The sequence below is a fragment of the Priestia sp. 10L35 genome, assembly GCF_056395685.1.
On sequence record NZ_JBFTKA010000011.1, the window covers coordinates 1 to 55,849 of the forward strand.

The 55,849-nt window shown below is 35.9% G+C and carries 64 protein-coding genes and 3 pseudogenes (1 of these 67 cut by a window edge); 22 read left to right on the plus strand and 45 right to left on the minus strand.

Annotated elements, in window-relative coordinates; genetic code table 11:
- The 23 genes and pseudogenes from AC1DEF_RS25235 to AC1DEF_RS25345 form a co-directional block, all read right to left on the minus strand.
- Nucleotides 1–854: pseudogene (locus AC1DEF_RS25235) on the minus strand (hypothetical protein); the annotation flags it as partial.
- Between the two features lie 438 nt (nucleotides 855–1,292).
- Nucleotides 1,293–2,267, minus strand: a pseudogene (locus tag AC1DEF_RS25240) (ArdC-like ssDNA-binding domain-containing protein); the annotation flags it as partial.
- Nucleotides 2,260–2,535, minus strand: a complete 276-nt coding sequence (locus tag AC1DEF_RS25245) for a hypothetical protein (RefSeq protein WP_477727573.1) — start codon at nucleotides 2,533–2,535, stop codon at nucleotides 2,260–2,262. The gene AC1DEF_RS25245 and the pseudogene AC1DEF_RS25240, both read right to left, overlap by 8 nt.
- A gap of 47 nt (nucleotides 2,536–2,582) precedes the next feature.
- Nucleotides 2,583–3,020: a hypothetical protein gene (locus AC1DEF_RS25250; protein ID WP_477727574.1), complete on the minus strand. Its 438-nt coding sequence runs from the start codon at nucleotides 3,018–3,020 to the stop codon at nucleotides 2,583–2,585.
- Nucleotides 3,021–4,217 carry a MobP2 family relaxase gene (mobP2, locus tag AC1DEF_RS25255; protein WP_477727575.1) on the minus strand — a complete coding sequence of 399 codons (1,197 nt, stop codon included), beginning with the start codon at nucleotides 4,215–4,217 and terminating at the stop codon, nucleotides 3,021–3,023.
- Entirely contained in the window at nucleotides 4,214–4,471 is a 258-nt protein-coding gene (locus AC1DEF_RS25260) for a hypothetical protein (RefSeq protein ID WP_477727576.1), read from the minus strand. The genes mobP2 and AC1DEF_RS25260 overlap by 4 nt, the downstream gene beginning before the upstream one ends.
- Before the next feature lie 258 nt (nucleotides 4,472–4,729).
- Nucleotides 4,730–5,617: a hypothetical protein gene (locus AC1DEF_RS25265; RefSeq protein WP_477727577.1), complete on the minus strand. Its 888-nt coding sequence runs from the start codon at nucleotides 5,615–5,617 to the stop codon at nucleotides 4,730–4,732.
- 10 nt (nucleotides 5,618–5,627) lie between these two features.
- Nucleotides 5,628–6,209 (minus strand): MerR family transcriptional regulator, encoded by a 582-nt coding sequence (locus AC1DEF_RS25270; protein ID WP_335707763.1) that lies wholly within the window; start codon nucleotides 6,207–6,209, stop codon nucleotides 5,628–5,630.
- A 14-nt stretch (nucleotides 6,210–6,223) separates the two neighbouring features.
- On the minus strand, nucleotides 6,224–7,336 hold the full coding sequence (locus AC1DEF_RS25275) for a bifunctional lytic transglycosylase/C40 family peptidase (protein ID WP_477727578.1): 1,113 nt from the start codon (nucleotides 7,334–7,336) through the stop codon (nucleotides 6,224–6,226).
- A gap of 3 nt (nucleotides 7,337–7,339) precedes the next feature.
- A complete protein-coding gene (locus AC1DEF_RS25280) occupies nucleotides 7,340–9,271 on the minus strand; it encodes a VirB4 family type IV secretion system protein (protein ID WP_477727618.1) in 1,932 nt (643 codons plus the stop codon).
- Between the two features lie 20 nt (nucleotides 9,272–9,291).
- Nucleotides 9,292–10,020 carry a hypothetical protein gene (locus AC1DEF_RS25285; RefSeq protein ID WP_477727579.1) on the minus strand — a complete coding sequence of 243 codons (729 nt, stop codon included), beginning with the start codon at nucleotides 10,018–10,020 and terminating at the stop codon, nucleotides 9,292–9,294.
- Nucleotides 10,021–10,206: 186 nt separating this feature from the next.
- Nucleotides 10,207–11,229 (minus strand): DUF3231 family protein, encoded by a 1,023-nt coding sequence (locus AC1DEF_RS25290; protein WP_477727580.1) that lies wholly within the window; start codon nucleotides 11,227–11,229, stop codon nucleotides 10,207–10,209.
- A 141-nt stretch (nucleotides 11,230–11,370) separates the two neighbouring features.
- Complete coding sequence (locus AC1DEF_RS25295) at nucleotides 11,371–11,661, minus strand: DUF5592 family protein (protein ID WP_477727581.1); 291 nt, start codon at nucleotides 11,659–11,661, stop codon at nucleotides 11,371–11,373.
- Between the two features lie 39 nt (nucleotides 11,662–11,700).
- A complete protein-coding gene (locus AC1DEF_RS25300) occupies nucleotides 11,701–14,274 on the minus strand; it encodes a pLS20_p028 family conjugation system transmembrane protein (RefSeq protein WP_477727582.1) in 2,574 nt (857 codons plus the stop codon).
- Between the two features lie 23 nt (nucleotides 14,275–14,297).
- Nucleotides 14,298–14,504, minus strand: coding sequence for a hypothetical protein (locus AC1DEF_RS25305; protein WP_029325363.1), 207 nt, complete (start codon nucleotides 14,502–14,504; stop codon nucleotides 14,298–14,300).
- A 20-nt stretch (nucleotides 14,505–14,524) separates the two neighbouring features.
- Nucleotides 14,525–17,107, minus strand: coding sequence for a VirD4-like conjugal transfer protein, CD1115 family (locus AC1DEF_RS25310; RefSeq protein WP_477727583.1), 2,583 nt, complete (start codon nucleotides 17,105–17,107; stop codon nucleotides 14,525–14,527).
- Complete coding sequence (locus AC1DEF_RS25315) at nucleotides 17,097–17,606, minus strand: hypothetical protein (protein ID WP_477727584.1); 510 nt, start codon at nucleotides 17,604–17,606, stop codon at nucleotides 17,097–17,099. Before AC1DEF_RS25315 ends, AC1DEF_RS25310 begins: the two co-directional genes overlap by 11 nt.
- Nucleotides 17,607–17,621: 15 nt before the next feature.
- Nucleotides 17,622–18,779, minus strand: a complete 1,158-nt coding sequence (locus AC1DEF_RS25320) for a hypothetical protein (RefSeq protein ID WP_477727585.1) — start codon at nucleotides 18,777–18,779, stop codon at nucleotides 17,622–17,624.
- A gap of 34 nt (nucleotides 18,780–18,813) precedes the next feature.
- Complete coding sequence (locus tag AC1DEF_RS25325) at nucleotides 18,814–19,119, minus strand: hypothetical protein (protein WP_371400020.1); 306 nt, start codon at nucleotides 19,117–19,119, stop codon at nucleotides 18,814–18,816.
- 21 nt (nucleotides 19,120–19,140) lie between these two features.
- Nucleotides 19,141–19,395 carry a hypothetical protein gene (locus AC1DEF_RS25330; RefSeq protein WP_477727586.1) on the minus strand — a complete coding sequence of 85 codons (255 nt, stop codon included), beginning with the start codon at nucleotides 19,393–19,395 and terminating at the stop codon, nucleotides 19,141–19,143.
- A 28-nt stretch (nucleotides 19,396–19,423) separates the two neighbouring features.
- Nucleotides 19,424–19,888 (minus strand): hypothetical protein, encoded by a 465-nt coding sequence (locus AC1DEF_RS25335; protein WP_477727587.1) that lies wholly within the window; start codon nucleotides 19,886–19,888, stop codon nucleotides 19,424–19,426.
- Nucleotides 19,889–20,370: 482 nt separating this feature from the next.
- Nucleotides 20,371–20,619, minus strand: coding sequence for a hypothetical protein (locus AC1DEF_RS25340; RefSeq protein WP_057242351.1), 249 nt, complete (start codon nucleotides 20,617–20,619; stop codon nucleotides 20,371–20,373).
- Nucleotides 20,620–20,653: 34 nt separating this feature from the next.
- Nucleotides 20,654–20,869: a helix-turn-helix transcriptional regulator gene (locus AC1DEF_RS25345; RefSeq protein ID WP_047933334.1), complete on the minus strand. Its 216-nt coding sequence runs from the start codon at nucleotides 20,867–20,869 to the stop codon at nucleotides 20,654–20,656.
- A 153-nt stretch (nucleotides 20,870–21,022) separates the two neighbouring features.
- Here AC1DEF_RS25345 and AC1DEF_RS25350 point away from each other — a divergent pair, with 153 nt between their 5' ends.
- Complete coding sequence (locus AC1DEF_RS25350; RefSeq protein ID WP_477727588.1) at nucleotides 21,023–21,436, plus strand: helix-turn-helix domain-containing protein; 414 nt, start codon at nucleotides 21,023–21,025, stop codon at nucleotides 21,434–21,436.
- Between the two features lie 159 nt (nucleotides 21,437–21,595).
- Here AC1DEF_RS25350 and AC1DEF_RS25355 read toward each other — a convergent pair whose 3' ends face one another.
- The 4 genes from AC1DEF_RS25355 to AC1DEF_RS25370 form a co-directional block, all read right to left on the minus strand.
- A complete protein-coding gene (locus AC1DEF_RS25355) occupies nucleotides 21,596–22,183 on the minus strand; it encodes a response regulator transcription factor (RefSeq protein ID WP_098278856.1) in 588 nt (195 codons plus the stop codon).
- Between the two features lie 21 nt (nucleotides 22,184–22,204).
- A complete protein-coding gene (locus AC1DEF_RS25360) occupies nucleotides 22,205–23,593 on the minus strand; it encodes a sensor histidine kinase (RefSeq protein WP_477727589.1) in 1,389 nt (462 codons plus the stop codon).
- A gap of 2 nt (nucleotides 23,594–23,595) precedes the next feature.
- Entirely contained in the window at nucleotides 23,596–24,225 is a 630-nt protein-coding gene (locus AC1DEF_RS25365) for an HAD-IA family hydrolase (RefSeq protein WP_098278858.1), read from the minus strand.
- Nucleotides 24,226–24,449: 224 nt separating this feature from the next.
- Nucleotides 24,450–24,707 carry a hypothetical protein gene (locus AC1DEF_RS25370; protein ID WP_477727590.1) on the minus strand — a complete coding sequence of 86 codons (258 nt, stop codon included), beginning with the start codon at nucleotides 24,705–24,707 and terminating at the stop codon, nucleotides 24,450–24,452.
- 507 nt (nucleotides 24,708–25,214) lie between these two features.
- Here AC1DEF_RS25370 and AC1DEF_RS25375 point away from each other — a divergent pair.
- From AC1DEF_RS25375 to AC1DEF_RS25390, 4 genes are all read left to right on the plus strand, one after another.
- A complete protein-coding gene (locus tag AC1DEF_RS25375) occupies nucleotides 25,215–25,778 on the plus strand; it encodes a helix-turn-helix domain-containing protein (protein ID WP_098278860.1) in 564 nt (187 codons plus the stop codon).
- Between the two features lie 582 nt (nucleotides 25,779–26,360).
- Complete coding sequence (locus AC1DEF_RS25380) at nucleotides 26,361–27,662, plus strand: replication protein (RefSeq protein WP_477727591.1); 1,302 nt, start codon at nucleotides 26,361–26,363, stop codon at nucleotides 27,660–27,662.
- A gap of 110 nt (nucleotides 27,663–27,772) precedes the next feature.
- Nucleotides 27,773–28,561 (plus strand): ParB N-terminal domain-containing protein, encoded by a 789-nt coding sequence (locus tag AC1DEF_RS25385; protein WP_477727592.1) that lies wholly within the window; start codon nucleotides 27,773–27,775, stop codon nucleotides 28,559–28,561.
- 19 nt (nucleotides 28,562–28,580) lie between these two features.
- Nucleotides 28,581–28,877, plus strand: coding sequence for a hypothetical protein (locus AC1DEF_RS25390; RefSeq protein WP_477727593.1), 297 nt, complete (start codon nucleotides 28,581–28,583; stop codon nucleotides 28,875–28,877).
- 674 nt (nucleotides 28,878–29,551) lie between these two features.
- Here AC1DEF_RS25390 and AC1DEF_RS25395 read toward each other — a convergent pair.
- Nucleotides 29,552–29,716, minus strand: a complete 165-nt coding sequence (locus AC1DEF_RS25395; RefSeq protein ID WP_477727594.1) for a hypothetical protein — start codon at nucleotides 29,714–29,716, stop codon at nucleotides 29,552–29,554.
- Nucleotides 29,703–30,224 carry a hypothetical protein gene (locus AC1DEF_RS25400; RefSeq protein ID WP_477727595.1) on the minus strand — a complete coding sequence of 174 codons (522 nt, stop codon included), beginning with the start codon at nucleotides 30,222–30,224 and terminating at the stop codon, nucleotides 29,703–29,705. Before AC1DEF_RS25400 ends, AC1DEF_RS25395 begins: the two co-directional genes overlap by 14 nt.
- Nucleotides 30,225–30,480: 256 nt before the next feature.
- Here AC1DEF_RS25400 and AC1DEF_RS25405 point away from each other — a divergent pair, with 256 nt between their 5' ends.
- Nucleotides 30,481–30,708 (plus strand): helix-turn-helix domain-containing protein, encoded by a 228-nt coding sequence (locus tag AC1DEF_RS25405; RefSeq protein WP_108674990.1) that lies wholly within the window; start codon nucleotides 30,481–30,483, stop codon nucleotides 30,706–30,708.
- A 183-nt stretch (nucleotides 30,709–30,891) separates the two neighbouring features.
- Here the strand turns inward: AC1DEF_RS25405 and AC1DEF_RS25410 are convergent, their stop codons facing one another.
- A complete protein-coding gene (locus tag AC1DEF_RS25410) occupies nucleotides 30,892–31,236 on the minus strand; it encodes a hypothetical protein (RefSeq protein ID WP_477727596.1) in 345 nt (114 codons plus the stop codon).
- A 471-nt stretch (nucleotides 31,237–31,707) separates the two neighbouring features.
- Between AC1DEF_RS25410 and AC1DEF_RS25415 the strand changes: the two genes are divergently transcribed.
- From AC1DEF_RS25415 to AC1DEF_RS25425, 3 genes are all read left to right on the plus strand, one after another.
- Entirely contained in the window at nucleotides 31,708–32,556 is an 849-nt protein-coding gene (locus tag AC1DEF_RS25415; RefSeq protein ID WP_477727597.1) for a ComEC/Rec2 family competence protein, read from the plus strand.
- A gap of 2 nt (nucleotides 32,557–32,558) precedes the next feature.
- The gene (locus AC1DEF_RS25420; protein ID WP_098366796.1) at nucleotides 32,559–32,780 is read left to right on the plus strand and encodes a DUF3006 domain-containing protein; all 222 of its coding nucleotides are present in this window, start codon (nucleotides 32,559–32,561) and stop codon (nucleotides 32,778–32,780) included.
- 114 nt (nucleotides 32,781–32,894) lie between these two features.
- A complete protein-coding gene (locus tag AC1DEF_RS25425; RefSeq protein WP_477727598.1) occupies nucleotides 32,895–33,974 on the plus strand; it encodes a lysozyme inhibitor LprI family protein in 1,080 nt (359 codons plus the stop codon).
- Nucleotides 33,975–34,333: 359 nt separating this feature from the next.
- On the opposite strand, the gene AC1DEF_RS25430 is transcribed toward AC1DEF_RS25425, so the two are convergent.
- A complete protein-coding gene (locus AC1DEF_RS25430; RefSeq protein ID WP_477727599.1) occupies nucleotides 34,334–35,563 on the minus strand; it encodes an NAD(P)/FAD-dependent oxidoreductase in 1,230 nt (409 codons plus the stop codon).
- A 506-nt stretch (nucleotides 35,564–36,069) separates the two neighbouring features.
- Here AC1DEF_RS25430 and AC1DEF_RS25435 point away from each other — a divergent pair.
- Entirely contained in the window at nucleotides 36,070–36,252 is a 183-nt protein-coding gene (locus AC1DEF_RS25435) for a YolD-like family protein (RefSeq protein WP_275800592.1), read from the plus strand.
- Between the two features lie 399 nt (nucleotides 36,253–36,651).
- Here AC1DEF_RS25435 and AC1DEF_RS25440 read toward each other — a convergent pair whose 3' ends face one another.
- Complete coding sequence (locus AC1DEF_RS25440) at nucleotides 36,652–37,092, minus strand: cell wall hydrolase (RefSeq protein WP_013084397.1); 441 nt, start codon at nucleotides 37,090–37,092, stop codon at nucleotides 36,652–36,654.
- 277 nt (nucleotides 37,093–37,369) lie between these two features.
- On the opposite strand from AC1DEF_RS25440, the gene AC1DEF_RS25445 reads away from it, so the two are divergent.
- The 3 genes from AC1DEF_RS25445 (at nucleotide 37,370) to AC1DEF_RS25455 (ending at nucleotide 38,657) form a co-directional block, all read left to right on the plus strand.
- Nucleotides 37,370–37,645, plus strand: a complete 276-nt coding sequence (locus AC1DEF_RS25445) for a GlsB/YeaQ/YmgE family stress response membrane protein (RefSeq protein ID WP_029324143.1) — start codon at nucleotides 37,370–37,372, stop codon at nucleotides 37,643–37,645.
- Between the two features lie 31 nt (nucleotides 37,646–37,676).
- Nucleotides 37,677–37,802 (plus strand): hypothetical protein, encoded by a 126-nt coding sequence (locus AC1DEF_RS25450; RefSeq protein ID WP_255257736.1) that lies wholly within the window; start codon nucleotides 37,677–37,679, stop codon nucleotides 37,800–37,802.
- Between the two features lie 375 nt (nucleotides 37,803–38,177).
- Nucleotides 38,178–38,657, plus strand: coding sequence for a site-2 protease family protein (locus tag AC1DEF_RS25455; RefSeq protein ID WP_098334916.1), 480 nt, complete (start codon nucleotides 38,178–38,180; stop codon nucleotides 38,655–38,657).
- Between the two features lie 674 nt (nucleotides 38,658–39,331).
- Here AC1DEF_RS25455 and AC1DEF_RS25460 read toward each other — a convergent pair.
- Nucleotides 39,332–39,790, minus strand: coding sequence for an SMI1/KNR4 family protein (locus AC1DEF_RS25460; protein ID WP_053488007.1), 459 nt, complete (start codon nucleotides 39,788–39,790; stop codon nucleotides 39,332–39,334).
- Nucleotides 39,791–39,817: 27 nt separating this feature from the next.
- Nucleotides 39,818–39,994, minus strand: a complete 177-nt coding sequence (locus AC1DEF_RS25465; protein WP_098590895.1) for a DUF8096 family protein — start codon at nucleotides 39,992–39,994, stop codon at nucleotides 39,818–39,820.
- A 617-nt stretch (nucleotides 39,995–40,611) separates the two neighbouring features.
- On the opposite strand from AC1DEF_RS25465, the gene spxA reads away from it, so the two are divergent.
- Nucleotides 40,612–41,013 carry a transcriptional regulator SpxA gene (gene spxA / locus AC1DEF_RS25470; RefSeq protein ID WP_057244072.1) on the plus strand — a complete coding sequence of 134 codons (402 nt, stop codon included), beginning with the start codon at nucleotides 40,612–40,614 and terminating at the stop codon, nucleotides 41,011–41,013.
- 178 nt (nucleotides 41,014–41,191) lie between these two features.
- On the opposite strand, the pseudogene AC1DEF_RS25475 reads toward spxA, so the two are convergent.
- The 3 genes and pseudogenes from AC1DEF_RS25475 to AC1DEF_RS25485 all read right to left on the minus strand — a co-directional run.
- Nucleotides 41,192–41,305: pseudogene (locus AC1DEF_RS25475) on the minus strand (DUF8096 family protein); the annotation flags it as partial.
- 154 nt (nucleotides 41,306–41,459) lie between these two features.
- Nucleotides 41,460–42,206: a type I methionyl aminopeptidase gene (gene map / locus AC1DEF_RS25480; RefSeq protein WP_477727600.1), complete on the minus strand. Its 747-nt coding sequence runs from the start codon at nucleotides 42,204–42,206 to the stop codon at nucleotides 41,460–41,462.
- A gap of 503 nt (nucleotides 42,207–42,709) precedes the next feature.
- Nucleotides 42,710–43,255 carry a TetR/AcrR family transcriptional regulator gene (locus tag AC1DEF_RS25485; RefSeq protein WP_230185286.1) on the minus strand — a complete coding sequence of 182 codons (546 nt, stop codon included), beginning with the start codon at nucleotides 43,253–43,255 and terminating at the stop codon, nucleotides 42,710–42,712.
- Between the two features lie 386 nt (nucleotides 43,256–43,641).
- Between AC1DEF_RS25485 and AC1DEF_RS25490 the strand changes: the two genes are divergently transcribed.
- The 4 genes from AC1DEF_RS25490 to AC1DEF_RS25505 all read left to right on the plus strand — a co-directional run bounded on the left by AC1DEF_RS25490 (nucleotide 43,642) and on the right by AC1DEF_RS25505 (nucleotide 47,898).
- Nucleotides 43,642–44,595 (plus strand): alpha/beta hydrolase, encoded by a 954-nt coding sequence (locus AC1DEF_RS25490; protein ID WP_471876709.1) that lies wholly within the window; start codon nucleotides 43,642–43,644, stop codon nucleotides 44,593–44,595.
- 217 nt (nucleotides 44,596–44,812) lie between these two features.
- Complete coding sequence (locus AC1DEF_RS25495) at nucleotides 44,813–45,559, plus strand: SDR family oxidoreductase (RefSeq protein ID WP_477727601.1); 747 nt, start codon at nucleotides 44,813–44,815, stop codon at nucleotides 45,557–45,559.
- A gap of 234 nt (nucleotides 45,560–45,793) precedes the next feature.
- Nucleotides 45,794–46,453 carry an SDR family oxidoreductase gene (locus tag AC1DEF_RS25500; protein WP_477727602.1) on the plus strand — a complete coding sequence of 220 codons (660 nt, stop codon included), beginning with the start codon at nucleotides 45,794–45,796 and terminating at the stop codon, nucleotides 46,451–46,453.
- A gap of 272 nt (nucleotides 46,454–46,725) precedes the next feature.
- On the plus strand, nucleotides 46,726–47,898 hold the full coding sequence (locus tag AC1DEF_RS25505) for an MFS transporter (RefSeq protein WP_230185290.1): 1,173 nt from the start codon (nucleotides 46,726–46,728) through the stop codon (nucleotides 47,896–47,898).
- Nucleotides 47,899–48,120: 222 nt separating this feature from the next.
- Here AC1DEF_RS25505 and AC1DEF_RS25510 read toward each other — a convergent pair whose 3' ends face one another.
- From AC1DEF_RS25510 to AC1DEF_RS25520, 3 genes are all read right to left on the minus strand, one after another.
- Nucleotides 48,121–48,270: a hypothetical protein gene (locus AC1DEF_RS25510; protein WP_230185291.1), complete on the minus strand. Its 150-nt coding sequence runs from the start codon at nucleotides 48,268–48,270 to the stop codon at nucleotides 48,121–48,123.
- A gap of 51 nt (nucleotides 48,271–48,321) precedes the next feature.
- Nucleotides 48,322–48,612: a YolD-like family protein gene (locus AC1DEF_RS25515; protein WP_230185311.1), complete on the minus strand. Its 291-nt coding sequence runs from the start codon at nucleotides 48,610–48,612 to the stop codon at nucleotides 48,322–48,324.
- A 230-nt stretch (nucleotides 48,613–48,842) separates the two neighbouring features.
- Entirely contained in the window at nucleotides 48,843–49,745 is a 903-nt protein-coding gene (locus tag AC1DEF_RS25520) for an AraC family transcriptional regulator (protein ID WP_477727619.1), read from the minus strand.
- 189 nt (nucleotides 49,746–49,934) lie between these two features.
- Between AC1DEF_RS25520 and AC1DEF_RS25525 the strand changes: the two genes are divergently transcribed.
- Nucleotides 49,935–50,915, plus strand: coding sequence for an aldo/keto reductase (locus AC1DEF_RS25525; protein WP_477727603.1), 981 nt, complete (start codon nucleotides 49,935–49,937; stop codon nucleotides 50,913–50,915).
- Nucleotides 50,916–51,174: 259 nt separating this feature from the next.
- Here the strand turns inward: AC1DEF_RS25525 and AC1DEF_RS25530 are convergent, their stop codons facing one another.
- The 4 genes from AC1DEF_RS25530 to AC1DEF_RS25545 form a co-directional block, all read right to left on the minus strand.
- Nucleotides 51,175–51,882, minus strand: coding sequence for a DNA alkylation repair protein (locus AC1DEF_RS25530; protein WP_477727604.1), 708 nt, complete (start codon nucleotides 51,880–51,882; stop codon nucleotides 51,175–51,177).
- Nucleotides 51,883–52,014: 132 nt separating this feature from the next.
- Nucleotides 52,015–52,386, minus strand: a complete 372-nt coding sequence (locus AC1DEF_RS25535) for an iron chaperone (RefSeq protein ID WP_230185295.1) — start codon at nucleotides 52,384–52,386, stop codon at nucleotides 52,015–52,017.
- 62 nt (nucleotides 52,387–52,448) lie between these two features.
- Nucleotides 52,449–52,766, minus strand: a complete 318-nt coding sequence (locus AC1DEF_RS25540) for a YolD-like family protein (protein ID WP_230185296.1) — start codon at nucleotides 52,764–52,766, stop codon at nucleotides 52,449–52,451.
- A gap of 13 nt (nucleotides 52,767–52,779) precedes the next feature.
- Nucleotides 52,780–54,045: a Y-family DNA polymerase gene (locus tag AC1DEF_RS25545; RefSeq protein WP_477727605.1), complete on the minus strand. Its 1,266-nt coding sequence runs from the start codon at nucleotides 54,043–54,045 to the stop codon at nucleotides 52,780–52,782.
- A 145-nt stretch (nucleotides 54,046–54,190) separates the two neighbouring features.
- Here AC1DEF_RS25545 and AC1DEF_RS25550 point away from each other — a divergent pair, with 145 nt between their 5' ends.
- The gene (locus tag AC1DEF_RS25550; protein ID WP_377257006.1) at nucleotides 54,191–54,442 is read left to right on the plus strand and encodes a hypothetical protein; all 252 of its coding nucleotides are present in this window, start codon (nucleotides 54,191–54,193) and stop codon (nucleotides 54,440–54,442) included.
- Between the two features lie 389 nt (nucleotides 54,443–54,831).
- Here the strand turns inward: AC1DEF_RS25550 and AC1DEF_RS25555 are convergent, their stop codons facing one another.
- The gene (locus AC1DEF_RS25555) at nucleotides 54,832–55,377 is read right to left on the minus strand and encodes a transcriptional regulator (protein WP_230185299.1); all 546 of its coding nucleotides are present in this window, start codon (nucleotides 55,375–55,377) and stop codon (nucleotides 54,832–54,834) included.
- Nucleotides 55,378–55,502: 125 nt separating this feature from the next.
- Here AC1DEF_RS25555 and AC1DEF_RS25560 point away from each other — a divergent pair, with 125 nt between their 5' ends.
- Together AC1DEF_RS25560 and AC1DEF_RS25565 are read left to right on the plus strand one after the other, a co-directional pair.
- Nucleotides 55,503–55,742, plus strand: a complete 240-nt coding sequence (locus AC1DEF_RS25560) for a PLD nuclease N-terminal domain-containing protein (protein ID WP_192101212.1) — start codon at nucleotides 55,503–55,505, stop codon at nucleotides 55,740–55,742.
- On the plus strand, nucleotides 55,739–55,849 hold the beginning of the coding sequence (locus tag AC1DEF_RS25565) for an ABC transporter ATP-binding protein (RefSeq protein WP_477727606.1). The gene runs 795 nt beyond the window's last position; 111 of the gene's 906 nt are visible here — the first part of the coding sequence; the start codon lies at nucleotides 55,739–55,741; its stop codon lies off the right edge, out of view. The genes AC1DEF_RS25560 and AC1DEF_RS25565 overlap by 4 nt, the downstream gene beginning before the upstream one ends.

Here is a 55,849-nt window from a genome sequence, read left to right on the forward strand (position 1 = left end):
GTCAAATTGAGCTCTTTTAATTCCTGCAGCACTTCTTTTTTTAATTTGTACACCTTATCAAAGGAATGCTTTTGTTCAAACTCCTTCATTTTGGCCAAACGCTGTTCTTTCTCTTGAGGTGTTTCTTGCTTCAGCTGCTTTTCGACAGGGGCTTTTTCTGCTTCGGCTTCTTTTTTCGCTTCTTTAGAAGAATCTTTTTCATCTGATATGCCTAATTGGGCTAACAAGTTTTGTTTAAATAGCTGCTTATACTGTGTTTCTTCACTAGGCTGCTGCATAACTTCTAGTACTTCTTGTTTGTAATCTTCTTGATATCGGTCCTTCTCTTGTGTCTGTTTACGTGCTTGAAACTGATGAGAAAGCTCATTCTCCATACCTTTCAATTGGTCAGAGGTGAACTGCTTTTCCTTTAAGGCACTTGATTTCAACATGACATAATCGTTTTCTGCATTCACACGGGCTAACATGCTATCAATATCTTGAGGTTTCTCTTTGTCATGAGCCTGTAAAAACGTAATATAGCTTGTTTTGAGCTGCGTTTCTCGATCTTTCTCTAAAACAGGATTCACATCATGACTCTTCAAAAAATCAAGTGTTGTTGCACTTTCATAGGCTTGTTTTTGTCCTTTTTCATCGGTGGAAACAAGTAAAACCTGCGGTTTTTCCTCTCCTATAGCTGATTGTGTTAAGTAAACAGCGCCAGAAGGTATGTCTTGTAGTTGTTCACTACTCATATTGACCAAACGAGCTTCGATTTTTTCATTTTGTGGGTGTTTCATAAACTTCTTTAATTCTCGTTTATCGGAAATAAGTGTTTTAAATTGGTCATTTGAAAGAGATGTTACTTTTTTCATTGTCGATTCCTCCATTTAATTCATATTTGGACATAAAAAAAGAGAGCTTTTTATGCTCCCTTACCTTTCGAGTTCCTGTTCTTCTTTTTTCTTTTTGACGGTGCCTGTACGTTTTTGGAAGTGCATTTGATTACCCACTTCAACACGTTCTTGAAAAGTAAGAGATTGTTCTTGAACTTGACCATTCATGACCCCTTTCTCATTTTTAGTGATGTTCGAGTCGATCTGATGCTCAAGTTTCACGACTTCTTCCTTTGTCATCCATCCATTTTTAATCGCTTGTGTTTTGGTTGAATAATATTTTTCTTCAGCCGTGACACGATCTAAAATACTATCTACATTTTGTGCCGATTCCTGTTGCTGTTTTTGTTTATAATCTTCATATCCATCTTTCATTTTCTCTTGTACATTTTCAGAAGAAAGAGGATCTGCTTGCTGGTGTTTTTCATCGTTTTTTTCTGGTGACTGATTTTTTTCTCGTTCTTTCACTAAGGTATCTTCGATTATTTCAATAAAGCCAACGGACGTTTCATGTACCTCTTTTAAAAGCTTTGTTTTATCTTCAAAGCTCTTTCCTTTCGTCCAGTGCGACAGGTAATCCAACGAGTAAGAACTGGTGTCGATTCCAAAATAAGAGGAAACCGTATAAGCTGTCATTTCTGCCTGAAATTCTTTTTCGTCAGCTGTATAGTTTAGATGAGTGTCTTTGGTGTGAAGTTTCGCATGAGCCAATTCGTGTATCAACGTTTTTACATTTTGACGTTCAGAGTTACGGGGATTTAACGCAACTTCTTTCGTTAAGGTGTAACTGATCCCCTTTGCAGCTCCAAGCTCCTCTTTTGGTTGAATAATAGAAATACCATTCTTTTCGGCAATGGCTTCCATTCCTTTATAAAGTGCCTTGTAGTCGTCCACGTTGCCTTCTAACCAACGATTGGGGAATATCTTAGGTAAATCACTTGCTTTTGCATTTGTTTGTGAAATCTCAAAAACATGGCCGACTGAAAAGTACAGTCGGCCTGGAGTAACTTCTTTTTTCCCCTCTTGAATGAGCTTTTTTTCTTGAGGAGTAGCTTTATTAATAGACTTTAACTTTCCATTTTCATCTTTAAATTTAGGAACCGTTTTGTTTGGTACAAGGATCTTAATACCCTTTTCACCTTTATTGACTGAGAACCCTTTATCCTTCCAAAACTTAAATGATCCAACAGCTTGAGCACCAAAGAACTGTTCTTGAATAAGAGCTGTGTTCGACATGGAGTATTGATAAAACTTACCCATAAAAGATAAGTAGTCTTTTAATTCTTCGGCAGAATGAAAATGTTGCTCCACCTTTTTCTCCATCCCTTTCGTTAACTCTTCAACCTCTTTACGCTTATCTTCGGCTGATTTCTTTGTATAGGCTTTACTCATCTTCTCCCTCCTCTTCTTGATAGGAGATCCCCTTGAGCTCTTCTAATTCTTGTTCATACCAAGGTTCCTCTAAATCCACAAAAAGCTTCTGTGTTTTGATATTCATTGGCACCAACATATTTTCTTGATGCACCACATATTGATGAAACTCCTTCGCTTCTTCTGGACTTAAATTCACCTCTACCTCTTTGTCTTGATACTGTACAATGGCATGATCCTCTCCTACAGCTTTAATCGAAGCTAACACTAAATTTTCGTTAAAAAACATATGTCATTCCTCCTCTACATTTATAAAACTAGTTTTATATATATCCATCAATGAGATGGTTGTTTCCCTTTGGACTCTTCCCAATCAATTCGTTTTTGACGTTGATTTGCAATACGCTTCTCAACAGCTTCCTTCGCCACCTTTGTGCTATCTAACTCTTGTAAATCGGTTGTCATTAATCCATCAAAACCGTGATGGAAGAAAAGACCGTTCATATATTCAATTAAAATTTGTGTGTTTTTATCAGCACTATTTGCCCCAAGACGAATCTTTGTTAATTCATCTTTTAAAGCCTGATGTAAGTTGTTGCTAACCACTTCCGAAATATATTGCAATGACCATTCATTACTCTTAGCTTCTTTATGTTCCTTACAAATTTGAGCAATAGCTTCACCCGTAAACCCAATATTGTTTTCTTCCATATACGCTTGAATATATTGTTTTGTTTCTTCATTTAATGATAATTTCATACGTTGTTTATTCATTTAATAACTCCTCTCTTCTTCATGACGACGTTCAATATCTTTTTGCAATTGCTCATAATGTTTTTGGTTTTTCCAACTGTCATATTCTGATTTAAATGCTCGCTCCATCTTTTTTAATGCAAAATGAATAGAAACATGTTGATTAAAACTTGCAGGGCGTTTTGATTGTTTCTTGCTTTCTACCATTCTTTTAATCTGTTGCTGCTGCTTATCATAATCTTTCATTTCTTTTAAGAAAGCATTGCCCATTCGCTTATAAAGATCATCAATTTTTGTTTGCTTATAGTCCTTGTATCGCTTTTCATCTCCTTTTCCTTCTCCATACGCTTTCTTTAATTCCTCTACTTCTTTATCTAATTTTTTGAGTAATTGTTGATACTCAGTACGATGATACTTTTCAATATATTTTTGACTCAGCACATCAATAAATGGCTTCATTGGTTTTAATGTTCGGTAGCTATATTGCCACTGCCTTTTATCTTCTGGAAGATGATTATAGATCTGTAGAAACAGTGGTTGGATGTCTCGATTCTTCCATCTTAATGAAGAATCCTGCTTCTTTTTTCCGACCATATCATTTCGAATTAACTCATTTATTTTCTGCTGCTGCTCACCTCGATTTAAAATTTGATTCACGACTGTTGACTTCATCGCATCCAATGTTTTAGGTTTTCTTTTACCTCGCTCACGAGTAGGTTGTGGTTCCACTGTGGCAATATGAATATGAATGTTCCCAGTATTGTAGTGTATGGCAGCTGACCAAACAGCCGATCCATTTAACCTTTCCCTTTTAAGCATTTCCTTCATGGACTGACGGGTAATCTCCATTAATTTTTTCTCATCCACTGTATGAGTATGAGCGTCATATAAACCATTTTCTTGGAGCCAAGGATTATGAAATGTGATGACATCTTGCCACATAATACTGTTATTTTTTTGTGCTTTTTCAAACAACTTTTTTAATTGCTTTTTCCCCTGCGCATTCAATTGATCCGATTGTTCAGTAAACAAAGAAGATGTCTTATCAGGGTTATCCATATAATCTTGATAAAGAGTAAACAGTTTCTCATGGGCATCCTGTTCTTTTTTAGCATCATCTCGATCTACATAATCAACATAATCTTGAAAAGCCTTTTTATCAGATGTAACAAATTTTGTTTTCAACACTACGCCTGGAATAACAGTAGGCGCACTCATTCCTCATCCTCTCCCATCATATCTTCAATAAATCCATTGATTGTTTCAATTGCAACCGCACACCTTTCCATCATCTTTATATTTCGATCAATGAGACGTTCTAACTCTGCTTCACGATCTTTTTGTTCTTGAAAAACAGCCAATGTTTCAATCTGACCTTTTAAAAATTCTTGCCGAGAAATCTTTTTTTCTTTTGCGATTTTATCAATTTTTTTTAGTGCAACTGGATCAACATATCGAATTTTAATTTCCATTTTATCCGACCTCTCTTTTGTAGTAGTGCTCTTCCCCCTAAAAAGAGAGAAGAGCATAAGGGGTTTTTGCCCCCACCATAGGTGTGGGGCTAGGCAGAGCCTAGCAAAACCGTGGGTACAAAGAAAATCGCTAAATGTCCCCTTTACGTCCCCTTTTTTTGGTGTACGTCCCTTTTACGTCCCCTCTTAAAATCCCAATGTCCCCTTTATGTCCCCCTATTTTGGAGCCATGTCCCCTTTGCGTCCCCCTGTGTTTTTTCACTTTATGGCTAAATCTTGTTGTTTTTCATTCAATTTTTGGAGCTTTTCTTGTAAACTTTTTTGTTCATCTTCATAGAGCTGAATGCTTTCATCACTCGACTGAATGGCATCCTTTTTCATCGCAATTTTCGATTCGGTATCGGCTTTTTCCTCATTCACTTGGTACTTCATATCCCGTTGTAACTCGTTCATTTCTTGCTGCGTTTGACGTTTATGTTTGGCTTCTACTGTGATTGCTTTTTCATAGTTTTTCATTTTCTTTTTAACAAATTGTTTTTCTAAATCATTCACCAAAAGCGCATATTCTTGTTTGTTTTTTGTTCCTTTCCCTTCTTCACTTTTCGTTTTTCGTTGGTCAGAATAGAGCGTTGTAATTAATGCATGAGCATCTATTTCTTCTGTTGAATCTGTTTCTGAATCATTCGTTACATCATCCACATTTACCGTTTCTTTTTCTTCATTTTCTTGATATAGATCAAAGGCAAGTGCTTCCCAGTTTGGAGATAAATCGCTGATCCTTACCACATAATAGCCATCATCTTCATACAATAAATGAACAGGTAATTTGATGTTTGGATTCGCTTTTTCTTGTGCAATAAAGCTTACCTTTTCTTCATCTGTTCGATCCATTTTGATGACCATATCGAGTGAACTTGAAGCCGGATAATACACGCGATTTTCAATGGTTACGGTTCCCGTAATGTTGGAAGAAACCGCCTCATAGGTTTTGGTATGATATAACGGATCTTCTGTTTTTAAATAGAATTTCGATGTCAGTAAGGATAAAAAACCGATAAAGAAAAAGATCAACATTGCTGTATACTTCCATGACCGATTGCGATTTAAATTAAATCGATAATCTTCAAATTGCTTCTTAAATGCCATCTACTCCACCTCATTTCATGATTTCTGTTTTCAATTCTTCGATACTATAAACCACCCATTTATTCTCTTCTTTCCGTAGAGAAACTTTAATAATGTCATGCGTTTGATCGTCGACATTCTCATCTTTTATGACAAGATGATTCGTAAATTCAGCAATCACTTCGACCTCTTCTTGCCCTCCATCATATTGTTGAACATAAAGCTGTACATCCTTTGGAGTCGAGGTATAACTATCTCCATATACGAACTTTTCAGAAGGATAAAATTGCTCGTAAAGCTCTTTGTCCATGATCGATTTTGCGACCTTTTTCCGTTCCTCAAATCCCTCTTTTTCACGATGATAAGACACATCGATGAATTGATTAACCGTGTTTAAGTAATCTCGTTTTTGTTGTTCTTGGGCAGAAGGGCGAACTTCACTTAGTTGTTTTTTTAACTCTTTATTTTCTTCTTGTAAGCTCTCATTCGTGACTTGAATTTGTTTCGAAGCTGTTGTGTTGGAGATATTGTGGTTCAGGTAAATGTTGAAAATGGTTACGCCTGCCACCACAACGGCAAGCGCTCCAAATAGTAGTGCTGCTTTATTTTTCATCGCCTTTTCTCCTTTTAGAATCGTTTTACTCTTCCATTGAATCGTTCACCAAAATACGTTCCTTTTGCCATACTTGCGATGGCTACACCTGTTTTTCCTTGGCAGCCTAAAAACTGATTATTTCCAACATATATTCCGACATGGCCGTCTATCTTATAGGTGTCAAAAAACACCACATCCCCAGGCTTCATGTCTTTTGGATTAATCGCCTGCCCTTGCATTTTGAGTGTATCGGTTGTTACGCCTGACATTGGACCAACATTCATTCCTACCTGTTCGAATGCCCATCTGACAAAACTTGAACAATCAAAACGTCCTGCATTAATATCAGATTGAGAGCGTCCACCACCAAATACATAGCGTGTTTTACCAATCAACGTTTTGCCTGCGTCAATCACTTTCACACCCGATTTCCCACCACTTCCTCCACTCGCAGGAGCAGCCGGTTTCCCATCAGCTGTGATTGTTCCTGTGTAATACTTTAAAACCGCGTTAACGTACAAGGCGTCGCCATAACAGGCGCTGTACGGTACCATTTCAGGACGTACACAGTGATAAATTCCTGTATGTTTTACCTTTTGATATTGCAATTGTGAAAAAGAAATCGCTAACTCTGGTGTATATTTGCCTCCATTTTTCATGACATAATTGATAAATCCACCGCCAAAATTGTACGACTGAAGGCAGAGCTTCAAGTCATAACGCGCCTTTTCTAGTACACTTTTAAAATGCAAAACTCCTTTATCAACCGATAATTCAGGACTAGAAATACATCCAACTGATCCACAAAAGGACTCGCTACTTTGCATCGGATCGTTTCCTCTTCCTCCACTTTCTTGCATCATGAGTGCCATCATAATGGGCACATAAGAAGCATCTAGCCCATGTTTTTGTGCGTATTTTTCGAGCAAGGGTTGATACTTCATCACCTCTGGTGACACATTAGCCGTTCCTACGCCAATGCCTCCACCTTCAATCTCTGTCACTTCACTTTGTTGACTGTCTTTTTCAAATTCACCTGTAATGGCTACAATCGTACTCATGATTAAGAGGCCCGATAACCCTAACAGGATCAACGTGCCTCCAATCAAATATTTTTTGGGGATGAGCTGTAAAACGATATGCAAGGCTTATGCACCTCCACCGTACAGCACTTTTTCTTCCTCATCGATTTCAATATGAAACAGAATGTTTTTTACGGACTTAATACAAAGCAGCACATCCCCAATTGGTAGCTTTGGAATTTCAGCCAATTCGCTGTCCGTAATCCCTGTTTTAAACACTCGTTGAATCGTATCTAAGTTGTTATCATCCTGCTGCATGATGAATTTATATTGCGTTAAATCAAAAAGCTTTTTAATTTTTTCAATCGCTGTTTGTTCCGAACCATCCGGCACAAAGTCACTGATTAAATGACTTGCGTAGATTAAGCCTGCAAAGTATTTTCTAGCTTCTCGACTAAACTCTGTCAAGAAATCTAAGGCATGTTCATTGCCCTTTTTCGTGTTCACAATGTGGTGCGCCTCGTCGATGACAATCAAATAACGAATGGCATCTTCAAAGGATAATGTACCCTTCGTATAAGCTGCCAATTGTGGTTCTCCATTCTGCAGCATACCATCCCATAATAAACTCATGACGTTGAAAAGCTGTGCTTGTGCAATTTCATCTTTTAATTTTGATAAATGACGGATGGAGAAAAATACGACTTGTTCATCGTTGAAATCTTCAATGGTTGAAATGCCATCAAACAAATGAGCATATGTTTCAACCAAGTTTTCAATGTTCAGCTCAATCAGCTCAAGTCTACGTTTTCGATACTCTCCTAAGTTCGGATGGTGTTCTCTTGTTTTCTCATCGGTATATAACTCTTTTCGAATGAGGTGTAGAAACTCACTAAACGTTGGATAGGCTTCTGGTGAAAGCCCCGTAATGTGATTGCTTGCGCCTTTTTCATCGTTCCATAACTGCTTTTGAATATAGAGTTTACGAAGTAGCTTTTCATACTCTTTTAATTCATCATCTTTTGCTTCTGGTGCAATAAAACGATAAAAAACAGTTAATTTGGATAAATGCTGCGTAAAGCTATTAATCTCATGTTCATGTGTTTTAAATACCTGTAAAGGATTAATTTGCCCTTCCGATCCATCTAGGGCAATCTGTTTCCCTCCTAATTCTCTGACGAGACTTTCAAACTCTCCTACAATATCGAATCCTCGAATCTTATAGCCTTTAATCGCATTATCTGTGGTGACTTTCTTTAAAAACGTGGATTTACCTGCGCCCATTAAGCCCATCAACACCGCATTATAACTTTTTCGTTGTTGATCTTTATGAAACAAATCAAAGATGACGCTGCCACCTGTACGAGTTGTTCCTTGATACGTGCCGTATGGATCATCTAAGTGAGTAAAATGAAAAGGAAACCCTCCAGCTAGTGCTAATGCGGGGATTTCCTTTCCTTTTCGCTTATTGGGGTATTTCTTTTGCATGTCAAAATGCGTCACTAACGATTCCCACTCATACTCTTGTTCATTTAAGAAAATGGATCCTCTGAAGTTATGCGTTTCAAGATGATGAATGACTTCTTTTAATCGCTTTTCTAAATCAGGAATCGTTTTTTCAGCAATATAAATGCGAAGGTGAACACGTTTGATCACTTCTCCATTTGTCACTTGGCGATATAACTCTTTCATATCTAAATACTGTTCTTGAGCATCCATTCGATCAATATTTTCTTTGGCATTCACATGCCGTGCATTTTGTTCAGACATGTTTTTATTAATGGCTTCTACGACTTGTTTTCGCTCATCGCTTACCACATCTAACGTGGTAATGGCATTTGGCATATTCATGATCGGTTCCAGCCAAAAATCATTCACGTTTGTTGGATACTCATAAATGTGAATACACGTCGAGTAACCATCTCCGTTTTGAACAAGATTTTCTTTAAAGCTCACGCCTCCTTGCGGCTGAATCTGTGCCACAAAATAGGGATTGTATCCTTTTTTCTGTTTGATTTCTTGAGGTGTTTTTTCTTTTTTACGGAAAGGTAAAGGCATCATCGGTTTATCATCCTTTCTTATTGTTTATTGCCAAGCTTGGCATTTTGATTGTAGAGTTTGTAAAGAAGATTGATTTGTTTTTCGTCCGAAACAGGCAACAGAGGGACAGCCAGTTGAACATCTCGCATAAATTGATCTTTTCGTTCTTTTACAGCAAGTTCAGTCGGTCCATATAGAAAAAGAAAGTATTCTCGATTGGTTCGCCCCCATTCTAAATATTGAAGCTCTTTTAATTTCTTTCGTAAGAAACGAAGAGATAACGCATTTGGGGCTTCTCGAATCTTCTTTTCAAGGTACTGTTGTTGCTTTTGGGTTGAAACGGGCAAGTTTAATGAGATGATTTTAAAAGGATCTTTGTCGCCCTGATATGTTTTAGCCAGTGTATAAATATTGCGTCCTGCCTCTTGGTCATGCATGGCATTGATATCTGTACTTTGAAGCTGCCAGATTCCAAAAAATCCTCCATCATCTTTTAGCTGAAATAACCCACTATCTGTTTGATCGATGATGGGAATAATATCAGCCACACTTTTCTTTACCTCCGGTAGTTTTTCTTTCTTTTTTTCCTTTTTAGCCCTTGGAGGTTGTAACAGAGAAAAAGGATTCTTTTTCTTTGTTTGAGCGATCCGTTTATCAATTTCCTTTTCATCAAAGAGAAGAGATTTACTTCTCTGTTCCTCTTTTTTTATGGGATTTACTGACTTTACTTGCTCATTTTTCAATACTTTTTCATTGAACAACACCATATTACTTATCCCCCTTGTAACTTTTGAATAGAGCTTGATTAAATTGTTAGTAGTCATCTGAAACCATAGACAAAAAGAAAGAACGTGTTTCAATGAAAACACGTTCTGACTATACGTTGTTATACTATTTGTTTAGTAAAAATATTTGGTTCCGAAAAATGAAATAACTAATAAACCATGGTTCCTCTAATTTTCTTTATTCTCACGTATTAATTTATCACGATCAATAAATTGAGGAGGTTTCTCCATCCAAGAACGCTCAATTAACATATTCGCTCCATCTTCAGCATAGGCTCCTGATTTCATAATAAATTTACTATAAAGAGCTGCTAAATCATGCCGTATACTTAAGGACATAGCACTTCCATATGTTGCAACTCCAAGAGCACACAATGCATTAACAAAACAAAGCATAACCTGCTCTGAATAAGGAGCGACAGTAGAGTCCGTGACACACGTATCCCACGTCATTGAGGCAGGAATATCACTTTCATGCAACATCTTATGAGTATTATAGAGAATATCTGAAGTAATTTTCGTGCCACGTATAAAATGTTTTTTTATTTCAATATCCTTTGCTACCTGAGAAAACCCTAAAAGGATATCCTTCCCTAATTCATTATTAAGTGATGTCATATATAAATGAGAGGTTTCCAGTGCAAGTAAAGATCGTTTGTGCCCAAACCATCCGGTCAGAAATTTCTGCTCTGTTACAAACTCTACTTCCTTTGGATAATCCATATAAGGTGGCCGAATAAAGACACCTTTTTCCTTCATGACTTCTCGTGTATCACCATTAAGACTAATAGCCTCTTCCACATAGTTATGGAATAAATGATGGATATCTTTCCGACAGGCCAATGTAATACCACCTGCATGTGCAGTCATCCCAAATTTACTCATGTGTAGAAGATATGCCATATAAAAAACATCTGTAAAAAGACGGGGCGCACTTAATTTAACGTGTTTTTCTACTGGAAACCCAACGGGTTTAGGAATTCCCTCTTTTTGAAAAATCGTTTCTATTTCTACTAGGTGCCTTTGAGCTACGTTAATTGTTTCCTCTAAAAGAGGTTTTACATCAGAGTCTTCCACCGTTTGTAAAAAATGTGTGACCATACAAATATTTAAACTATCATTCATATAAGTATTCCAAAGATTTGAGATTTCAGCGCTTGCAAGACGCGATGATTTATTCATTTCTACCATATATTATCCTCCATTCATGTTTATAATTTACATAATTTGCTAATAATAAACATGAAGTTTGAGACTTTTAACTTGGACTCTCCATTCAGAACCATCCTCTCTACCAAGGATGGTTTTTTCTTATTTATGATAAGCTCCTTTTTATTCTTGATCTCGATCAATGGCACAATACGTGTTCTTCTTCCGTACCAATGCAAGCAATAACGCCTCATACATCCGTTTTTTAGGGTTTGTACTTGGTCTAACGATCATCAATAGCCCAAATATGCCCATGAAGATATAAAAGGGAATTTGAAGTATAGGATGAATAAAAAAACGTAACATCATCGTGACCATAAGTAAGCCAATAATGAACAACAAATCGAAGAGATAAAGTGATTTATTAATCTTTAATTCCGTCGAGATTTCTTTCGGAATGTTATAGTTTGCCATGATTCTTCTCCTCCCTATAAAAAAGAGAAGTAACGCTTGTTACTTCTCTTCTGGTTTATTTCGTTTCTTTGATCCAAGATTTCGTAAATCTCGCCCTGTATTTCGTCCAATTTGATAAGAACGTTTTGTTTTGTGGATTGTTTGCGAATTATCAATACGTTCTTTTACCTTTCCTACCCCTCCCTTAAAGTTATCTTTTACCACTTGTGCAATATTGCGTGTTTCTATCCGGTTCTGATTTGGCATTGGAATATCGTCTGTTGAAGCAGGAACTGTGTCTTTTTCAATCTGTTGTTTTCCTTGGCGAGGTTCCTGTGTAGCTGCCACTTGTGCTTGGGCTTGATCCATCCCTGTCGGCATGGAAACAGACGGTTCTCTTGTTGGTGTAGGATAACTTACACTTTCTACAGAAGATCCAATACCTTCACTTGTACTTCCACCGTAACCGGAAGTTTGGATTTCCTCATAAACAGGCGTACTCACACTTCCTACAGAGGAGCTGCCTCCATTTGTACTTCCACTATGACCAGAAGCTTGCATTTCACCATGTAGAGCAGTACTTGCCTTTCCTACAGAAGAGCTGCCTCCATTTGTGCTTCCACTATGACCGGAAGCTTGCATTTCACCATGTAGAGGGGTACTTGCCTTTCCTACAGAAGAGCTGTCTCCATTTGTACTTCCACTATGACCGGAAGCCTGCATTTCACCATGTAGAGCAGTACTTGCCTTTCCTACAGAAGAGCTGCCTCCATTTGTGTTTCCACTATGACCAGAAGCCTGCATTTCATCATGTAGAGAAGCACTTCCACTTTCTACAGAAGATCCAGTACCTTCACTTGCCCTTTCACTTTGATCAGAAGCTTGCATTTCATCATGAAGTGAAGCACTTCCACCTTCTACAGAAGATCCAATACCTTCACTTGTGCTTTCACTTTGACCAGAAGCTTGCATTTCATCATGTAGAGAAGCATCCCCACCTTCTACAGAAGATCCAATACCTTCATTTGCACTTTCACCATAACCAGAGGCTTGCATTTCGTCATGTAGAGATGTATTTCCACCTTCTACAGAGGAAGTTGATCCCTGACTATCAGTAGAAACACCTGCTACTTGCATCTCATCTTGTAAAGAGCTGCCTTGCCCCGCCCCTTTTCCTTCCGAAGAATTTCCTTCAGTATTTTTACCTCCTTCTTGTTTTTCAGTAGAAGATAATCCCTGTTGTTGAGCCTTTTGCTCATTTCCTTCGTTTTGACCTTTAGAGGCAGCGTTTCCTTTCTCACCTGCCATTCCTGCCTTTTTCATTTCTTCATGCAGAGCTGGTTGTTTTTCTTTATTTCCTTGTGTAGCTAACCCTTTACCAAAACCTCCAACTCCTGCTGCTGTCTGAAGAGCGCCACTACCAAGACCTTTTCCTACATTACCAACACCTTTTGCAAGATTGGTTCCTCCTTTTACGGTTCTACCTATCATGCCAATACCACTTTCAATTCCTTTTGCCATCGCAAAACCTCCTGCAATAGCGCCCCAACCACTTTTCAAGCCAGCATCAATGCCAAAGAGACGTTCACACATTACAGGCCCATCTACAACGGCAATACTAAAGGCAATCAATGCGATCAGGTATGGAATACCTTCTAGCTTATCGCTAATAAAGACGGTTCCCATTAAATAGACCTTCATGGATATAAAAATCATGATCGTCACAAGGAATGTATTCACGATATTCTTTAGAACGGCTTTTAACTTCTGCCCATCTGCAACATCGGCAGGCGCGACTAGTTGGGCTAAAATCGCATTGAATCCTAGCTCATAACATAATTTTGCCAACTTAATAGACGTAAATAACAACGTCATCCCTATCACAAAAAGGGAAATAGCAATTGTCCAGAAGTTCCATGACCATCGATAATATAGTTCTGGAAAGAAATCGAACCAACCATTATCTAGCTCTGCAACTCCATCTTTTCCATCTGGTGTCAAAGCAGTCTTATGCGTGATTATGTCTTTTCCATCAGCACTTAATTCTTTGTCTTTAGAAACTTTAAATTTATCATCAATCTTCTCAGTAATATCAATCATCATAATATTTTTTTGTGGCACTTTATTCGATTTTTTTAATTTGGGACTCTTCCACTTCGTAAGATCAAATTGTGCTACATCTGTTAGATTACTTTTAATAATCTTTTCACTTACCGTGCCTTTTTCATTCAAATCAACGGCTTCAATGGCTTGATCGGTGAATTTATCAGCCTTTAACATGCTTGTGTTTAATAAAAGTAAGACGGCCATCGAAATAAAAATGTTAATCATAATCTGTTCTCGATTGACTTTCTTCTGAATAATCAACATGTAGCCGATATACAGAAAGGAAAAGGCCAGTAACACATATAAAAAGGGTTGAATTTTCGTAATAAAGTCTTGAATGTCAGGTGAATTAAAAAACGCTTTAACGCCTAATACACTGTCTGTAATCCCTTCTAGTCCATCCACTAGAAACGAAAGAACTTGAATACATCCCCACCCCAATTTCCGTAATAAATAAGTGAGGATATTTCCAACATCTAAGTACTCCGAAAACTCATGTAGCTTTTCAAGAATTTCTTCATCTTTCATCTACTCATCTCCTTATGCACGCATTACATGCCTTGAAACAACGTATCAACGGTTATTTCTAATCGTTCATCCAGAGGAGAAACACGAATTTGTACAGGTGCTTCTCCTTCCTGCCCTTTTTCCAAGTGTATAGTGCCATCTAGTAAGCCAATTAACACCTGATGCCCTTCCTTCACAATTGGTGCATAGTCCTCCAAAATACGCTCTAATTCCTTTGAAATACTTGTCATTCTTTCTCCCCCTTTTGGTATTAAGCTTCTTGTTCTTCCATCTCATGTTTCAAATTTCTAATAATGGTATTTATTTTCGTTTGAAGAAGTTGGTAGACATTTTTATTCAATTGGTCATTAACTCCTAGCATATTTAATTCCTCTTCAAAATCACTCATGGACTGTTGCTCAATCTCTTCCACCGTTTTATTCATTGCTTTTGGTAAGTGTACTTTTAAAGCAGTAGAAACGTTCTTATCTCCACCTAAGAACTCTTTGACTGTCTTAGTTTTATAGTTCTCATACGTTAGAGGAGTAAACGGATCGTCGGCTAGTTCCTCTTCTTTTTCAACCGATGGAGGTTGTGATTGAAAAGGAAAGAAATTATGAATCACCAAGGATCTTGGATTGACTTGTTCATGTAAAGACGAAATATCAATATCTAGAATCGAACGATCCGTGTCAAAGTCCTCTCCGAGGTATTCCCAACGGTATTTCAACGCTGTTTTTCCAGTGTTATAAATCGGATGTGCTTTAATTCTCTGACGTGCTTTATCTTGACGTTTTACCACACGCACAACCACACTTTCTCCTTCTTTAAGTTCCATTAACTCATTTGGTGTTAATAATGGTTTTCCATCCACTCCCTCTGTTTTGCTTTTATCCGTTGATAACCCTTTCCCACTTCGAGAGGTAGAATTGATGGTACCGTCCCCTAATTTTTGTGAAATGGTCTTCGCTGTTTCATAGTTATTGCTTAAGATGTAAATCGTATTCCCACAGTTTCCTTCAATCGTTTCAGCATCATCTCCATATTTATTTTTTAGTTGTGCATAGGCTTGAATCACTAAGTTAAAACGTATGTTTCGTCCTAAACAAACCGTGATAATGTTGGACATTCCCTCGATTGCCGGCATATTTCCGAACTCATCAAGTAAAAAAATGACTTCTCGATGACACTTGTTTCCTTTCGCTAATGAAGCATTTTTGGCGAGTATATAATACAACTGACGAACAAAAATGGAGGCAATAACGTGATTACTAGAATCATAATCCGGTGTGACCATGAAAATAGCGATTGGTTTTGTAAAACATGTCACTTCTTTTACATGAATACTTGGATGTTGCTTTTTCACTGTAAACGTCGTAACTCCTGTTTCCCTCGTGATCCTATTAATCGATATAACGGTTTCAAGCCTCGATGAAGTAACAATTTTATCACTGAACTTTTCCGTTAATATAATTTCATCATTCTGCTTTACTTCACTTGTAAAGTTGAATTCAAATAACCCTTTGGCATCGGTTTTAATGGTTTCTTTTTGACCATCTGGAAAGGTCATTTCTAAGCGAGTAAGAGGTGCTGCTTTTCCTTTGATTGTTTTTCCAAAGCCCACACGTTTTAAATCAACGCTATTTTTAGAAGTCATCTTGGCGATTTCATCAAACGTAAAAATGGATAACCCATTCATCGTTTGAGTAAAGATCCCGCCCCTTGTTGTACCTTTTGAAAAGTTCGATGTCGCATACTGCATTTTGGCCACACTTTCTGTTGGCAGCCCATCAAAGTACAAATCTAACGCATTTTGCGTATCTCCTTTTTTATTAATGACAACCTCTTTCGAGCCTAACTCCGACAACATATTTGCCACCGTGTACATCGTGATTTTATTCTCTTCCTTTTCCTTAATACACTTATCTGTAACAGCGAGAATCATAGCGTTACATAAACTCATGGCACATTGTTGCCAGAACGGATCTTTCGCATTTGGATTGTAGTAAAGCGTGTAGGATAATGTATTACATAACGCTTGAGCTGTTGAGTAATCGCCATCTTTATATGTTTCTTTAATCATTTCCAACAGGTTATAACTCATCGATTCTAATGGGTTAAGTAAGTTTAGAACCTCAACATGATAGCCTCTTTCCTCTAGTGTGTTTTTAGAAGCTGCGAGCAACTCGCCTTTGGGATCATTGCACACTAGGGAAGGCTGGTTTTCAGCTCGTGAGTAGATATCAATCGTTGGAAAAACAAAGGTTTCCCCTTTCCCTGATCGTGTAATCCCGATGATTAAATTATTAACGGGTGTGTCATCAATCAGCATGTAATTTTTCTTTGTAAAGAACCGATGTGTGTGGAGAAGCTTCTGTATTCCCTTTAAAGCTTTGTACTCTTTCCATGTTTGAATCAGGTCATAGGATTGAATACGCGAAACAGGTACGCCACCTCCACCTTGATACGTTGTCGTTTTTTCAGGTACTTTTCGATATTGCTTTTTTAGTTCACGTCTTGTGGTAAATCGCCCCGATCCTTTTTGATTGTGGTTTAAATCTTTGAGGTTGGATCGAATGTTGTAAGCAAATTTTGCCGTTAATAAGGCTGCCACTAGACACATCGCCCCATATAAAGGTGTGTACTGTTGAAGATGAATCTCTGTCAAAAAAGATGCTTCTAGATGAAATGGCTGCGGCTCAAATACATCACTAAACGTTGTTCGAATCAGGTTTCGCATCATATTAAACAGAAAGTTCAAAATGAGAAGAATAGATACAAAAAAACAAGCACTTAAAGGAATAAGTACTTGTTTTTCAGCGAACACATATTTTATCGACTTATTAGGTTGCATCTCTCATTACCTCCTGGTCAATCTGATCAGAGGTAGGAATGACATAATAGGAACTAGATGAAAGAGAAAAGAAAGTTTGATCTCTTGCCTCATATTGATGTTGAAGGTAACGAAAAGCTGTGTTAATATCCCATTGCACCTCTTTCATGTCCTCTTCTGTCACCATATATGCTTCATTTCGAATTAAGTCGTCTCTTTCTTGTTGAGTGAGCTTGGAGATATTAATAGGTGGCATAGTTGGTTTCGTGCATAATCGAAACTTAAACGCATATTTAAGAAAATCATCTGTAATAGAGATCGAATCGGCATTTTTAAAAATAATGACAATCTGATTCTCTAAAAGAATGACATTATGGACACTGTTCGCAATACGTTGGGCATGAAGTTGAGTCGTGTGAAAAATGCCTAGTTCAATTTCGAGAAACAGATCCTCTTCATAATACTCAACCCCTACCACAAAGGCTTGCTTCTGGTTTTTCACTTTCGTTCGTGTATACATCCTATCCATCCTTTCTTATAAATTTTTTAAAGCTTCTTCTTGTTTCTTCTGTTGATCCGTTAAAGATTGGATTTTCTTTTCATCTTTTGGATCTTTCTTCTTTTCCTCCTCCACTTGTTTTTTCGTCTCTTCTACCTCCTTCTTTGTTTTCTCATAGGTTTCTATTTTTTGATTCAATTCTTGGTTTTGAATATGAGCTGCCTCTTCTTTGGCCTCCTTTACTTTATCAAGCTTCAAGTATCCATAAGCCTTCATTTCATACCGTTTATCAGTCATTTCTACTCCTGATTGACGCATCATATCTTCCCATCGTTGTTCGTGATAGGCAAGATCAAAGGCTCCATTTGGAGAAGGAAACGTTTGTTGAAACTCTTTTAACGCATTGACATCTCCCTTCTTTGAAATCATGCTTTCCACTACTTCTGGATGGTCTCCCTGAAGCTGAACAGCTTCCTCATACTTTTTTCGATCGACGAGAAGGCTCATATAAACGTTTTTTTGTTCTTTCGTGAGGCTTTGTTCGTTAATAGAAGAAAGTCGTTTTAAAGCCCCTTCTGAATCCCCTAAAAGCGCCCTTTCATATGTCCCTGTTATTTTTTGTTCCAGTTTGACTTGTTTTTGTAAATCTTGAATGGTTTCAGCTCGATCTTGGGAAGTAGCCACTGTTGAAAAACACGTTGCTGAAAGGATAAGAAGGGATAAAACCCCTCCACTATAGATCAACCTTCGATTACGAGTAGAAATAACAGGTGTTTGAGTCTTTTGCATATGATCCTCTGTTTCTTCCTCTAAAGAAAACGAACCATCTGTTGTTTTCAGATGGTCCGGTACTTCCTTTTCCAATTGTTCAAGAAAACTTCTCTTTCGAGCTTCCTGTATATCGTCCATTTTTAAAGAGCTCAACTTTTTCTTAATATGATCGACTATATGGCGACTATGACCTAATCCAATAGACAATGTTCCTGCATATACCTCTTGATCTTCCTCATCGAGGATAAAAAAATCGGCATGAGCTTTTTTCTTCGTACGCTGATAGTGGGTTTCTAATGTATCTGTCATCTCACAAGCATCCGGAATTGATAACTTTTGAAATGGCTTCAGCTCTTTTGTTTCACTTTTTATAAACATGACAGACAGCATGTTTCTCCATTCCTTTCTTCTAAAAATGAGCATAGAAAAAAGCTATACAATAGACTGTATAGCTTTCTTAGCTCCCGAATCGGATATTTGTATTTACACCTTCAGCTAATGCATAAGCACCCATCACGACCACTAAACCAACTGCGCCCCCAACAAACCATGCGATACATTTATGACGACCTCGTTCTCCCCCTAATATTAAGTGATAACCACCTACACAAAAGGCAAGAGCTGCCGCAACCATTGCAATACGCTGCATCCATTTAATAATGGACTTTCCACTTTCAATGAGGCCCGACATGCCATCTGCCGCCCCAAGGGTTAAATGCGAAGTTAACTGCGTCATATCAACGCTATTCAATAAATCTAACATGTGCTTCACTCCTCTTTTTCGTTAATTTTGTGTTACTGGAATGCTTTGTGGTCTTATAGAAACTTGTTCAGCTACCTTCGGTTCGCTTTTCTCCCCCTCCTCCTCTTCTTCTTGACCTGTAAAGGCACTTAATGCTTGAAGAATTAAATCTTGGTTTTCTTCAATGAATTGTTGATGTTGTTGATGTAGCCAGTCGTTGTATTTGTTTCCATTCACTTTTAGTAACTTTTCCACGAGATCTTTTGATTTCTTTAATTCCTTTTGGGAGATCGTCAAGATACCACCACCTTTCAAAGTTGACCTCTTATTCTTCGAAATACAATTCTTTTGATGTTTCAATAAAATGAGAAAGTTCTGTTTCTAACTGCGATGGATCATATTCATCTAATTCAATTTGTTGTTTTAATTCACCATCTTTATAGGCAGCTAAAGTGTCAGCATGTTGATCTAATCCATAGTCGTTTTGACTCTTAGAACCATCAAATTTAGGATGATGACCATCTAACTCCCTTCCTTCAACATTCTCTTGTTGCATGGCATGTTTGACGTCATTCATGTATAAATCACGGTTCTCCTTATTAAATGAGAACATAACAAACCCTGTACCATCCTCTTTCATAAACTTCTTCATTTGAAGAGGGCTTAATTCTTCTAGTTCACCATTTCCTTTCACTTCACTTGAATTTTGGGAAGAGACAAACACTGTGCCTATTCCTAGAGCCACAACGATTCCTGCAACCGCAGAAATTAACCATTTTTTGTTTTTCATAACCATTCTCCTTTGTTCTTAATATTCAGACATAACAAGCGATTCTGAAACCTACCGAGAGTAATATTTTACCATAGGTTTAGCGATCATCTCTGTCTTTTCAAGGTTATGAAAGGAAATATATACCCGTTTCTGGCTGGAAGGGCAAACCCTATATTGGCATGCATAGTTTTCACTAAGCCCAATAATGCACAACGTTTTCGGCATGTACGAAGAACCTCATGTATCTACTGTTTGGAGTGTTGTCGCTTCTTCGGCGTCACCCTCACGACACCACTCCTCACAGATCCTGGATACACCGTCATCATTTTGCTGCTAGATCACCGATGAGTTTTAGGACGCACTCATCGAACCTTTTCGTTATCGTATACCTTCACCCCCTTGTGATCCGTTTAGGGGAGGCACGCAATATGTAATTGTCAAGGTTCCCTTATTCGTGCTCTCGGCACGTTTCAAAATCGCTTGTATGCTGCATCTAAGAACTAGCAGGTCTTTTGTAAAACTTCCTTCAATTCTTCATCTTTTTTTCTTCGCTTGGCGACGATGGTATGAGCCTGATCCATCACTGAACGTACTTCATAATAAATATCAGCTACACGTTTGATATCGCCCGTTCCTTTTTCTACAGCTACTCCCCCTTTTAACGTATACAACTTTCCATCAAAGGTTTTGGCACTTTTCGCTCGTGCGTCTGATATATCATAGAATGCTAGTCGCTTTTGTGCTTCCATGTTCATCGCCCCTTAACCGTTAAATATTCTAAACTTAGTTCATATCCTTATGACTTGGTAAGAAAATATCTTCTAACTTAAGATCCAATGCCTCTGCGATCTTCTTCATATTTTCAAACGTTGGATATTGACGAGTCCCATTTTCGATTTGAGAAATAGTAGGTTGCGGGACTCCCGAAAGTTGAGCTAGATAGGTTTGACTCCACTTTTTCTCCAACCTCTTTTCTTTTATGGTCTTTATTTCCAGCACCTCCTTAATTAAAGTATATTCATTTTCAAATATTTTGTAAATAGTTTTTTAACCAAATTCGTATATTTTTTCTAAATTTGTTTAATTTGTTGATTTCACATTACTTTCAGTCTTTGATAAAATTAAAAGAAAACTTTAAAGAGAGTAGATCATATGAATGAATTAAAGAAGTATATAGGTACAAAAATAAAAGATTATCGAAAAGAACTTAAAATAACTTCTGTCGAGTTAGGAAAGCTCTCTAATACATCTCAAACCACGATTAGTGGGATTGAGCGTGGAGACAGATTTGCTTCTTTTGAAGTAATGATAAAAATTTGTGAGGTTTTAGGAATTACTTTATACGATGTACTTCCTTCAGAAGTTACTAAGAATTTAGATTTAAACGTCCTTGATCGTAATGGTGAAAGAATTAATATCATACTAAGTACTATGGCACCAGAAGATATTGAAATAGCAGAGAACCTTTTACTTAATCACATGTCGTTCTTGAAAGACTTCAATAATCTAACTCCTGAAGCGAAAGAATACTTAACAAAATTCATTCATTCAATATCAGATAAATAACCCTTAAATATATGTTATAAGAATTTATTCATTTGCAGGAGAGGAAACTTTTTTCCCCTCCTCAAATATCAAAAAATGTGCTATAATTAAAAGTTAGTTTATTTTCCGAATTTAATTTCATCAAAAAAAGGGATCTTAGTATCAATACTAAGATCCCTTTTAAGCATTTAGTTTCCGTCTCCATGACCGAGAGTGTTTTTTTATAGTATCTATAGTTTTATATAGATGTTCAGCAATGTCCCTTTTTTTATAACCTTTCTTTTCAAGGTTATATACCTCCCTTTCAGAAGATGTAAGACTACGCAATTTCTTTTCTTCTCTCATTTTCACCAATAGAGCTCCAGCAGCATCTGAGTGTATTTGATTCCTACCTTCAACTGCTTCACGTATAGCCAAGATAATATCATAAATACTACTCTTATTTATATAATTAACTGCTCCTGATTCAAAGGATTCAACAATAACATCTTGCTCATTAATTGAAGTAAGTGCGATTGCTTTGATCTTTTGCTTACTCAATATTTCAATAATCTCAATTCCATCAAGATTAGCTGCCGTTAGATTGATATCCATAAGAACTATATCAATCTGACTTTCATTTTCTACAATTTCTAGAACTTTCTCTTTAGAATCAACAATCTTTATAACCTCAATATCATCTGCTTCTTTTTCAATATACATGGATATATTTTTTTGCCAAAAAGGATCATCTTCTACTAGAATTACTTTTATATTTTTATCTTTCATGTAGATTTACCTCCCATTTGGTTATGAACTAATTTTTGTAGAGATTATCCTAGATTTAGGAAGTTTAATAATCATTGAAGTCCCTTTTCCTACTTCGCTATGTACTGAAAGTTCACCATCATGCGCTCTAACTGTTTTATAACAAAAGCTAAGTCCTAAACCATGATTTTTAATGTTTTTCTTTGTAGAAAAATAGGGTTCCATAATACGATTTAATTCTTCTTTTGAGATCCCAACTCCATTGTCAGTAATTTCAATACTAATTCCACCATTTTTCATTTTGAACATTTGAATATGGATTAACCCTTCTGTCACAATAATGGCTTCCATAGCATTGTTTAAGATATTGTTTACTACTTCTTTTAAAAGAATTGGATCGCCATATAATATTGTATCAACCGTGAATTCAGTTTTTATTTTGATACCTCTGGCATTAAAAATCTTCTCTATTCCACGTACACAATCTGTGATTAAGTTTACCATTTCTACATTTGTTTCTTTTAGAACAATTTCTTCTGTCTTTGCTCTAATACGATCCACCATGTTATCTATTCCTTCAATTGCAGAAAAAACTGAATCAATTGCTTTCTCGGCCTCATCTAGATCTCTTTTTTCAATAGAATTTTGAGCAATATTAAAGAAAAACTTTATTTTACTTATTTCGTTCTTAATAGTGTGATTTAATACAGCTGTTCCCCCATTCATTATTTGAATGGACTTATCTAATATTTGCTGTTGTTCTACTTTCACCTTAATTCCAAAGGCACCATTTAGAAAGATATATCCAATAAAGAATATATAAGCCCCGAAGAAAAACATAGGTACAATTCGAAACAACTCTGTCTGTGAATCAATAGCCCTAAGAACGTAATTAAATATAAATACACCTAACCATGCAGGGACGAGCACAATAAAGACTCGAAACTTTTGCTCTCTTTGATAAACATTTATCTCATCACGCCATGTACAGAACATAATAAAACTAGCAATCAAAAAGTATGGTGCAGACCAAATCAAAAGGATGCGAAAGTTAATATCTATATCTGGATGAAAGTCAGTGAAAAATATCATAAAAACCATTGGTAAAGAAAGCACATAAGCTAAAGCTTTTTTTCTTTTACCTTTAACTATTTGTGAATAGACAATTGAATACATTAGAATAGCATAGGGAGAAATAACTTCACCTAAAAATTGCAAATATATGTGTGCTAAAAATAATATATGGGAGGCATTCTCGATGCCAAACCTTTGTACACCAGGTATAATGTCAGTTAATAAGGCCTCTGATAATGCACCTATCCCCCCAGACATTGCAAAAGTAATCATCCATCGATTTGCTTCATTTTCTTTAGGTTGGGTAATAAACAGGATAATGGCAAATAGTAAATTAAAAACAAATATAAATAACATTCTTAAGTGCCGGACAAAAAGTCTAAAATATCTTTTGGTTGCTTTGCCACAAAATCTGCATTACCTGTGTTTAAAAGCTCTGTTGAATCATATCCCCAAGAAGCTGCTATACAAAAAAGGCCATTTTTTTTAGCTGCTTTAATATCTCTTAATTCATCACCTACGTAAATAACCTCATCTTTTTTTAATCTATTATTTTTTAGAAAAGATGAAATATCTTTTGATTTAGAGAAAGGGTTAAATGAATAGTGATTATAGTCAAAGCTGTTGATTGTATTATTCATCAAAAATTCATCAATTTTATTTTGATTATTACTTGTTAAAAAACCTAATTTATAGTCCTGTTTTTTTAATTCTTTAAGAACTTCACTTATTCCAAGTACAGGTTTTAAATTAGGAATGTATGTTTGATATCTTCTTTTTATTGCAATCCCAACGAGAGGCATCTTATATATAGGTACATTGAGCGTCTTACAACGATCACGTATTGATAATGTACTTAAATGTAATACCTCTTCTTCGCTAATTTCCTTATAACCTTGCTTCTTAGCAATTTCATTAAAAATATCAATTGCTAAAAGCTTCGTATTTACAATAGTGCCATTGAAGTTAAACAGTATAACTTTTTTCATATAATTCTCCTAGAACTTTTTAAATTTATAGAACATTAGTTTTACTTTATCGTATCAAACTACCATTTGATTTCAAATAGAACATAAATCCTTTTATTTACATTTACTATAGTTGTTAGATGATTATATTTGACCTAAATAAATGTTTTTTATTAACACAAAAATGAATATTATTCATTAATTTACTTTTTATACCAAAAAATGACGTTCAATAGTCTGATTTCTTACATAAAAAACCATCCTATTATTCCAATAATTAAGAAAAAACCTAAGATTGCCCCTCCAATTGCAAGAACCCCCAATATTATTGGGCCAAAGATAGTAAAAAATAAAAGAATACAAATAATTGCTACAACGATAAGCAGTGCTGCTCCTAGGAATTGTAACAGCAAACCTTTTATAGTGAATAAAAAAACAAGAATCAAACTAATTATAAGAAAAAATGTAATGGTTTTAGTTATACTATTTTTCAGTAATTTCATGTAACTCCCTCCTATAATTATACTTGTTTACAAAAATAACTAATTACACCTTAACTTTAACTTACAGTATCCAATATTCCAACAGCCCCTACCCATCTTTTGTACATTAACTAACATGTCTTTAATCCGAAGCTTGTATTTAAAGATGTCTCACTTTCACATTTAATAAAGATAAATATCGCTATAGAATAAAAATACGTTTCCTACCCCTGAATAAGTTCACCTCAAGTTCACTTAAAACTACCTTTAGTTCAACCAAAGGTGAACTTAACTAACCGTACACGCACACTACATCTCGGACAAGTTAAACCACAACTCCAACAAGTTCAACTAAAGGTGTCATTTGTCCGAAGATTAGCCGGAAAGATGTACAAGATGTCGTTTTGTACGAAACTATTTGTTTTCTTGATGTCTTTATTTGTTCAAAATGTTGTTTTGTACGGTATAAAACGTTTCTATTATGTTATCATTATGTCATGATGTATTTTTTAAAGGAGGTTTTTCGCAATGGATTACGAAAAAGTGTATTCTTTAACGGCAATAGCAGACAAACTAGGGCGTTCAAGGTCTAGTGTCTATGATTGGCTCCATACATATAAGGAATTTGTAGAACCGCACACTGTCGGAAAAGGCCGGACAAAGAAATACAAAGAATCTATTTTTCCTGTGTTGTCACTTATAGAAGACTTGAAAGCCGAAGGGCATCCTAATGATTATATTCGTGCTTTGCTTGCTTCGGAAGGTCATGATATTGTTGTTGAAGGGGAAACAAATGAGAATGCTCCAGTTTTGACACAATTAACTGAAGCATATAAAACTATCCTAACGAAAGTTGAAACGCTGGAATCACAAAATGAAGATTTAGCACGTCAAAATGAAAAAATGGCAAGTGCTATGCAAGCAATGGCTGAAGTAATGCGACAAACCGCGGCAACTAATGAAGAAAAAGCAGCAGAGCGTGAAAAACGACAACTTGAACGTGATCAAATGTTAATAGATACTATGCGACAGCTTCATGCTGACAAACAACAGGAACCGAAAGGCTTCTTCTCAAAACTATTTGGTAAATAAAAGAACCCCAACGAATTAATCGTTAGGGTTCTTTTATTTATATGGTCGGTCTCCATCTACTAAAAAGGTTATTCTCATTTGAAGATTTACATAATCTAAATGTTTCTGGCATAAAAAAACAATAATTTTAACATATTCTAAGCTAATTGGGGAGGGGAAAAAAAATTCCCCTCCCCAAAACTAAAAATCTCATATATGATGGACTCAATATCTACACTAATATGGCATCTGCGTAGCTAAATATACTTGTTTTGATATATTTTACTAATTTTTTATTGAATTATAAGACTACTTAACGCTATAATTAAACTAACAAAAATGTCCGGAATAGAAAAAAGACTTCAACTGTTTAAGTAGTGCAGCAACACTCTTAAACCGTTCACCCTAATTACGGTAGGGAAAACACTTGTCGAAGTCTCTTGTTAATAGATTTAGTTTTTCTATAAAATAAAACTTATGTTTTTATTTTATACGAAATTGACATCTATTTCAAGGGCTTAGTTCATCAAAATCAAGGCATTGTTTTCCTTTTTCCAGGGAAACAGTGTCTTTTTTGTGTTCCTTAAAGGAGAAGATGAACAAATGACAAAAATATTAACCTGTTATTTAAAAGATGTAGATACCTTCAATGGACGGTTCAAATGGTTATGGACCAACAAGTCCACGCTTCGTAAAAAGAAAGAAGAGTTTTTAGACATTCTTCGTACCCACTTTAAACAACAACAATCTGCTATACATAAAGAATTTCCAAAGAAGAGAATGGAAATGCTCGATCACGTCATCTATAACCTAGTGGCTACGGGCATTCAAGCCATCCGTTCTGAAACGCTTATGAAGAAATTTAATGTTTCCAAAAGTACGGTTTCTCGTTTTGTACGCTCGTTAAAAGCGACTCCGTTTGTACTTGTGGCACGTTACATTAAAGAGGATGCAACAGGTACTCATCCTGATAGTTATGTATTTATCCTTAAAAGCCATAAAAACTTTCATCACATTTGCGACGAAATCTTTTTTGCTCATGATACAACAGGTGTACAAACGCTTCAGCAAGAAGAAATGACCACTCCAGTGACATGTCCTGTGACGCATCCAGAAAGTACTGAAAATGTTGATACACCAAGCTTAGAGACCAATAAATCACCTGATGCCTTTATTAACCTTGATTTACCTGTAAATCATATAAATAATCATTTAATGTCTGTTTCACAGGCCTTCACCTATATCAAAGGTGTGCCTAAGAAAGTCAATCAAGTCTATGCAGGTAAGTATGGACATCAACTACAAGACTTCTATGCTCGTATTCAAAATGCAGCAAAAGCTGTAAAACGAGATACTGAGATTGAGATTAAGAAAGAGCAAGTGCATGAAATTGCGTATACATCCATTGTGGGATTAGATAAATATGTGCATGAAGCCAATCAACAAGGCAATCCTTTATCCCTACGGGATATGTGTCGATTAATCTATCAAATTGCGAAAAATCAATTCTATGAATTGGTAAACCCTAAAGAGCAGGATTATTCACCAGTATACGCAAACCAACAAGAAGTTATACATAACGAAAGCGAAACAACAACATTGGCTAAACCTAAACATATTATCCGTAAGGAACTCGTTCCAGATTGGTTAAAAGCTGAACAGCAGCAAGAAGAACCTACACAAGAAGCAGAAGTTACAGTGGAACAACAGCTTGAAATGATTCAGTTGAAGCAAGACTTAGAACAAGAACTAACACCAGAAGAAGAGAACTTGCTGCAAGAACACAGTTCTACGTACAGTTTGTTCGAAATAGCCCAATTGAAACAAGATCTAGGACAAGCTTTAACACCAGAGGAACAAGAATGTTTGCGTCAACACAATAAGTTAAAAGACACAGCTTCCTAATCAAAAAAAAGTAGAAATTCCTTAGAAGCTGATGTTTTAATAGGATATGTTCATTTAGAACTGTGTTCTAAATGAACAATAACTAATAATCTACGCAGGAGGAGACTATTATGCCACATAAAATTACGTTAACCGGATCAGCTACAGGACCATTACGAGAATACGATCGCTATGTTGCCTTTGATATGCGTGAAAAAGGGTCACCATCTGCGCCTAAAGGATTAAAGAAGAGTACCTTTATTTCGTATACAGTGTTTGTTGCGAAAAAAGCTTTTAATAAAACAGGCCTCACGAAGAAAAGCATCATGCATGAAAAGATTTTAATTCAAGGGGAACCAACGTTAGATATTCCGATTGATGAATGCCCTGGTGAAGTAGGGGTGATTTGTTTTCAAATTACCGTTCTCCCGAATAAAAATGACAAAGAGAAGAATGAGTCAGAAGCGAAAAATGAACCTAAAAAAGAGGATTCTGCGCCTTCTCAAGAACAAAAGAACACGGAGCCTAAAAAACAGGATGAAAAGCAAGTACCTGTTTCTCAACCTGTAGCAAAAGAAGACAAGAAAGAAGTGAAAGCTGTTCAGCCAGAAGTTCAACAAGAGCCTACAGAAGGGAAAAAGACTGAACCAAAACAGAAAACAATACCGAACCAGCCAAAAGGAACACAGGATTTGTTGAACTTCGATGACATTATCGTACCTGAAGAGTTTTTAAAGAACCGCCCAAATCCTGAAAAGACGCAAAAGGTCATTGATTTTGTGAAGCGTACAGGACGCTTAGATGAGCCATTGACGATTGAAAAAGGCTCAAAGGTCTTAAAGGATGGCTACCGTCGTTATGTAGTGGCTAAGACTATCAAAATGGAAAAAGTTCCGGTTGTCTATGAATATCAAAAATAAGGGTGTAGGAGTCTACTAGATGAATAATAAACAAAAAGCGATTGAATATATTCAAAAGGCGTCTGATGAATTGGAAAAGCATCGGGAGTTTCTTGCAAATTTAGGCCTGAATGTATCCTTTTTGAATACAGCTGAAAGAAAGCTAGATCAAGCCGTCCATTGTCTCGTTCATTCAATCGAAGAGCCCGAAGATGACAATGAAAATGAAATTAAAGAAGTTTCTTTTCATGAAGATGAAAAGATTATTGTGTTCAAAAATGGGGATATCAAAACGATTAAATATTTTAATCAAGCAGAGAATGCAGATAAAAAGTAGATCATTTTAAGTAGGATTTAGATGGGAAGAGTAATTGGTGTAGCTACGTCCAAAGATTACGTTACAAAGACACGACCAAGACATGAGGAAATTTAAAAGATCATTAATTTCGTGAGGCCTACGGGACACTTAATGGAGGAGACGTTTGTTAAACATTACAAAATAGCAAGTAGCACCCAATAAAAAAAGATTTTCCGCAAAAATTTTCTCCAAATAATAAAATGTTACACTGGAAGTGTATAATCTTTTATTCTAAAAAAGCTCAGTTTCTATAAGAATAGGCTTATTGATTATAAGAACATACACTTTAAAGTTCTGGTTTACTATTTAATAAATAATATTAATTGTAACTAATTTCCTTAATGTATACCATTTACATCCAATAAATTGATGTTATCGCCATATTCAATGGCAAGTATTCCTTTGATAAAATAAAGGTGCAATCCTTTTTCATAGGTTTTTTCTTCATAGGTAATATCCCTATTATCTAATATTCAAGATTCTTTGTTAGTGTGCACGCATTTTATAATGCGTGCCTTTTTTTATGATAATTGTATATATCTATGAATATTTACAACAAAGACCGCCCATTATGTATCAGTCTATAAGGCGGTCTTAACTGTATTCATGCTATATGTTTATGACCAAAATATCGACACTATTCTAAAAAGACGTCAGGTAAAAAAAGCTATCGCTAAAATCGCTGCCACACAAGCTAAATAGATATTCCCACTCCAATCCCTCTTTTCCTTTTCATTCACCGCATAGCTATTATAAGTACCTTCAATCGGTTCTATTTTTAGTTTTCGTTGTAAGGCTACTTCTTTACCTGAAATCAAGTTTGATTCCTCCATTGTTTGATAATTGTAAGGTAGGAAACGTCCTTGTTCGTCTCTCGATCGGTTGCTGACGTCTTGCAGGCCCTGCTGCCTTTTCACTGGTAGAAGGCTGTCGGTCGGATTCAATAGTTGTTCCTGACATTGATTGGCCATCTGTTGATGTTCCAAGTAACGTAGAAGTACTTGTAGACGTTCCTTTTCGCTCAAGGTCATCATGTTCTCCTCCTCCTTTCTCTTCGATGTTGGGCTCTTGTTCCAGCCATAATGGATGGGAAGAAGGCTGCCACGGAGAGTAGGGGAGAGGGACGTCACTCATTTTATATTGATTCATTAATGCTAAGAAAACAGGGTTGTGCGCTGCAGTAAAAAGCGCACACCTCATAATTTGATTTCGATCTAACTCCGTAGCCTGAAACAGACTATCTACATATGTACGATACATAGAATGATACCGCACGGTTGGTCGATAGGTGTCTACGTGATTTTTAGGCTTCTTATTTTTCTTCATACGCGTTTTTCTCTTTCAACATGACCTCTAACATCTGCTTACCTTCTAACGTCAAATAGACGTCTTTTCGATTCAATAACGAGATTGCTAATTCTTTTGTCATTTCATTCGCTCCATTCCTGATGGTTTATCTGACGTCTCTATCTGACGTCTTAATTTATGATATGAGCTAATGCTTGTCCTATATGTTGTTTTTTTGCCAAAGTTTAAAAAAACAACATACAGGACATACTGGGTCTAAAAAGGAGTTATAGTAATGCTAGGCTTAGGAAAACAAAGAACACGTTTTGGAAGATGGTTAGATAAACAAGAGGATATAAACCAATTAGGACTAGAACAAGCAACAAATCTGAGCCGTCATACGATTTCAAGATTGTGTAACGATAAGCAGTACATACCAAAATTTTCAACTGTACATAAAATAAATAGAGGATTAAAGAGATTAAAGAAAGATGTAAAAGTAGAAGATTTTCTACAAATGTAAATAGATAATGCTATAATTGTTTTGAGAATGATACGTAAATGTTTTATAGACTTTAACGTAGCAGAAAAGCCTACTTGTTCTTATATAAGTAGGCTTTTCATATTCATTAAGTGCTTAAAAGTATAACTTCTATTTACTTCTTATTATGCTTAGGTTTTTTTAGATTTTTCACTGTGAATAAAGTTATATAGATAATGAGAGGAACTTCTTTCTGTTTAGTTGGTGAGAGAAATACTTAAGGTGGTCAAAATCATCCTGAGAAATAGTTGATTGTTGATTCAAAGTGTTTTTTATATCTACTAATATACATAGGTCGTGTAATTCATGATCAGTGAAGATATCTTGAAGAAGATTTAATCGGAATAATAAGGGGATAGTATCGCAGAGTTGAGTTCCACCTTCAGCGAAAAAAATTTGTCGCCATAAATGTCCATAATGTGTGGTCATTTCTTTTTCTATTATACTTACAATTGTTATTTCAATATCAAACAGCAAGACATACGATTCAAATAAGAGCTCTTTCTTCATTCATATGCCCTCCTTTATAAGATTTTAAAAACAGTCAAACTACAGTTACCACAGAGCTCAAGCTAAATTGGATTATGTAGTATAGAAACACCTTTCATAACAAATACTTTGTTGCTTACCTTCTACATCCATCATCCCTATTTGTTTGCCTGTAACATAGTATCCGAAAACACCTCTCTTTCAAGCTAATTATACATATTGGTGAATTTACGATTAACTCTATATAGTGGCTTAATTGTAAGGTCAGCTTCTCCTTAAATGTCAATCTCACCTTATTCTTAAAATAGCACATTTCATTACTATTTACCTCCATTTTGTTACTTATCTTTACATATAACATGACTTTTTTCACCTTCATAAGTAAAAATATTCAATTTTATCGTATTAACAAATAGTTTCATATAGTAAAATTAATTTTGCTATAAATGAACAATACAGATGAAAATACATTTATTAAAAGGGGATAAAACAATGAAAAGTCGTGTTATCAAAATTGTTTCTTCGCTCGCTATAGGAATAGGAATTGCTGTAGCTCCGGCTTCATCATACGCAGCAACACCTAAAACTATGAAGGTACATTATATTGATGTCGGTCAGGGAGATAGTATTTATATTAAAGCGCCTAATGGTGAGGACATTGTTATTGATGGGGGAAACAAAGGTAAAGGAAATGCAGTTGTAAGTTATTTAAAGAAACAAAAGGTCGATGATATAGAAGTATTAATTTCTACTCATCCTGATGCTGATCACATTGGTGGGTTAGATGAAGTTATTAATGCATTCAAAGTAGAAAATGTTTATGCACCGAAAGTAAGTAATAACACTCAAGCTTACAAAGACTTTTTAAATGCTGTAAAAAAGAAAAAATTAACGATTAAAACGGCACAAGCAGGCGTAAAGCTCCCTGTTAAAGATGTAAATGCTCAAATTGTAGGGCCTACCAAAACATATGCTAACAGTGATTTAAATGACTGGAGTGCTGTTGTACACATGGCTTATAAGAAGAATACATTTTTATTTACAGGTGATGCTGAAACAAAAGCAGAAGCAGATATGATTAAGGCAAAGAAAACACTACGTGCAGATGTACTTAAAGTTGGCCATCATGGCGCTAAAACGTCTACAAGTAAGAATTTCTTAGATGCTGTAAAACCTAAGTATGCTGTCATTAGTGTAGGTAAAAACAGTTATGGTCATCCTACTTCTCAAGTTGTGAACTTGCTAAAAGGTGCTAAAGCAAGTATTTTACGAACAGATCAAAGTGGGACAATCATTATTACGGGCGATGGTACATCTTATTCTGTTAAAAAATCGAGGTAATTATGAAAAAGATAAAAGGTATTATTGATCGGTTTGAAGAGGGATTTGCGGTTGTTGAAATCGAAGGGAAAACAAAGGATTACCCAAAAGATATCTTTCCTAAGGATACAGAAGTTGGAGATGTCGTTTACATTACTGGAAATAAAGTAACGATCGATAGGCAAGAAACTAAAAAAAGAGAAAAAGAAATCCAAGACTTAATGAATGAGCTCTGGGAGGACTAAAAACTAGTTACTGATGAAGTATTACTGCTCTACCATAAAGGACAAGATGACAGTCTCTTACTTTGGGACTGTTTTTTTGTAAATTAATTTTACAACTTTCTAGGGGGAACAACTATGTATAAAAAAGGTGTTTTTTTATTAATGACGGTAACTTCTTTACTGGTTTCTGGCTGTCAACAAGAAGAAAAGGTCGATTCAAAACTAGGAAAAACTGGGGAGGTTAGTAGCCAGGAGACCAGTGATAATACTGCTACTAAAACGAATCAAGATAGTAATAATGCTACAGAAAACAATACTGGAGAATCCTCAACTATAAAAGGTAGCGATCAGGCGAGTGCTGTTCACAAAAATAGTAATCAGCAAAACGCAACTAATTCAAATACAGTCTCCGACGAAGCTTTTGTTACTAAAGATACAGCAGCTCTAGTAATGGCTGACTACATAAATGGACTGACAACTGCAATTAATACGGGCCAATTCAGTAACGTTGGAAATGTTTTAAAAGGTTCGTTATATAATGACCAACAAACATTGGTAAGCAACTTATATAAGAAGGGTATTAAAGAGAACTGGGTAGATTATTCTGTAGTGAATTTTACGAAAGCAGGTAATTCTTCTGATGGGCCTCTTTATAAAATACAAACTGTAGAGACCGTATCTGTTATACAACCAGATGGATCTCAAAAAACAAATAAATACAATTGGATGTACACAGCTGTGCTTATCAATAATCAATTATACTTAACTGATATAGCTAAAAATGGGCCGATTACTACTGTATCAAAGACTGGTCCAACTACAAGCACTCCATCAATAAATAGTTCAGCTACAACGATAACTAATAGCAAAAAAGCTTATTATTTTGGTTTACTCGAACAAACTAGAGCTAGTGAAGTGCAACCAGTTAATGATCAGATTGATAGTGACAGAAGACAAGCTTCTGAAGCAAATTATCAAATGTGGGACAAGGTGTTGAACGATATCTATGGTGAATTAAAAAACCAATTACCTGCATCAGAAATGAATGATCTAAAAATCAAACAACGTCAATGGATTAAAGATAGAGATGCTGCTTCTCAAAAAGAGTTGAAAGAAGCTGGAGGAGGAACTTTAGCTTATGCTGAAGAAGCTCGTATTTTACACGAAATGACTAGAGAACGTTGCTACGAGCTAGTTACTTATTATATGAAATAATGAGAAAGTGCTATATTTACATGGTGGAACTTTATGTATTGGATATCTTCATTGTTATGTGTGTATATGCCATCCTATAAATCACACATATACACATTTGCTCTTGCTATTTCTTGCCGTTATTTCTCTTCCATTGCTATCTGACTATTATTAGCTAACACCATTCTTTGCAGATTCATAAACTTCTCTAATAGTGATGGGAATGATTTAATGTATTCAACGTAACAAAGAGCCACTTGTATAAAACAAGTGGCTTTTTATATTGAGTATGTTTTAGATAAAATGTACTAATCGTAACAGAATAAAATCTTTGTTTTCGATATATCCCTTCCTGCTCTCGGTTTACCTTCCCCTCATTGCTAGATTGATTGCATAATTCGTGTGAGTTCTTTTTCTAAAGCATCGGGCTCGTTTGAGTAATTATAAATCCCTAAAAACTTATCTATAGCCTCTGGATGAGAACTGATTAGCTTATTGACAGCATTCTGTTGTTCAGAGATGCGTTCATTCTGCGAAATTTGACATCCCATGTGAAACCGAACCATAAACTCGTCTTCTATTGCCTTTTGATATTCTTCAGATATTTGATTTGATTGATTGGATTGTCCCTTATATTTTGAGAGAATATTGGATAATATACGTGCTCCACATATAGCATCATGGATACCTTGTGCCATGCCAGGATCTTTAAAACAAACTGCATCTCCAACCAACGCCCACCCTTTTCCCATTCCTTTATACCAGTAATTATCATATCTGAGAATGCCTTTAATCGGTTCTACTAATTCTGCATTTTTTAAACGCGTCCCTATTGTTGTATTCGGAAAGTTATCTGTTAAGAAATTGCGTAGACTGCTTTCTGGATTTAATTTCAATCGTCCTATCAATTCCTTATTTTCTAATGGGAAAATGCCGGCAATAACATATAAATTATCATTCGTTGGAAAGAGAATGGCTGTGTTATCTTTTATCTTGTATACTTCAAATTTAGGGACATTGTCATGGCGAAATTCAGAGAAGTACCCGAAATAGATGCCGACTTTTGCCGAAATGCTTATTTTGAGTTCACTTTTTACCAGCTTGCGAATAATTGAGGATCGGCCGTCTGCCCCGACTACCAGGCCAGCTAAAAATTCTTGTTTCTCGTTATTGCCATCTAGACCTTCCACCCCTACTACTGTATCGTCAGCATGAATAATATCCGTCACACGAAACCTTTCTAGAACGGTTACATTCATTTGTGATTTGGCTTGTTCAAGTAGGATCTGATCGAGATAAGTTCTTCTAATGCAGTAACAACTTTCTTCTCCGTCAACCTTAGGGATGAGTCCTTCTATCGCGGTATCCTCAAATTGAAATTTAATATCCTGTACCGGTGGGGCGTTTGTTTTCAATAATTTGTCCATGACACCGATCTCTCGAAGAAGAGCGACAGTATTATTGAAAAAAGTATGGGTTGATAAAGTATCCTTGGGAAAGGTCGCTTGGTCTACTAACAACACATGGAAACCTGCCTTCCCAAGATAAATAGCAAGAGTAGAGCCGGCAACTCTAGCACCGGTAATGATGACATCATACGTCTTATTCATCGTATCGCTCCGTTTCCAAGTACAATTATTAATTTGTGTATCCATTAGAAGGATTCTAAAACTAATGCTCTTACGAGTTAAAGCAATGAGGTAAATTGACAAGGGTATGCTACATACATAAAGTATGGAAGTTAAAACGAATTAAGTACAGGGAATTTCCACCTGTTAAACAATTAAAAAGAATTTGCGCTAAAAATCGGAATGATATTTTAAGCATTAAATAAAAGCTCATTTATAGGAAGGTACAATAGATGGATTGAAACATAGATATAGATTCTAGACATATATTTCTTTTCCTCTTTTATTCTTTGAGCTTTCTTCCTGTTGAAAGTTCACAAAGTTTACACAATAAAATGTAAGCGTTTCCTATAGGTTTATTGTATACTAAATAATATAAAACAATATAACTTTTAACTTGTATGATTTTCTCACAAATTCTTCATGATAATTACTTATTTGAATAACACATTCCTACATTAGTTATTAGGAAGAAAGGAGAACGGAGCATGATATTGAAAGCATTAAGAAAGAAAGGTGTCATTACCATTAACTATTATCAAAACGGTTTATTACAAACATGTAAGGGACGTGTAAATAATCTTAATCTTCATGATCAAACTCTTTCTCTAGAGGATGAACAACACAATATATTCTCTATTCGTTTATCAGGCATTACTGAAATTCATTAAGTCTATCATCGTGTAATTACATTATTTAATATGCTTATTACAGGGAATGTTAATGATAACGCTATAAAAAAAGAGGAAGAGAACTCTCTTCCTCTTTTTTTATGATTTATTTACCTTATTAGTACTATTTCTTGTTTCATTTGATTAACTGCTTATGCGAAACAAGGGAATACCTACTAACTAGGAAGTTCCCTTTTTATTTCGCTAGATAAAAATACATCAAAACAAAGATTAAAGAAATAGGCTACAGTGGGGGGAAGTTTTTTTAAACGGACTACTGCACATAATCTATAGGAGTTGCATTGAATAAATAACGCTAGCTACCAGCACTTACGACTAAAATGTTGTATTCGCAGATCCCCCATATTACTCCAGAATTAATCATAATTCCTTGCTAATCTAACCTCTATAAACACTAGCACATGTATCAGGTTTTGGTTCATAATAACAATGATTTTTAAATTGACCAGATGCAGGTTGACCGTACCATGTTGGAGGGCACGGAGCATGTGGATTAAAATACCAAAGAGCAAATTTCGCTGGGTGTTGTCTCCAATAATCCAGATTCTGCTTTGCTAATCTTTTTTCAACACCTCTCGCTCTTTGATAAAATACATTGCCTTTTTGAACAGCTTCAAACGAAAAGTTCCCCCCCTGTACTTGATAAATGACTTGTGAAACGGTTCTTAAATTTTTAAAGTCTATACAATTTGCTGCAAGACGATTAACAATTACATTTCCGACATATAACATCCCTAGTCTTCCTTCACCTTCAGCTTCTGCTCGCATCATCCTTGCCATTAGGTTAATGTCTGCACTTCGGTAACTTACTCTTGCCATGTACTCACCTCCAAAATATAGTATGAAAAAAAGCCTATATTGATGTCATTGTTTATAAGATAGCAATTTATACGCTGGGGTTAGTCTAGTCACTTATATTTTTCATAAAATGGACGAGACATTAGAAGGTGTCCAAAAGAACAAAAATAGATTGCAAGCAAAGCTATATGATCTTAGTACATAAGAAGAAAACTTTGTCGTGGAAAAAAATAACAGGATTAATAGATTTTAACCTGGGGTAAAGTCAACTAACTATTTCAAAAGGAGAGAATGATGTATGAGTATTCTATGGATGCTAATTGTAGGTGGAATTATCGGTTGGCTTGCTGGTTTAATTACAGGGCGTGACGTTCCTGGAGGCATTATTGGTAATATTATCGCTGGTTTTATTGGTTCTTGGTTAGGTGGTCTGATCTTGGGAAGTTGGGGACCAGTCGTTGGTGGTTTTGCCATCATTCCAGCCATTATTGGAGCAATCATTCTGGTGTTAATTGTAAGCTTTGTTCTAAGAAAAATGGGACAAAAAAACAATCATGGTCATCATGCAAAATAAACCGAAAAAAATTAAGTTGGAGTGATTAAAAATGGGAGAAGAAAGTAAGCCTGTGTTAGATGATTTTGTTGAAGATAATCAATTCGAATTAGAATCTTACCTTACTTATTTGTTCGATCAAATTAATCATGATAGTGAAGTTCTGTCAGAAACTTAATGAGAAACCAGATATTTCATTACAAAGAAAAAGAGAAAAAAATAATAAATCAGAATATAGCATAAGCGACCTTAGTAACTTTGGTTACAATACATAGGGTCGTTTATTGTTATGGAGAATGTAAAAAAATAAAATGAAGATCTTCTTCATAGCAAAGCTCAAAGATTATTGATCATTTCCACTCTTGCTTTAGTAAAAAATGATTGGTCCTATACATTGATTAAAGTCCTTTCGAAGTGTCAAATGAAGGATTATACATATGATCAAAAAAGGCACATTCTTTGTTGGGAAAATCTGTTCACTGTTAATAAGAATTTATCTACCTTAATAAGCTAACTATTTAGTAAATTATTTCATAATAAAGGAGATGGAAGTGTGTTTGGATTCAGTGATATGCCCAAGTTCTTGTTTTCTTTCTTACTTGTATTACCACTTGTATCTCTCGTTCACCAATTAGGACATTCTATCATGGCAATTTTTTTCGGAGGGAGAGTAGATTTTACCATTGGAAAAGGAAAAACCATTTTTAAATGGAGAAAAATCAAAATAAAATCAGTCTACTTTTTAGATTCTTTTTGTGTATATGAAAAACTAAAATACGATAACCGATTTACCCATGCTTGTGTCTATGCTGGAGGTGCCATTGCTAATTTAGCTGCTATTTTCCTTATAAATGGTTTAGTTATGACTGACATCCTTTCAGCAAGTCTCTTTTCTTACCAGTTTGTCTATTTTTCTGTTTATTATATTGTCTTCTCACTATTGCCTATTAAATTTACAGAAACAACTTCAAGCGATGGACGTGCTATTTATGATGCATTGAGATATGGAAAAATAACATGTAACCCCGATTAATAAAGCTGAAATAATGATGTGAAGCGATAGGTTTGCGAAGCTACATGGGATTCACTTTTACGTAATGAAGTAGATGATAAAAATAAAATCACTTTAAATAATATGGTTAATTGAGCCATTAGTGTTGATGTTGATAAATAATTGATATCAAAAAACCTTCTACTCCTGTCAGGTAGAAGGTCATTTGTGTGATTGAAATGTCATTGTATACCCTGCGAGAAAGGTAACACATTTATTCATTGCCAATAAAATTATCATTTAAACAGAGTACATAGGAAAACCCTCTATCTTATAGATAGAAGGCAAGATAAAACATAATATAAACAAAGGTAGGTGACTTAGATAACTTTACATTTATTTTTATACCCAAAAGGAAAGAACTTAAACAGATAAAAAAACCTTCTACCCATAGAGAGTAGAAGGTCACATGGATCACATACTGTTAAAAAAGTTAGTTGATTATAGATTTTAACCCAAAAAATAAAATTCAAACATCTTACATAAAAAATATGTGGTTGGCCTAATAGCTTATCTTTTTCATGAAATGGACGAGACATAAGGACTAAAGTAGAATGTAAGGAGGAAAAGGGAGAGCTTGGTGAATCAAATCATATGACACTAATACAAAAGAACCGACAATTGAATGCCAGTTCCTTTGTATTGTATAAATGTAGTCATTCTTCATCTTCATAAATAAATAAGCCATTTACCAAGGTCTCAAAATCAGGAGCTAATTCAAAAATAAGCATGTCTGTTCCCCATTCTAAATCCATATAAATTATAGGAGGGTTATCTTTTGTATCCCGATAGTCAAATGCAACCCACCAATGTCCCTCTCCACATAGTAAAACAATATCTTTTGGTAACTCCCATTCTTCTATATAATAATCACTGGATAAAATGCCTTCTTTCCCTATTCCATAAATCTCAGGGACATTTACATGATCGTCTGCCCAATTTGTTGGAACGGAGGTAGGGTAGTCACAATATTTTAAAGAGCCCCCATTCTGTATTTTACATAATTCAATATAGGATTTTGGTAACTTTACACCCAACTTCTTTTCTGCTTCGTTGACCATTTCTTCTGTTAATTTTTTTGATTGACTGTATCCATCATCCCAAATATCTCTCATTTCCCCAACCCTTTCAATCAGTACCAACTAAATACTCTTTTTCATCCCACATTCGCGGCATTCACGTAAGAAAACGCCACCTTTTACGGAACTTTTGAAGTAAGCTGAGTTGCAGTGATCGCATCTTCCACTAACTTTATCCGGAAATTCATCGTATTCATACACTTTATCAAGATCTATTTCTTGCTGCTGTTTCTCTTCCATGTCGATCACTCTTTTCTAATTGCCTTTTATTAGCTTACCACAAAAAGCGAAGGTGACATTATTTTATGTAAAACGAACATAAATTAGCTCACTTAACCTCATTTTATTTTTTAATTCGAATACTTCATCGATAAAAACAAACAAATTCCCCAGGGAATCAACAGATTGGATGAATCCCTTTTCTGTAATACATTGTCCCTTTTTGTAGTATGTAAGATAAACTTGGCCTTTATTTTTACACACCTCACTATTAAAGATAAAGCTTAATTATCCTCCAATTTTACATCATTTCAATCTCCTTCTTTAACACACTTGCTGCGCTGTAAAAAGTGGAATTATATGTTTCATTTCCTTGTTATAAAATATAGAAGGTTAGTATCGTTCTTAATCATATATCTCAAATTTTTAGTCATATTAAGACCGGAAATTTATTAAACAGATGCACAAACTATGTTATAATGGTGATGGGAATAATACATGAATTACCTAATGTGTTCAACGTAGCAAAAAGCCACTTGTAGTATACAAGTGGCTTTTACTTATTAGAAATCTATCTACTTTTATTTACATTGATTAATTAAAGATAGAAAAAAATACATATAGACGAGGTGTAAAAAATGATTAATCTATATACGACAACCAGCTGCGTTTCTTGCCGAAAAGCAAAGGCTTGGCTTGAGGAACATCAAATTGATTATATTGAGAGAAATCTATCGTATGAACCTATTACAGAAGATGAAATTAAAAATATTCTTAGTATGACAGAAAAGGGTACAGATGAAATTATTTCTACAAGGTCAAAGATCCCTCAAAAGTTAAATATAGAGATTGATGCACTGTCGTTACAGGGTCTGTATGATTTGATAAAGAGCCATCCTTTTATACTTAAACGACCTATTATTATACAAGATCGTAAAATACTGCAAATCGGATATAAAGAGGAAGAGATAAGAGCTTTTATTCCTCGGAAACTTCGTACTTTCACGATGACAGAACAGGCAGTAGTAGGTGATCATTAGAGGGTAATGGAATAGTGATCAACGGATGCCTTAACTTCTAAAGTAGATTGTAATAAAAGGCATCGGCAGTGTAGTAAGGTATATATTTCAGATTCTAAAAATGAGTAAACACAACTACACCTACATAAAAAGGAGAAGGGTAAAAACCCTCCTCCTTTTACTATATAATCCTCTATACTTAGATACTCTTCTTCATGCCGCATTCCCGACATTCGCGTAAGAAAATACCACCTTTTACAGAACTTTTGAAGTAAGATGAATTGCAGTTGTCGCATCTGTCACTGACCTTATTATCAAGACCCAAATCGAAAAAAAACATAGAAAATAAAGGTTGATACATATTGTACATGACTAATATGTATTAACCTTTTAATCTTTGCTCAACAAACACGCCCGTTTGATGAATTTCCTTAAACATCTATGGGCCTAACATCTGAAAATAATATCTAAGCTATCGTTGTAATTATCGGTTGATCCCTTGTAATAATTATTGTGTGCTCATATTGTGCACAAAGACTATTATCGGGCACACATAAAGTCCATCCATCCGAACTTTCAACTGTATACTCTGCTCCAGTTGATAAAAAAGGCTCAACAGTAATAACCATACCTTCTTTCAATACCCGTTTATCATGCTTGTCATAGATAGGTAAAATATCTTCAGGTGCCTCATGTAAAGACCTTCCAATGCCGTGACTGCAAAGATCCGTAATTACCTTGTAACCACCTTTTCGGGCTTCATTTTGAATAATTCTTCCGATTTCATTCAATCTCACCCCATGTTTAAGTGAAGAAATAACTTTCATCATGGTATTGTGTGTGTATTGACAGAGACGTGTTACAGAAGGGTTATATAAAGGGATCTGAAAGGAATGACCTGCATCGGCAAAGTAGCCATTTAACTCAGCAGAGACATCAATATTTATTAGGTCACCTTCTTGAATCTTCCGATTCCCCGGTACTCCGTGAGCAACTTCATGGTTAATGCTAATGCATGTGTTACCGGGAAAATTGTAGGTTATCTTTGGTGCAGAGACCGCACCATATCTTCTTAAAAAACGTCCCCCGATTTCATCCAATTCTTTAGTCGTCATTCCGGCGCGTGTCTGATTTTTCATTTCACTTATTGTTAAAGCAACGATTTTGCCGATTTCCTTAAGCCCATCAATATCATCCTTACCTCCAACTGTCATATATGAACCCTCCAATTTTTTGATGTTTTCATTTTACCCAACGTAATGTTTCCGATTCTCCATAAACTGGTCCGATTGCTTAATATCACTTATTGCAAAGTTACAAAACTCATACCACTCACCCCCTTAATCATGTTAACGCTCGATCTGAAGACCTCATCACGCCTCCATTTGTAACAAACTTAAGTTCCTTTATAATATATACATATTAAACTATATGTGTAGTATCTAAATAACGAGTCTACTATTTATAAGAAAAGAGGGTATATGCTCGTATATTGAACATAATACCCTCTTATTAGTTTAGTCTATTTAATGTTTATCTGGATATTCGGCATAATCATATACTTTAGTGAGATCTATTTCTTGCTGCTGTTTCTCTTCCGGGTTGATCACTCTTTTCTAATTGACTCTTATTAGATTACCACAAAAAATGAAGGTGAAATTATTTTCCTATGGACATTTCTTTGTCCACTGTGTTGAAACAAAGAAATCTCCCATAATTATAGGTTCCTTTCTAAGAGATTCCCCACTTTCTCAGCCATTTCTTTTGGAGAATAAGGCATTTCATTTTTTAACCACCACTCCACTACACCTACGTAAGCATTGGCAACAAATTCAACAACAATATCTTCGTTTTGCCCTAGGTTCTTGCCTTTTGTTATATCAACGTCTTTTTTAAACTCTTCGATATTGTGTTGAAGAAATCTGTTACGGAAATAACGAGCCCCTTCACTTGCTAACATCGTAGAAAAAAACAAATAATTACTTTCAAGATATTCCATGCAATGTATCGTTGAATCAATCCAATTCAAATCAGCTTCCGATTCACAAAAGTCACTCATGTTCTCAATATGTTCTTCCATAATTTTATCCAACAAATCAAATTTATCTAAATAGTGAAGATACATAGTTGCTCGATTAATATTTGCACGATCGGCAATATTTTGAATTGTAATACTATCGAAGCTTTTTTCTGACATCAACTCAAGAAATGCCTTTTTAATCGCTTCTTGCGTTCGTGCTATTCTTCTATCCACTTTTACCATGTTCTGAATACCATACCTTCCTTAAGATAATCGACAATTTTTACTGATTTGTCGTCTACACAACAAATCCTATGAAATCAACGATTTTTATCCCTTGTTTTGTTTATGAGTGTATTATAAATTATAGACAGATGTTGTTAAAACATCAATTGTATCTTTGTGTGATTAATTCAACATTGCACAATGAGGAAAAAATTAGTCAGAATGACTCCGTCAGCAAATTCCTTAAAGGGATTGTTAATTCATTACCGTTTATGAATATTCTAAATATCCAAACCCGTATCAGTATAACAATTAGTTATTGCTGACAAGGCAAGCTCTCAGGTAGATGTTACGAACAAAGATATTCATTTCAAATAAAGAAGAAGAAGAGAGGGTTACAAGAAATGGCACAAACAGATAACTACATTTTTGAATTAAGCGGTAAAGTAACAAGGGAAGCAGTTTCATACAAAAATCGATTTGGAATTAAAATTGCAGCAGACCTTTATCTGCCAAAAAACTTTGACAAATCAAAGAAGCATGCTGCGGTTATTATCGGTTCGCCTTATGGTGGTGTGAAAGAACAAGGAGCTGGTATTTATGCTCAAAATATGGCAGAGCGTGGTTTTGTAGCGCTTGCATTTGATCCATCGTACAACGGATATAGTGGGGGAGAACCACGCCATCTTTCTTCGCCTGATTTATTTGTAGAAGATTTTAGTGCTGGCGTTGATTATGTAGGTACCCGTCCATTTGTAGATAGAAATCAAATTGGGGCTATTGGTATGTGTGGTAGTGGCGGTTTCGCGATTAGTGCAGCTCAAGTTGATCGACGTATTAAAGCCGTTGCTACAGCTAGCATGTACGATATTTCGCGCGTACAATCTCAAGGTTTTAATGACACATTAACGGAAAAAGAGCGTAATGAGATGCTCGATGCAATTGCTGAGCAACGGTATTCAGAATTTGAGGGCAACCAACCAGTGCTGACTCCAAGAGGAGCGCCAATTGGATTTGACGATAATACAGATCCTATCGGTCGCGAGTTTGGTGAGTTCTATTCCACACCTCGCGGATACCACCCGAATTCAATTACACAATTTACGATGACAAGCAGTATGTCGTTTATGAACTTCCCACTGCTTACGCATATTAAATCACTTTCGCCAAGACCAATCTTGTTCATTATAGGGGATCATGCTCATTCACGTTATTTTAGTGAAGATGCATATGAAATGGCAGCAGAACCGAAAGAGCTATATGTTGTTCCAAATGCTGGTCACGTTGATTTATATGATAAAACGGATCTCATTCCATTTGACAAGTTGGATGCATTCTTTACAGAAAATTTGAAGTAACATTGGTGCCAAAATGAACCTAAGGGGTTGTAAGTAAAAAGTCTAGGTTTATTAATGCTAAAGGTTGATAGCCTAGAGATTACCTTTCCCAGAGAGATAGCATGAAACAACACGCTGAGGAAACCCTTAACTAGAATAAACATTCACTTAAATAGTTTCTTTAAATTTAACTCTAAGAATTATTATAACCAACTAAGTTTGAAAGGATGAAAACAAAATGACAATCGAAAACAAAGTAGTCGTAATTACAGGTGCAAGTTCGGGTATTGGTGAAGCTACAGCTAAGTTGTTAGCTGAAAAAGGCGCAAAAGTTGTGATAGGTGCAAGACGTGAAGAGCGTTTAGTACAATTAGCTGAAGAAATCAAATCGAATGGTGGTCAAGTGGCATATCGTGTTACGGATGTTGTTAATCCAGATGATAGTCAGCAGCTGGTTCAACTAGCTAAAGACACTTTTGGAGGTGTGGATGTAATCTTCTTAAACGCTGGATTAATGCCTAATTCACCCCTTTCCCAACTAAAAACTGACGAGTGGAACAGTATGGTTGACGTTAATATTAAAGGTGTATTGAATGGTATCGCCGCAGTACTACCAACATTCACAGCCCAGAAGTCTGGACACATCATCACTACTTCATCAGTAGCTGGGCTTAAAGCTTACCCAGGCGGTGCGGTTTATGGTGCAACAAAGTGGGCTGTTCGTGATTTAATGGAAGTTTTACGTATGGAATCTGCCCAAGAAGGCACTAACATTCGCACAGCAACTATTTATCCAGCAGCGATCAACACGGAATTGTTGGAGACGATTACTGATAAGAACGTTTCAGAAGGTATGACTGCATTGTACGAACAATATGGTATTTCTCCTAATCGAGTTGCCAATGTTGTGGCCTTCGCAATTGATCAGCCAGAAGATACGAACGTTAATGAGTTTACAATTGGGCCAACAAATCAACCTTGGTAATAATGACAAGGTAAGATAAAACACCTCAAAAAATCCTATCTCTTAAAGTAATGAGATGGGATTTATCTCCTTTTATTAAGCATAGAAAAAGGAGAATGCTTAAATTCACATAAATATAACACTTCAGGAAGTGGCTGAAGAGCATTCAAGGGATTTGGACGTTAATTATTTTCACCATCAGGAAGTAAAGGGGAAAAACGATATGACTATTAATAGTGACAGGAGGATATAAACATGAATGTACTTGTCATAGGAGCAAATGGAAAAATTGGCGAACGTCTTGTGAGACAGCTACAAGAATCAAAGAAGCATAATCCTATTGTCATGATTCGTAAGGAAGAGCAATTGAAAAAATTTGAGGAACAAGGAGTCAAAACGGGACTCGTTGACCTAGAAGGAAGCATTGATGATATTGCCAATGTAGCGAAAGATGCGGATGCAGTTGTATTTACAGCTGGTTCAGGCGGGCATACCGGTCCTGACAAAACCATGTTGATTGATTTAGATGGAGCAATTAAATCAATGAAAGCAGCTCAACAAGCTGGTGTAAAGAGATTTATCATGGTTAGTGGAATTGGCGTTCATAGATGGCATGATACCAACCATTTAGACTGGATGGATAGTTCACCCGTATATAGTGCTGCAAAGTATTATGCGGACGCTTGGTTAGAAAGAAGTGATCTTGATTATACCATTATCCGTCCAGGAAGTCTGACCAATGATATTGGGACTGGAAAGGTAACAGTGGCAGATGACCTTCCACATAAACAAATTTCTCGTGAAGATGTCGCTTCAGCTATTATTACCTCTCTTGAAAATAATGAAACTATTGGCAAGTCCTTCGATATGGTCAATGGAGAAATGCCAATTCTAGAAGCATTAAAGACGTTATAAATTTTTGTTTTACTAAGAAAAATAAAATGATGAAAAAGCCCAGTTCTCCATTTTTTTGCTGAGAAATCGGGCTCTTTCTTTTTTAACCTTCTTAACGTTATTTTAGAAATAAATGTTTTTACTTTCTATATTTATTGATTATTTGAACTATAGTGAGAAAAAAATAGAAGTGCAAATTCTGAATGTAGGTTTTAGTGATGTTTCCTTTTGAAAAAGTACATGGACAACTATTCACCTTAGTTTACGCACAAATAAAGATAGGAGTTGTTTTTTTGGCTAAACGAAATAAGTTACTTATATTCATATTAACTATAGGAGTTTTCGGTATCTTAAATACTGAAATGGGGGTAATTGGGTTGTTGCCTTCTATTGCCGATCGCTTTAATGTGAGCATATCAAAGGCAGGGTGGTTAGTGAGTGTTTTTGCCCTTGTGGTAGCTGTATCAGGACCAACGATGCCGTTATTGTTTTCTGGACTAAATCGGAAGAAAGTCATGTTACTTGTATTGGGTGTTTTCATTTTAGGTAATATTCTATCCCTATTCACATCTAATTTTAGTGTTCTATTGATTGCTCGTATCATTCCAGCCATTTTCCATCCAATTTATTGTTCTTTGGCATTTACAGTGGCAGCTGACTCTGTTAGGAAGGAAGAAGCTCCAAAAGCTGTGGCTAAAGTATTTATAGGGGTATCTGCTGGTATGGTAGCCGGCGTACCAATCGCAAGTTTTATTGATAATGCCCTTTCGTATGAAATGGCGATGGCGTTCTTTGCTATTGTAAATGTTATTGTATTTATTGCTACATTACTATTTGTACCTTCTATGCCTGTTGGAGAAAGGCTTTCTTATGGTACACAACTTTCTGTACTAAAAAAACCAATTATATGGATTTCTATCGTGACAGTTATTTTATTAAACTCAGCCGTATTTGGGGTTTATAGTTACCTTACTGAATATTTGAAAACCGTAACGAATATGTCTGCCAATGTTATAAGTTTAACGTTATTTATCTTCGGCGGAGCTAATATCATTGGAAACATCGTCGCAGGAAAACTACTTACCCATAGCCCAACTAAGTCTATTGTATATTTCCCTTTATTATTAGTTGCTGTTTACGTCGCATTATTCTTCACAGGACAATTTACCGTCCCAACGCCTATTATCACTTTTATTTGGGGAATATTAGCTGGAGGAATAATGGCAAACATTAATCAATATCTAATTGCGTCTTCAGCTCCCGAAGCACCTGATTTCGCCAATGGTTTATTCATATCATCCTGTAACGTAGGAACAACAATTGGTGCAGCTGCAGGTGGGTTATTTATATCAGGAATGGGCACACAATACGTAGTATTAGTAGGAATTCTCTCATTGGTATTCAGCTTACTTACTATCTTAGTTAGAAATTATATGTTTACTCCTAAACAACAACTTTCTAAATAAAATTAGTTATTTTAACGAAATATAAAAAGAAGCCGTGTACATAGGACGCGGTTTCTTTTTATTCTATTGCTGAAGAAGCTTATCATCTCTGCTTGTATAAGTTCTGTCATTTTATCTAGTATTTTATTGTCCATGCCTTCTTGAAGCATAGCTAAGTTAATTTTCTATTTTCCTTTTATAAGCCTAACCCAATTACATCCATATAAAAGGGCTATGTTAGAATTACTCGGGTTTTTCCACTAGTTGCATCTGGAAAATTTGAGTTTCTTGAATACCTGCTCTTTGAAGTTCCTGTTTAAATGATTCTCCTTCTTTTAGTTTAATGATTTTCTTTGAGCCGTCACGTAACGTGTATACTCTAAAATTGTACATGAATGTACCTCCACCAAAATAAATACTTCCTGTACACGATCTCTTCAGCAACTAAGCCAAACGAACATCAATTAGCTCGATTAACCTCATTTTATTCTTTAACTCAAATACGTCATCAATGAAAATAAATAAATCCCCAAGAGAATTAACAAACTGAATGAATCCTGTCTCTGTTATGCATTGACCTTGCTTATAATATGTAAGGTACACTTGTTTATTTGTATGTAAGGCTTCAATTAAGGTGAAATTAATCTGTTCCATTTGCTCTTCTGTTAAAACAGGTTGAGGGACTTCTAGTTGTTTGTTTATGACTTCCTGTAATCCTATGTATTGTTCTGGCATTGTAGCAAAAGGGCGCCATTTTTTCACCTTATCAAGATCTACTTTTAAAAAAGCTTTTGCTTTAATGGTTTTTATCAATTTAGCTATGTCTACATCGATAATCGTTTTTTTGTGATTCTTATACCATTAAAGCACTAGATTGTTGGAAATCTTAAAATTACTATTTCTTACCGAACTAAAGCCCCCTTTACTTCAAGTACAGCCTTTCACAACCTGTAGCCTTTCATGATTTAAACGTAGTTTTCTCTCATTCGATTTATATCTACTCTAGGTGGTAAGCCAAACATTCGGGAATATTCTCGACTGAATTGCGATTGACTTTCGTATCCCACTCTGAATGCGACATCAGCTACATCTGTTGACTCTGCTAATAACAAGCGCCTTGCTTCCTGCAATCTCAGTTGTTTTTGAAACTGAATGGGACTCATTGCTGTGACCTCTTTAAAATGTCGATGTAGTGTTGAAACACTCATATTCGCTATTTCAGCAAGCTCTTCGATACGAAAAGACTCTTCATAATTATTGATGATGTGGTCTATAACCTCTCTTATTCTAGAGGCATTGCTACCTTCTAATGCCATTTGTTCAAGCGCTTCACCATGTGGACCTTGTAAAATCCAATAGAGAATTTCTTTTTTAAATAATGGAGCAAGAACAGGGATATGTTTTGGAGCGTCTAGCAAAGATGCTAACCTTACTACTGCGTCCAACAAAGGTGGTTCTACTTTGCTAACATACATAGCTCGTTTTGCGCTCTTTCCCTGCCCCGTTTTAATATCTGTGCTATTTAAAACCTCCAAAACCTGGCTAGGGGTAAATTCAAATTTGAGGGCTAAATATGGGGACCCAGCTGAGGCTTTGATGACTTGACCTGTAACTGGCAAGTCAACGGATGCCACAATATAATGACCAGGCCCGTATAAAAAACGTTCCTCTCCCAATAATACCTCCTTCTCTCCCTGAAGGATCATGCAAAAAGATGGCTCGTTAACTCTAGAAATTGGTTCGGTAATAATGGATTCGCGGATGAGAAATAAAGATGGAATAGTGGTAGAGTGAACACCGTCCTGCTTTGAAAGACGTTCAATGAGTTTAGCAAGTTCATATTGCTGTTTGTAGGATTTCTTAGCCATAACTGATTCTCCTTTTTTCATTTTCGGTTCATTATACCTGATATCCATTAATTGAATAAGAGGGTTTGAGAGGATTAGGCAAAAAATTGATAGTAATGTGCTAAGGGTTTCTTTATTATTTATGACATAATTAATTGTAAATAAGTCACGATAAATGTGGCAAATAACTAAGAGAGAGGGAGCAGTTAAATGGAGTATGTAAAACTTGGTAATACAGGCTTAGATGTATCTCGACTTTGTCTTGGATGTATGGGTTTTGGAGATGCTAACAAATGGCTTCATCAATGGGTGCTTAATGAAGAGGACTCTCGCCTCGTTATAAAAAAAGCCATCGACTTAGGGATTAATTTTTTTGATACAGCCAATGTATACTCACTGGGTACAAGCGAGGAATATCTTGGACGAGCGCTTAAGGATTATGCTAATCGTGATGAGGTTGTAATCGCAACTAAAGTACACGGACAAATGCATGGAGGTCCAAACGGATCTGGTCTTTCCCGAAAAGCAATTATGAGTGAAATCGATAAGAGTCTTAAGAGGTTGGAAACTGATTATGTAGATCTTTATATCATCCATCGTTGGGATTACAATACCCCTATTGAAGAAACGATGGAAGCATTACATGACGTGGTGAAGGCCGGAAAAGCAAGATATATTGGTGCCTCTGCCATGTATGCTTGGCAGTTCCAAAAGGCATTACATGTGGCTGAAAAACATGGTTGGACTAAGTTTGTGTCCATGCAGAACCATTTAAATCTAATATACCGTGAAGAGGAACGAGAAATGTTACCTCTTTGTAAGGAAGAGAAAATTGGTGTCACTCCATATAGCCCTCTGGCATCAGGGAGATTAACACGTGACTGGTCAGTAACAACACATCGTTCTGAGACAGATCAAATTCAAAAATCTAAATACGATGCGACTGCGGACGCCGATCGATTGGTTGTGGAACGAGTAGCATTCATCGCAGAAAAACATGGTCTTCCTCGTACACACATCGCACTTGCCTGGTTACTACAGAAAGAACTAGTAGCAGCCCCTATAATTGGTGCTACGAAAATATCACATCTTGAAGATGCAATAGGTGCTTTATCGGTTAAGCTAACACCTGAAGAAATTGCGTTTCTTGAAGAGCCATATGTACCACACCCAATAGTTGGTCATAATTAATAATGTGAAAGCTTATTATAAGGCACCCCCCTCATTTCCTTATGCAGGAAGTGAGGGAGGGATTTCTAACGTTTTTTAATACTTCCCATAAACTCTTCTTTGTTAGGCTTTATGACCTCTTACAATGCCGTTTCGATAACAAGCTGTTGAATGAACAAAATAACTTGAAGCCCTTAGCGTATTATTCTTTCTTAGGCTATTTAATTATCCGATACTTTATCGCCTTGTCTCAGTTAGCGTAGCGACACTACAAATTATGCTAACACCTTACGTATTTGCGTTTAAAACCAATCCGGCCTCTGTCTATCTCCTTTTGAATAGTTTCAGAAGCAAGAAGGATACTACTTTTTTTCTTGTCCTTCTTAACTTCCACTGGACCTACTCCCTTTGCAATTTCAACCGCCTTATCATGAAGTGGCAAATATGAGATTCCGACTGTATAGATAAAATTATTCATAGCTGATTTCGTTCGGTTTGGAGAAGCGTGAATCGTATTTTTTACTTGTTCAAGCATATTGGAAATCTTAATTGTGCAAAATTCATCGTCCGGACGATTACCCAAAAGCCAACAGTAACAGCTCCAGCCTGCTGACATTTTAAGTTCTTTATCACTTGCAATCCATTTATCAGCAACAACTTGCGCAAAATCAGTTTCTGCCAAAGTTACTGCAACTACATAATCAGACAGCATGTAAAAATACGCTGCATCTATCCAACGCTCAAAATCTTCCTCAGTCATCCTTGTGGGGTCTGCAATGATACCAGCAAAATACATGGCATCGTAGTTACCAGAGGCATAAAGCTGCTCGGCTAAAGGCTGGTTCTTCTTGATTTTCTTTGCAATGGGTTTCATTTTGCCCGTTGCCACTCCAAAAAGTGGATCGTGTGCACCATTGCTTATGTAAGTCTTTTTAATTCGTTCCGTACCGAGCTCTTCAAGCTCCTTCATAATCATTTCGAAATTCATCGTTTTATACTCTCCTCCTCTACCACCTATCACCTATAAATTGGAGCACTTTTTCCTTTTAATTTAGTTTCTAATTCATCTTACGATTTCTAAGCTACTTGGGGATCAGTTTACTCCTCATAATTTGTTTTTTTATTTTCGCCAAAAAGTTGAACAGTCTTTTTTATCTAAAATATTGAACTCAATCATTTTCTTAAGTAATTCATAGTTTACCGAATCGGTCCATGGAATTCGGAACAAGCCTTTGGTAGCGCTATATTTAGCCTGAGCAATGTCATCAGCAAATTGGGCAATACCTACTTCTTCGGGTGAAACGCTCAAATGATGCTTAGCTGTGGAAAAGCCGATGATAAATGTATCGTGATCGGTAAACATTGGTGTCTTCCACTTGATCTGCGGTTTCAAATTCGGAAAGTTAGTAGCCACCCAAGTCAAAACTTCCTCTGTTCGGTTCCGATGGTCAGGGTTATCAATACGCGCTAAATATTCTGCCAAAACTTCCATGCCATTTCCTCCTAAAACTAAAAAATATTTTGAACGGTGCAGTTTTTCAATCTACTCTAATTTTACATGAATCCAATATCAATAAGTTCACTCAATCTCATTTTATTTTTTAATTCAAATACGTCATCAATGAAGATAAATAGTTCCCCAAACGAATCAACAAACTGAATGAACCCCGTCTCTGTTATGCATTGGCCTTGCTTATAGTATGTAAGGTATACTTGTTTATTTGTATGTAAGGCTTCAATCAAGGTGAAATTGATTTGTTCCATTTGCTCTTCCGTTAAAAGAGGTTGAGGGACCTCTACTTGCTTGTTTATGATGTCCTGTAATCCAATATATTGCTCTGGCATACTGGCGAATGGGTGCCATTTTTTCATATTATCATCCTCCTTATTTTTTATGACCTCCAATTAAGCTATTTCGATAACGAGCTGTTGAGTGATCCAGGTAGCTTGAAGCCCGTAGCACACTATTCTTCCCATAACGCATACGAATTTCATCAATCGTTTTAGCAAGAGCATAGGCCCTTTCACGCTGATCGATATCCTCAAATAAGCTCATTTGCTCCTCTTCTTCAATGCTCGTATTGGATAACGAAATCCCAATGGAGCGAATCGGCATTCCATTATCAAAATTATGTAAAATGGTTAAACAATAAGGGAAAATATCTTGGCTTAAGTTCGAAGCTCGCCCCATTTTCTTTTGTCTTGAGAAGCCTCCACCTGTTTGTTTGCTGTAGCCAATCGATAAATGGATCGTTTGAGCCACCACTTGATGCATGCGTAAGCGAAAACACACATCGTCCAATAGTTCCAACAGCAATAATTCAACTTCTTTTCGGCTTGTATAATCTCGAAACAGAATTTGACTCTTCCCGAATGACCGAGAACTAGGAATGTACACATCTGAAATGCGACTAAAATCAATCCCATTTGCATGTTGGTGTAACTCTTCCCCCATGATGCCAAATTCTTTTTGTAACATCTCCTTAGAAGAAAGAGCGAGTTCTTTTATGGTATAGATGCCTAAACGGTTTAAGCGTCTTTCTGTAGCTGACGAGATCCCCCAGAAATCCTTCATTGGATGAATCGACCATAACTTAAAGGGAATATTCTCATATCGCCAATACGCAACCCCTGTTGGGCTGTGCTTCGCTTCATGATCTAAGCTAACTTTAGCTAGTAAGAGATTCGGACCGATTCCTGCGGTAGCTGTCAGTCTTGTTTTGCGATAGATCTCATTACGTATTCGATGAGCTAGCTCCTCTGGTGTTCGAGCAAATAAATGCAAAGAAGCCGTGGCATCAATAAACAACTCATCAATGCTATACGCATGGAAATCTTCAGGAGCAACATACTGTAACACCAAACTAGAAATATAGTTCGAAGCCTTGATGTATCTCTCCATGGATGGATTCACGACATAGATATCTTTCCTTTTAGGAATTTCAAAGAGGCGACTTCCTGTTTTGATCCCTTCTTTCTTTAATAAAGGTGTGGCAGCTAACACAACAGATCCCGACCGTTTGATATCTCCTACAACCGCAAGCCTTGTTTTCAATGGATCTAAGCCCCGTATGACAGAAGAAACGGAAGCAAAGAACGCCTTCATGTCGATACAAATAATCACTCTGTTTGGTAGCTGCCCATAATCCATTGGAATAACTCCTTAATAAAGAACGTTTGTTCTTTATTATATACGAACAAACGTTCCTTATTCAATGGAATCTTTTCCCGATTATTGTTACTATAATAAGAGAGAAGAACATTGTATATGAATTGAGAAGACGGAGGGTTGATCAATGAATAAAAAACTGTCTAGTTATATTATCTTTTTTTCATGGTTTTTGTTCTTAGTTCTTTTATGGATTATCGTCTCATTCTTTAAAGGTGAAAATGGACAGTGGTGGTCTATGTATCGTTTGAACCCACATAAATACGGTCCTTGGGCTTTAGAGATTTCTTACATAAAGATTAGTATTGCTGCTGTTATTTCGTTAGGAATAGCTTATATGGTGAGTTTTGAATTCAAAAGAAAAAATAAGATGAAATAAATGGTTTTTTAGTAAAAGAGGATTTCTACATATTTTTTATCTTTGAGGGATCAGTTACGAATGAATTATATGAGAATTTATACACTAAGGGCTGGTATAAAAAGAAACATGAAAATTGAAGGTGGAATTAACCTGTTACATTTAATCTTCTGCTAAAACAGGTTAAGGGATTTCTAGTTGTTTGTTTACGACTTTTTGTAAGGGCCCCTGCTAACATAAGCCTAGCAAGATTAGACAAAAAGAAAGCCGATGACTCCTGCGCTAAGGAATCATCAGCCTATATTTTTATAAGATTTAAAGCTACCATAATCGATCAATTGAATGTCGAGTAAATAATGGGTACTTGTCCAGTATTCTAATTACCAAATCCCCCTAAATATTTACTTAGTTTAAGTATCTGGAATAATTGTAATAGCGATGGTCCGAACTGGGGCTTCTTTTTCGTTTCCCTTACTCTGGGTATGGTAGTATTTAGTCATTAATTCGTTTAATTCGTTTTGAAATTGTATAAAATGTTCCTCATCTATCTTTAATTCCACTACAGAAAAAGTTGCCCCGTCCTCTTGGCTGTTTTGTTCCCCTAATTTCTTAAGATAAGTTTGATATTGTGTCATAAGTGATAACTGGTAATAAGAAATATAGTCTAACTTTTCCTTGCTAGATAATTCCCTCCATTCACTTCCGTCAATTTTTGCCTCTTCTTCATTTATAGCGTAATATTTTTCGGAAACCGATTTTACTTTTTTTTCTTTAATCACACAAACAATACCAGAATCAAACATAGTTTGAAGATGCCTATATAGAGTTGCTTGGGGCACATCTTTAAGAATTTTCACCATTTCTAATGGTGTTAACCCATTTTCTCTATTTCTCATTAATGCTTGGCAAATCTTTATTCTCACCGGATGCATTAATATTTCAACTTTAGTACTCATCCAATCACCTTATTATTTATTAAATTTAATTCTTATTATAAATAATGAGAATAATGATTGCAACGAATCTGCATTTGATTTATCATTATTAATAATGATAATGAGATTAGGAAGGAATGTTGAAAATGCAACTACATTATGGATTAAACGACCTTAAAGATCTTGATTTTATGGCTTTTCTGCCCGTTATATTGCCAGTTATTGCAGTGGGGACGCTTTTAGTTTTAATCGCACTAATTGATTTATACCGACATAGAAAGACAAGAGAAAATGTCCTTATATGGGCCCTAATTATTCTTTTTGTTAATACACTTGGACCTATTCTTTACTTTGTTATAGGGAGAAAGGATGGTGAGAACTCTTGAAATTAGAGATTATAAATGTAACAAAATCATTTAAAGAGAAAATTGCTGTCAATAATTTCTCGATGGAACTGAAATCAGGGGAATGTGTCGGGTTAATCGGGCCAAAT

Excerpts from the sequence above, each read along its gene's own strand:
- AC1DEF_RS25245 (WP_477727573.1), bottom strand. The coding sequence starts at position 2,535 with ATGTTTTTTAACGAAAATTTAGTGTTAGCTTCGATTAAAGCTGTAGGA.
- AC1DEF_RS25250 (WP_477727574.1), bottom strand. The coding sequence starts at position 3,020 with ATGAATAAACAACGTATGAAATTATCATTAAATGAAGAAACAAAACAA.
- mobP2 (WP_477727575.1), bottom strand. The coding sequence starts at position 4,217 with ATGAGTGCGCCTACTGTTATTCCAGGCGTAGTGTTGAAAACAAAATTT.
- AC1DEF_RS25260 (WP_477727576.1), bottom strand. The coding sequence starts at position 4,471 with ATGGAAATTAAAATTCGATATGTTGATCCAGTTGCACTAAAAAAAATT.
- AC1DEF_RS25265 (WP_477727577.1), bottom strand. The coding sequence starts at position 5,617 with ATGGCATTTAAGAAGCAATTTGAAGATTATCGATTTAATTTAAATCGC.
- AC1DEF_RS25270 (WP_335707763.1), bottom strand. The coding sequence starts at position 6,209 with ATGAAAAATAAAGCAGCACTACTATTTGGAGCGCTTGCCGTTGTGGTG.
- AC1DEF_RS25280 (WP_477727618.1), bottom strand. The coding sequence starts at position 9,271 with ATGCCTTTACCTTTCCGTAAAAAAGAAAAAACACCTCAAGAAATCAAA.
- AC1DEF_RS25285 (WP_477727579.1), bottom strand. The coding sequence starts at position 10,020 with ATGGTGTTGTTCAATGAAAAAGTATTGAAAAATGAGCAAGTAAAGTCA.
- AC1DEF_RS25290 (WP_477727580.1), bottom strand. The coding sequence starts at position 11,229 with ATGGTAGAAATGAATAAATCATCGCGTCTTGCAAGCGCTGAAATCTCA.
- AC1DEF_RS25295 (WP_477727581.1), bottom strand. The coding sequence starts at position 11,661 with ATGGCAAACTATAACATTCCGAAAGAAATCTCGACGGAATTAAAGATT.
- AC1DEF_RS25300 (WP_477727582.1), bottom strand. The coding sequence starts at position 14,274 with ATGAAAGATGAAGAAATTCTTGAAAAGCTACATGAGTTTTCGGAGTAC.
- AC1DEF_RS25305 (WP_029325363.1), bottom strand. The coding sequence starts at position 14,504 with ATGACAAGTATTTCAAAGGAATTAGAGCGTATTTTGGAGGACTATGCA.
- AC1DEF_RS25310 (WP_477727583.1), bottom strand. The coding sequence starts at position 17,107 with ATGCAACCTAATAAGTCGATAAAATATGTGTTCGCTGAAAAACAAGTA.
- AC1DEF_RS25315 (WP_477727584.1), bottom strand. The coding sequence starts at position 17,606 with ATGTATACACGAACGAAAGTGAAAAACCAGAAGCAAGCCTTTGTGGTA.
- AC1DEF_RS25320 (WP_477727585.1), bottom strand. The coding sequence starts at position 18,779 with ATGCTCATTTTTAGAAGAAAGGAATGGAGAAACATGCTGTCTGTCATG.
- AC1DEF_RS25325 (WP_371400020.1), bottom strand. The coding sequence starts at position 19,119 with ATGTTAGATTTATTGAATAGCGTTGATATGACGCAGTTAACTTCGCAT.
- AC1DEF_RS25335 (WP_477727587.1), bottom strand. The coding sequence starts at position 19,888 with ATGAAAAACAAAAAATGGTTAATTTCTGCGGTTGCAGGAATCGTTGTG.
- AC1DEF_RS25340 (WP_057242351.1), bottom strand. The coding sequence starts at position 20,619 with ATGGAAGCACAAAAGCGACTAGCATTCTATGATATATCAGACGCACGA.
- AC1DEF_RS25350 (WP_477727588.1), top strand. The coding sequence starts at position 21,023 with ATGAATGAATTAAAGAAGTATATAGGTACAAAAATAAAAGATTATCGA.
- AC1DEF_RS25355 (WP_098278856.1), bottom strand. The coding sequence starts at position 22,183 with ATGAAAGATAAAAATATAAAAGTAATTCTAGTAGAAGATGATCCTTTT.
- AC1DEF_RS25360 (WP_477727589.1), bottom strand. The coding sequence starts at position 23,593 with ATGTTATTTATATTTGTTTTTAATTTACTATTTGCCATTATCCTGTTT.
- AC1DEF_RS25365 (WP_098278858.1), bottom strand. The coding sequence starts at position 24,225 with ATGAAAAAAGTTATACTGTTTAACTTCAATGGCACTATTGTAAATACG.
- AC1DEF_RS25370 (WP_477727590.1), bottom strand. The coding sequence starts at position 24,707 with ATGAAATTACTGAAAAATAGTATAACTAAAACCATTACATTTTTTCTT.
- AC1DEF_RS25375 (WP_098278860.1), top strand. The coding sequence starts at position 25,215 with ATGGATTACGAAAAAGTGTATTCTTTAACGGCAATAGCAGACAAACTA.
- AC1DEF_RS25380 (WP_477727591.1), top strand. The coding sequence starts at position 26,361 with ATGACAAAAATATTAACCTGTTATTTAAAAGATGTAGATACCTTCAAT.
- AC1DEF_RS25385 (WP_477727592.1), top strand. The coding sequence starts at position 27,773 with ATGCCACATAAAATTACGTTAACCGGATCAGCTACAGGACCATTACGA.
- AC1DEF_RS25390 (WP_477727593.1), top strand. The coding sequence starts at position 28,581 with ATGAATAATAAACAAAAAGCGATTGAATATATTCAAAAGGCGTCTGAT.
- AC1DEF_RS25400 (WP_477727595.1), bottom strand. The coding sequence starts at position 30,224 with ATGAAGAAAAATAAGAAGCCTAAAAATCACGTAGACACCTATCGACCA.
- AC1DEF_RS25405 (WP_108674990.1), top strand. The coding sequence starts at position 30,481 with ATGCTAGGCTTAGGAAAACAAAGAACACGTTTTGGAAGATGGTTAGAT.
- AC1DEF_RS25410 (WP_477727596.1), bottom strand. The coding sequence starts at position 31,236 with ATGAAGAAAGAGCTCTTATTTGAATCGTATGTCTTGCTGTTTGATATT.
- AC1DEF_RS25415 (WP_477727597.1), top strand. The coding sequence starts at position 31,708 with ATGAAAAGTCGTGTTATCAAAATTGTTTCTTCGCTCGCTATAGGAATA.
- AC1DEF_RS25420 (WP_098366796.1), top strand. The coding sequence starts at position 32,559 with ATGAAAAAGATAAAAGGTATTATTGATCGGTTTGAAGAGGGATTTGCG.
- AC1DEF_RS25425 (WP_477727598.1), top strand. The coding sequence starts at position 32,895 with ATGTATAAAAAAGGTGTTTTTTTATTAATGACGGTAACTTCTTTACTG.
- AC1DEF_RS25430 (WP_477727599.1), bottom strand. The coding sequence starts at position 35,563 with ATGAATAAGACGTATGATGTCATCATTACCGGTGCTAGAGTTGCCGGC.
- AC1DEF_RS25435 (WP_275800592.1), top strand. The coding sequence starts at position 36,070 with ATGATATTGAAAGCATTAAGAAAGAAAGGTGTCATTACCATTAACTAT.
- AC1DEF_RS25440 (WP_013084397.1), bottom strand. The coding sequence starts at position 37,092 with ATGGCAAGAGTAAGTTACCGAAGTGCAGACATTAACCTAATGGCAAGG.
- AC1DEF_RS25445 (WP_029324143.1), top strand. The coding sequence starts at position 37,370 with ATGAGTATTCTATGGATGCTAATTGTAGGTGGAATTATCGGTTGGCTT.
- AC1DEF_RS25450 (WP_255257736.1), top strand. The coding sequence starts at position 37,677 with ATGGGAGAAGAAAGTAAGCCTGTGTTAGATGATTTTGTTGAAGATAAT.
- AC1DEF_RS25460 (WP_053488007.1), bottom strand. The coding sequence starts at position 39,790 with ATGAGAGATATTTGGGATGATGGATACAGTCAATCAAAAAAATTAACA.
- AC1DEF_RS25465 (WP_098590895.1), bottom strand. The coding sequence starts at position 39,994 with ATGGAAGAGAAACAGCAGCAAGAAATAGATCTTGATAAAGTGTATGAA.
- spxA (WP_057244072.1), top strand. The coding sequence starts at position 40,612 with ATGATTAATCTATATACGACAACCAGCTGCGTTTCTTGCCGAAAAGCA.
- map (WP_477727600.1), bottom strand. The coding sequence starts at position 42,206 with ATGACAGTTGGAGGTAAGGATGATATTGATGGGCTTAAGGAAATCGGC.
- AC1DEF_RS25485 (WP_230185286.1), bottom strand. The coding sequence starts at position 43,255 with ATGGTAAAAGTGGATAGAAGAATAGCACGAACGCAAGAAGCGATTAAA.
- AC1DEF_RS25490 (WP_471876709.1), top strand. The coding sequence starts at position 43,642 with ATGGCACAAACAGATAACTACATTTTTGAATTAAGCGGTAAAGTAACA.
- AC1DEF_RS25495 (WP_477727601.1), top strand. The coding sequence starts at position 44,813 with ATGACAATCGAAAACAAAGTAGTCGTAATTACAGGTGCAAGTTCGGGT.
- AC1DEF_RS25500 (WP_477727602.1), top strand. The coding sequence starts at position 45,794 with ATGAATGTACTTGTCATAGGAGCAAATGGAAAAATTGGCGAACGTCTT.
- AC1DEF_RS25510 (WP_230185291.1), bottom strand. The coding sequence starts at position 48,270 with ATGTACAATTTTAGAGTATACACGTTACGTGACGGCTCAAAGAAAATC.
- AC1DEF_RS25515 (WP_230185311.1), bottom strand. The coding sequence starts at position 48,612 with ATGCCAGAACAATACATAGGATTACAGGAAGTCATAAACAAACAACTA.
- AC1DEF_RS25520 (WP_477727619.1), bottom strand. The coding sequence starts at position 49,745 with ATGGCTAAGAAATCCTACAAACAGCAATATGAACTTGCTAAACTCATT.
- AC1DEF_RS25525 (WP_477727603.1), top strand. The coding sequence starts at position 49,935 with ATGGAGTATGTAAAACTTGGTAATACAGGCTTAGATGTATCTCGACTT.
- AC1DEF_RS25530 (WP_477727604.1), bottom strand. The coding sequence starts at position 51,882 with ATGAATTTCGAAATGATTATGAAGGAGCTTGAAGAGCTCGGTACGGAA.
- AC1DEF_RS25535 (WP_230185295.1), bottom strand. The coding sequence starts at position 52,386 with ATGGAAGTTTTGGCAGAATATTTAGCGCGTATTGATAACCCTGACCAT.
- AC1DEF_RS25540 (WP_230185296.1), bottom strand. The coding sequence starts at position 52,766 with ATGAAAAAATGGCACCCATTCGCCAGTATGCCAGAGCAATATATTGGA.
- AC1DEF_RS25545 (WP_477727605.1), bottom strand. The coding sequence starts at position 54,045 with ATGGATTATGGGCAGCTACCAAACAGAGTGATTATTTGTATCGACATG.
- AC1DEF_RS25550 (WP_377257006.1), top strand. The coding sequence starts at position 54,191 with ATGAATAAAAAACTGTCTAGTTATATTATCTTTTTTTCATGGTTTTTG.
- AC1DEF_RS25555 (WP_230185299.1), bottom strand. The coding sequence starts at position 55,377 with ATGAGTACTAAAGTTGAAATATTAATGCATCCGGTGAGAATAAAGATT.
- AC1DEF_RS25560 (WP_192101212.1), top strand. The coding sequence starts at position 55,503 with ATGCAACTACATTATGGATTAAACGACCTTAAAGATCTTGATTTTATG.